The organism is Nocardia sp. 852002-20019_SCH5090214, assembly GCF_001665865.1.
Lineage (GTDB): Bacteria > Actinomycetota > Actinomycetes > Mycobacteriales > Mycobacteriaceae > Nocardia > Nocardia nova.
Genome location: NZ_LZMK01000364.1, coordinates 1 through 56,910 on the forward strand (window position 1 = coordinate 1; position 56,910 = coordinate 56,910).

Below are 56,910 nucleotides of genomic sequence, written 5' to 3' on the forward strand. Positions count from 1 at the left end.
CCGGCATCACCGCCCGCCGCGCCGCCATCGAGGCCATGCAGATGCGGGAGGAGAAGGCCCGCCGCGAGCACGCCGCCAACCGGGCCGAAGACCGTGGCGCCCTCGGGCACGATGACTGCTCTGCCGGGCGCCGGCGCGAATCTCGCGCTCACGGTGGACGACGGCGCGAGCCCCGAGGTGGTCGGCGCGTATATCCGCTTCGCCCGCGATACCGGCGCCCGCTTCACGTTCTTCGTGACCGCCGCGGCTACAGGTTTCGCCCTTTCCCCGGTCGCACTGTGGGCCGTCGTACAGCCGGTCAAGGCGACCGCCGTGCCCGCGGCGAGCAGCGTGAGCAGCTGCCGCCGATTCGATCGCGCGTCACCCATGCCGGTGTCGCCCCTGGTAGGAGGTCATTTCTGCCCTAAGCTACCGCACCCTCGACACCCTCGCCGGCCGGGCACCGGTCGTTCCGGCGCGTCGGCCGGTAGCACCGATTCAGCGCCCGATTCGGCCCGGCCGACAGCACCGGTTCAGCGGGCGATCGGGCGCAGCACGATCTCGGTCGGGTGCGCGTCGCGTGGCGTCTCGACGGCGTTGCGGACGGCCCGGGCGACCGTCGCCGCGGTCAAGAACTCGCCGGGGTTGTAATCCCGCTGTTCGGAGGCGACGATCGCGCGCTGCATCTCGGTGTCGATGCGTCCCGGGTGGACGGAGGTGACACGCAGGCGCGGTTCCTCGAGCCGCAGCGCGTCACCGAAAGCGCGCAGACCGAATTTGCTCGCGGCGTACACACCCCAGTGCGGATTGGCGCGCAGCCCGGCACCCGAATTGATCAGCACCACATGGCCGCCGGCGGCGCGCAGGGCGGGCAGCAGCAGCCGGGTCAGCTCGGCGACGGCAATCAGATTGGCTTCCAGCGTATTTCGCCACAGCTCGACCGACGAGTCGGCGATCGACCCCAGTTCGGCGACGCCCGCGTTGTGCACCAGCACATCCAGACGGCCGATCGGCGCCGTCGCCGCGGGCAGCGCGGCGTAATCGGTCAGATCAACCGGCCAGGGTTCGGCATCGGGAAGTTCCGTCCGGATCTTCGCCAGCGATTGCGCCGAACGCGCGCCCAGCAGCAGTCGATGCGTCCCCGCGAGCTCCCGCGCGATCGCGGCTCCCAGTCCCCGGCTGGCGCCGGTGATCAGCGCGGTCGGTAGATCCTGCGCGGCAGTGCTTTCCGAAGGTGCGGCCATGTGCTCACCGTAAACCCCGCGCGCCCACCGCAGTGCTACGCACCCGGGCGGCGCGGACGATCACACGGGCGGGTCCGGACAATTGCACCGCCGCGACCGGACATCTGTCGTCCATCGGTGGCGAGCCGATGCCGATGGGTGTAATCCAGACTCGAGCAACCGGTTCACAGCGGCGGGCGGGGGACGGACACCGCGCATGACACAGAACGAGGCGATGAGGGTGGACACTGCCGAACAGGTGACCGGACCGGACCATGCCCCCGCGGCGGCCGCTGTGCGGCACGCGACGCCCGGGCGCCGCGCATATCTGAAGGTGACGTCGCAGAATAGGGAAATGAACGGTCCCGGCTTCACCCCCACCCAGCTGGCTGCCCGGGCCGCCTATCTGCTCCGCGGCAACGATCTGGGGACCATGACCAGCGCGGCGCCCAAGCTCTACCCCCATATGTGGAGCTGGGACGCCGCCTTCGTCGCCGTCGGCCTGGCCCCGCTGAGTGTGGAGCGCGCTGTCGTCGAACTCGACACTCTGCTCTCCGCGCAATGGCGCAACGGGATGATCCCGCACATCGTGTTCGCCAACGGCGTGGACGGCTACTTCCCGGGACCGAGCCGATGGGAGTGCCGTCGGCTGGCGGCGAACGCCCCCGCCGGTGTCGACACATCGGGCATCACCCAGCCACCGGTGCACGCGATCGCGGTCCAGCGGATTCTCGACCACTCCCGGCGCCACGGCCGCACCACCCGGGCGGTCGCCGCGGAATTCCTGGATCGGCGCTGGGTCGATCTGATGCGCTGGCATCGCTGGCTGGCACATGCCCGCGACCCCAAACAGCACGGCCGGATCACCCTGTATCACGGCTGGGAGTCCGGGATGGACAATTCGCCGCGGTGGGATCGCGCCTACGCCAATGTGGTGGTCGGCGACCTGCCGCCGTATCGGCGCGCCGATATCGACGTGGTCGACCCGGCGCAGCGTCCCACCGATCGCGAATACGACCGCTACCTGTGGCTCGTGGAGCAAATGCGTCGGTGTGGCTACGACGATTTCCAGCTGGCCTCGACGATGAGCTTCGCCGTGGAGGACGTCTTCGTCACCGCCGTCTTCGCGCTGGCCTGTGAGGTCTTGGCCGGTATCGGGGAGGACTACCGCATGCCGCACGCCGATGTGCGCGAGCTCTACGAGTGGGCCGACTATTTCCGCGCCGGCGTGATCGCCACCGCCGATCCGCGCTCCGGCGCCGCGCGCGACTTCGACCTGCGCACCGACGATTGGATCGGCACCGAAACGCTGGCCATGTTCGCGCCGCTGCTGTGCGGCGGACTGCCGCGCGCCACCGAACGCAGTCTGCTGCGCCTGTTCGAGGGGCCACGCTTCTGCGGCCACCCCGATCTGCGCTACGCGCTGCCGCCCTCGACCTCGCCGGTGTCGAAGGATTTCCGCCCGCGCGAATATTGGCGCGGGCCGGTGTGGCCGGTGATGAGCTGGCTGTTCTCCTGGGTCTTCGCCCGCCGCGGCTGGGCCGAACGGTCCTTCATGCTGCGTGCGGAAGGTTTGCGGCAGGCGGGCGACGGCAGCTTCGCGGAGTACTACGACCCGTTCACCGGGGATCCGCTGGGGAGCATGCAGCAGTCGTGGACGGCAGCCGCGGTCCTCGACTGGCTCGGATGAGTCACGCGTAAACACTGGTCACAAGCGCCTCGGCTGCCTACTCTCGTAGCCATGTATCGACGCACCGTGGCTCGTCCGAAAGTCCGTCGCTTCACCGCAGCCCTGCCGCTGCTCGCCGTTGCCGGCATATTCTCGGCAACCGGTATCGCCTCCGCTGGACCCACCGGGCCGGACGTGTCGTCCTGGCAGCACATCGACGGCCGTCTGATCGACTGGTTCGCGGTCCGGGCCTCCGGGCACAACTTCGCCATGGTGAAGGCCACCGAGGGGCTGAACTACGTCAATCCCTATTTCGTCCCCGACAGCCTGCTGATGCGCGCGGCCGGGGTGGCGCGCGGGACCTATCACTACGCCCATCCGGATCTGCCGCCGGAACCGCAGGCCGCCCTCTACGCCGCGGTCGTCCTCGGCCAGAACGGCCCGCTGGATCTGCCGCCGGTCCTCGATATGGAGAATTCCGGCGGGCTGCCCCCGGCGGAGCTGATCGATTGGACCCATCGCTATCTGACCACGGTGCAGGCATTGACCGGCCGGGTGCCGATCATCTACACCTACCCGCGGTTCTGGCAGACGGCGATGGCCGATTCCGATCAGTTCCACCAGTACCCACTGTGGATCGCCGATTATCGCGGCAACGCCCAGCCCGAGGTGCCCGGCGGCTGGCCGGCGTGGACCTTCTGGCAGACCACCGATTCCGGCAGTGTGCCGGGTATCGCGGGCAATACCGACCTCAACGTCTACAGCGGAGCGCAGGGCAATTTCGCGCAGTTCGCCAATATGCCGTTCAGCGGCAGCAGTTCGGGCAGTTAGAGGATCTGGGACAGAAACTGTTGCAGGCGTGGGGTTTCCGGATCGTCGAAGAGGCGGTCCGGAGATCCCGACTCCACCACCTTGCCCTGGTCCATGAATACCACGCTGTCGGAAACCGAACGGGCGAAACCCATTTCGTGGGTCACCACGATCATCGTCATACCGCCGGCGGCCAGATCCGCCATCAACGAGAGCACACCCTTGACCAATTCCGGGTCCAGGGCCGAGGTCGCCTCGTCGAACAGCATCAATTCCGGCTTCATCGCCAGTGCGCGAGCGATGGCGACACGCTGCTGCTGTCCACCGGACAGATTCGCCGGGCGGGTATCGGCGCGCGCCGCCAATCCGACCGCCTCGAGCTGCTCCAGGGCCAGCGCCCGCGCCGCTTCCTTGCTCAGGCCGCGCAATTTCCGCGGTCCCAGGGCCACGTTCTCCGCCACCGTCTTGTGCGGGAACAGGTTGAAATGCTGAAAGACCATTCCGATGCGCTGGCGCAGCCGATCCGGATTTTCCCCCAGCACCGAAACCCCGTCGATCAGCACATCGCCGGAATCGGGTTCGTGCAGCCGGTTCAGCACCCGCAACAGGGTGGATTTTCCCGAACCGGACGGGCCGATGACCGTGGTGGTGTGCCCGGCATCGACGTGAATGTCGACGCCGCGCAGCACCTGGTTGTTGCCCAGGGTCAGATGCAGATCGACGCCGGTCAGCGAGGAACTGGTGCGCACGCCGTTGGCATCCTGGTCGCTCACGCCGTCGGCATCCTGGTCGCTCACGCCGTTGGCATCCTGGTCGCTCACGCTCCGCGTCCTTCCGTGATGACAGCCTGGTCGATTTCGTCGGCGGCGGCTTCGGCGCGGCCGGTGCGCAATCGGCGGTCGATGTAGTTCACCAGATGGGTGAGCGGGATCGTGAGCAGCAGATAGACCAGGCCCGCCGCGACCAGCGGTGACAGATTTCCGGTCTGCGAATTCAGGTCGCGGCCGACGGCGAACAGTTCCCGCTGGGAGGCGAGCAGGCCGAGGAAGTAGATCAGCGAGGAATCCTTGATCAGCGCGATGAACTGGTTCATCAGCGCCGGCAGCACTCGCCGCACGCCCTGGGGAATCACCACCAGCGTCATCGACTGCCGATAGCCGAATCCGATCGCCCGCGCGGCCTCCAACTGTCCCGGCTCCACCGATTGAATGCCCGAGCGGAAGATCTCGCCGATATAGGCCGAGGCCAGCAGCGCCAGCGCCACCGCGCCCAGCCAGTACGGATTGTTCCCGGTGATCCCCTTCACCACCGGGCCGATGCCCAGGCCGATCAACAGGATGATCACCACCGCCGGCAAACCGCGGAAGATGTCGGTGTAGACCCGGGCGGGCCAGCGCAACCAGCGGGTGCGAGAAATACCGGCCACCGCGAGCAGAATGCCGATGAGCGTGCCGAGCACGCCCGAAACCAGCGCCAGAATAATCGTATTCGGCAAGCCGGTCTTGAACAGTTCGGGAAATGCCTTGCGGTACAACGACCAATCGAAGAACGTGTCCTTCAATTGTGCGAGGGTCGATTTCGGAGCGTTCTGCTGATCGCCGTGCCGATGTTCGGCCGCGATCTTCTCGAAGTCCGGAAGTTGCGGCATCGGAGCCGATTTGGAGCCCGGTTTCCAGCCCGGCGGCAGCGGCCGCGGCACCCAGTCGGAATAGAGCTTGGCGTAGGTTCCGTCGGCGATCACCGCGTCGAGGCCGGAATTCAGTGCGTCGATCAGCGGCTGATTGTTCTTGCGCACCGCCCAGGCGGTGAAATTGTCCAGGCTGAAGGTGTTCTGCACGATCGAGGTGGGATCACCCGGTTTGATCGCACCGGTGGCCTGCTGCGAGGGCGCGACCCAGGCGTCGATCTGCCCGGTCTTCAGATTCGCGTAGGCAGTGTTGTAGTCGGGGAATTTCACCGCGTCCAGATGCAAGGTGCCGGTGACGTATTCGTCCTGCACGGTGCCCTGCACCACGCCGATCCGCACGCCCGGTTTCAGATCCGAAAACCCCTGGATCGCACTGCCGTTGGGCACCACGAGCGAGAAGTAGCCGAAATCGTAGCCGTTGGTGAAGCCGACCTGCTGTCGCCGGGCATCGGTGGTGGTGATGCTCGACGATCCCACGTCGAACCGGCCGGTGGCGACGAGCGAGAGCAGCGAGGCGAATTCGGTGCCGGAGAACTGCACCCGGAGTCCGAGTTTCGCGCCGATCGCCTTCAGCAGTTCGTTGTCGAATCCGGTGAAGGCCCCCGACGGATCCACGCAGATACTCGGCGGCGCGTCCGAGAGCGTGCCCACGCTGAGCACCCCGGGCTGGGACAAACCGAGCTTGGTGATATCGATCGAACTCAGCGGCGCGGTGGTCGCGGTGGTGTATCGATCGGTGCCGGCCGTCGCACCGCTCGCCAGTTTCGTCGGCGCGGGGGAGGCGGCCGACGGTCCGGGGGGTGCGCACAGGTTCGAGGCCCGCGACGAACTGCCGCCATCGGAGCTGCAGGCGACGGCGAACAGCAGCATCATCGCCACCATCAGCGCGATCAGCGCACGCGGGCGCGAGACGGGCAAACGGGCCATAGCCGAGAACCCTAGCCGGGCCGGTAGGGCCCCGGGGGCGGCGACGCGGGTCCACGGGCCGCCGCCCCTGCCACATCGCCCGGCGGAAATCGAATCCCACTGATTCGATCAGGCAGTGTTCGATCAGGCGGTGTTCGATCAGGCGATACCGGTCACCGACTCCGGATTGAAGTTGTCCCGCCATGCGACGGCCTGCTCCACCACGCTCAGGTCGTAGTCGGGCCCGCCGACGCCCACGGTGAACAGGGTCGCGCCGGCCTGCACCAGCCGCTCGGCCTGTTCGGCGCCGGGCCAGGACACCGACCGCTCGATCCGGTTCGCGTCGGTGCCGACCTCGGCGCAGTGCTCGGCCAGAATCTTCGACTTCCGTTCCAGCGCTTCGATATCGGCGAAACTGTGCCAGATGTCGGCGTATTCGGCGACCAGTCGCAACGTCTTTCGCTCACCACCGCCGCCGATCAGGATCGGAATGTGGCGCGTCGGCGCCGGATTCAGTTTCGGCAGCCGGGCGTCGATGCGGGCGAGATATTCCTTGAGCAACGCCAGACGTGTTCCGGGCGTGCCGAATTCGTAGCCGTACTCGTCGTAGTCCTTCTGGAACCAGCCGGCGCCGATGCCGAGGATCAGCCGGCCGCCGGAGATGTGGTCGACGGTGCGGGCCATATCGGCGAGCAGGTCGGGATTGCGATATCCGCCGCCGGTCACCAGGGCGCCGAGTTCGACTCGTTCGGTCTGCTCGGCGATCGCGCCGAGCATGGTCCAGCATTCGAAGTGAGCGCCGTCGGGATCGCCGTAGAGCGGGTAGAAGTGGTCCCAGTTGAAGACGATGTCCACGCCCGCATCCTCGGCCCGGCGCACGGCATCCCGGATCAGCCCGTAGTCGGGAGCATGTTGCGGCTGTAGCTGAACTCCGATGCGAACCGGTCGAGTCATCCGATGCTCCTTCGTCTCGTGAGCTGCTCTCGCGGCCGGTCAGCGGCCCTTGACGAGGCTACTCGCCCGCTGCACCCCGCGCGGGCCGCTGGGTTACTGTGGGGCGCGCACCGACCCCTCTACTCGGATCGTCCGGCACGTTCCTGCCGGTGAAGGGATTGATTCACCATGGCCACGGTCACCTTCGACCACGCCACCCGGCTCTACCCGGGTGGGACCAAACCCGCCGTCGACAAGCTGAATCTCGAGATCGCCGACGGCGAATTCCTGGTACTGGTCGGACCGTCCGGATGCGGCAAATCCACCTCGCTGCGCATGCTGGCCGGACTCGAGGAGGTCAACGACGGCCGCATTCTGATCGGCGAGAAGGATGTCACCGACGCCGAACCCAAACAGCGCGATATTGCGATGGTCTTCCAGAACTACGCGCTGTATCCGCATATGACGGTCGCGGAGAACATGGGTTTCGCACTGAAGATGGCCAAGGTCGGTAAGGCCGAGCGCACGCAGCGCGTGCTGGAGGCGGCGAAACTGCTCGACCTCGAGGACTTCCTGGACCGCAAGCCCAAGGCGCTGTCCGGCGGTCAGCGTCAGCGGGTCGCGATGGGACGCGCGATCGTGCGGCAGCCGCAGGTATTCCTGATGGACGAACCGCTGTCGAATCTGGACGCGAAACTGCGCGTGCAGACCCGCACGCAGATCGCCCAGTTGCAGCGCCGGCTCGGCACCACCACGGTCTACGTCACCCACGACCAGGTGGAGGCGATGACCATGGGCGACCGGGTGGCGGTGCTCAAGGACGGACTGCTGCAGCAGTGCGCCTCACCCCGGGATCTGTATCGGGATCCGGCGAATCTGTTCGTCGCGGGCTTCATGGGCTCCCCGGCGATGAACCTGTTCACCCTGCCGGTGTCGGACGGTTCGGTGACCGTCGGCGGACATTCGATCGCGCTGCCGCGCACGGTGGCCGACGCCGCGGGCGAGACCGTGGTGGTCGGCATCCGGCCGGAGCATTTCGATCCGGCCGGCGGTTCCGACGGCATCGCCATGGAGATCGATGTGGTCGAGGAGCTGGGTTCGGACGCCTACATCTACGGCCGTACCCTGGGCGAGGCCGGCGGAGATCAGACGATCGTCGCCCGCGCCGACTGGCGCAATCCGCCGCAGAAGGGCGACAAGCTGACGCTCACCAGCGATGCGGAGCACACCTATTTCTTCGACCCGGCCAGCGGTAAGCGACTGACCTAGGACTCGAATATCGTTGCCCTCGAACGCTTCCGGGTGCTCGAGGGCACGATCGTCAGCCCACGCACCGGTCCGCCGAAGACCCGCGCCGATCGTCTCATCGCTGTGCGGTCACATCCCGGGTTCCGACGCGTGCCCGGCGCCAGTCCTGGTTGACCCGGACCCGGATGTCCTCGAGCGCGACCTCGTCACCGCCGGCGCTGCGCAACTCCACCCGCACCGGTTCACCGGTGGTGTCTTCGATCCGCTCCAGCGGCGGCACTCCGCCCTGCAGATATTTGTCCCCCCACTGCCACAGCGCGAAGATCGCCGGCAGCAGATCCCGGCCCATCTCGGTGAGCACGTACTCGTTGCGGGTGCGCTTACCCTCTTCCCGATACGGCTGTTTGCGCAGCAGTCCCGCGTCGGTCAGTTTGCGCAGCGCGGCGGCCGCGGCGGCATCGGTGATACCCACCCGCGCCGCGAAACCGTCGAAGCGGGTGGTGCCGTAGATGGATTCGCGCAGAATCAGCATCGTCGAGCGGGCGCCGACGATATCCAGCGCCTTCACGATGGAACAGCCGTCCGGCTTCCACGAATTCAGATCACGCAGGGGTCCTTCCAACTTCACGGGCATGACGACGATCATACCAACTCTGACTTGCCACAACTAATGCCAGCTCCTAACCTGGCTTTAGAGCGACTGAGTCAGATGTCGCAACGGCGCGATACCGGAGGAATCGCCATGAGAGACGCAGTGATCGTCGAGGCCGTACGCACCCCGATCGGCAAGGGCAAAGCCACCGGAGCGCTGCACGAACTGCATCCGGTCGACCTGTTCGCCCACAGCCTGCGCGAGGTCGTGCGACGCAGCGGGATCGATCCGGTGCTGATCGACGACGTCATCGGCGGTGTGGTCACCCAGGTCGGCGAGCAGTCGGTCAACATCACCCGCCGGGCCGCGCTCGCGGCCGGATATCCGGAATCCGTTCCGGCCACCACGGTCGACCGGCAGTGCGGTAGCAGCCAGCAGGCCATCCACTTCGCCGCGCAGGGCGTGCTGGCCGGGGCCTACGACATCGTCGTCGCCGGCGGTCTGGAGTCGATGAGCCGGGTGCCGATGGGGTCGAGCGTGGCGGGCGCCACCGATATCAACGGCGTGGCCTTCACCGAGCGGTATCCGGACGAGCTGGTACCGCAGGGGATCAGCGCGGAACTGATCGCGGCGCGCTGGGGCATCTCGCGCATCGCCATGGACGAATTCTCGCTCGCCAGTCACGAAAAGGCCGCCACCGCAACGAAGAACGGATCCTTCGAGGCACAACTGGCGCCGTTGGCCGGGTTGAGCACCGACGAGGGCATTCGCGTCGGCAGCACCCTGGAAACCCTGGCCGGGCTGCGGCCGGCCTACTACAGCGAGGCCTATGCCGCCCGATTCCCCGAGATCGGCTGGAACGTGACCGCCGCCAATGCGAGTCAGATCAACGACGGCAGCGCGGCAGTGCTGATCATGACCAGTGAGAAGGCGGCGCAACTGGGCCTGCGGCCACTGGCCCGGCTGCACAGTTTCGCGGTCGCGGGCGACGATCCGCTGCTGATGCTCACCGCGGTGATCCCGGCGACTCGGAAGGTGTTGCAGCGCTCGGGCCTGTCGTTGGCCGATATCGACCTGTTCGAGGTCAACGAGGCCTTCGCCTCGGTGGTACTGGCCTGGGCCGCCGATACCGGCGCGGATCTGTCCCGGGTGAACGTCAACGGCGGCGCGATCGCGCTGGGGCATCCGCTCGGCGCCTCCGGTGCGCGGCTGGCGACCACGCTGGTCCACGCACTGCACGAACGCGGGGCCCGCTTCGGACTGCAAACCATGTGTGAGGCAGGCGGTTTGGCGAACGCGACCATCTACGAGCGGCTCTGAGCCTCAGACCGACACCACGACCAGCGCCGCCGCGAAACCGAGCAGCCACGCCTCGGCCAGCAGCGGCAGGGTGAGCAGCGCGTAAGGCCAGGCCGGGCGGCGTTCCCGCAACGCCCGCAGGGTCCACCGCCCGGCCAGCAGCAGCGCACCGACCAGGGACAGGAACGCCACGGCGTAGGCCAGCGGCAGATGACTGTCCCCCGGCCGAGTGCGCTGCCGCGCCATATCCCGGTACGGCAGGCCGTACCGCCAGATCACCCACGCCACACCGCAACCGGCCAGATAGACCGCGGCACTCAGCACGGCATCGCCGCGCCGCAGCGGCGGGCGAGCCGGCCGGAACTCCATGGCTACTTATGGAAATCCCTTCGACCGGTGCTCGCAAGCACCACTGGTCGACCGCCGGTCCGTCGCCGTTTCGCAGGGTTAGGCTGGCCCGGGTGAGCGATCTGGATCCGGCGTCGGCCCTGGTTTACGCGATTCCGCTGCGTACTCGCTTCCGCGGCATCACCGTCCGTGAGGGGATGCTGCTCGAAGGACCGCGCGGCTGGGGTGAGTTCTGCCCGTTCGTCGAATACGACGACCGCGAGGCCGCGAACTGGCTCGCCACCACGGTCGAGCAGATCGAGGAGGGCTGGCCGGAACCGGTCCGGGATCGCATTCCGGTCAATTGCACCGTTCCCGCGGTCGGACCCGAGCGCGCGTATGCCATCGTCGCCGAATCCGGTTGCCGCACCGCGAAAGTCAAGATCGCCGATCATCCCGACTCGCTCGCCGAGGATATCGAGCGGGTCGCGGCCGTCCGCGATGCGCTGGGTGGCGACGGTGCCGTCCGGGTCGATGCCAACGCGGTCTGGGATGTCGATACCGCGGTCACCAACTTGCGTCAGATCGACCGTGCCGCACAGGGTTTGGAATACGCCGAGCAACCGTGCCGGACGATCGAGGAGCTGGCGGCGGTCCGGCGGCGGGTCGACATTCCCATCGCCGCGGACGAATCCATCCGGCGTGCCGAGGATCCGCTGCGGGTCGCGGTGGCGGGAGCGGCCGATATCGCCGTACTGAAATGCACACCGCTCGGCGGAGTGCGGCGGGCACTGCGGGTGGCGCAGGCGGCGGGACTGCCGTGCGTGATCTCCTCGGCACTGGAGACGAGCGTCGGACTGTCGGCCCAGCTCGCGCTGGCCGGTGCCCTGCCGGAACTCGACCACGCCTGCGGGCTGGGCACCGTCAACCTGTTCGCCGGCGACGTGGTCGCGGAGTCACTGCGCCCCGTCGACGGATATCTGAGCGTTCCGCGCACCCCGCCGAACCCGGATCCCGCACTGCTGGAACGCTTCCGCCATCCCGATCCGGAGCGCACGGCGTGGTGGCGAAGCCGGCTGGAGCGGGTGCTGCGGCTCCTTGATTGATCGCGGCCTCGCACGCCTCGGCGGGTGCGGGACGAGGGTTTTCCCACCCGCCCGTCTGTGATTAGCTGATCGTGTGCCATCGGCAGTTCTCACGTGCTCGAACACACGATAGGAGTTCCGCAATGCCCACTCGTGATTCTGCGTGGCCGCAGGGTACGCCCTGCTGGATCGACTGTTCGGTCGACGATCCGCAGGCTGCCCGCGACTTCTACTCCGGTTTGCTGGGGTGGGAGATCATGGACAGCCCGCCCGAGGCCGGGGGATATCTGATGGCGATGCTGAACGGTAAACCGGCCGCCGGAATCGGGCCCAAGATGGGCGAGGCGCCGATGCCCTCGGTGTGGACCACCTACCTCGCCGCCGACGATGTCGACGCGGTCGCCGAGGCCATCGGCGCGGCCGGGGGCACCGTGTTCGTCCCGCCCTTCGACGTCATGGACGTGGGCCGCATGTGCGTGGCCGCCGATCCGACCGGCGGCATCTTCGGCGTCTGGCAGGCCAAGGCCCACACCGGTGCCGGTATCTACAACGAACCCGGCTCCTACTGCTGGAACGAACTGCACACCGGCGACTACGCCACCGCACAGGAGTTCTACCGCCGCGTCTTCGGCTGGACCTTCGACGAAATCGGCGACGGTGAGAACTTCGTCTATTCCACCTTCTCCCCGCCCGGTGCGGACGTCGCCGGCGGCGTCATGGACGCCGGCAGCGCACCCGGCGACAACCCGCCCTACTGGCTCACCTGGTTCCAGGTCGCCGGGACGGACGAAAAGCTCTCCCGCGCAACCGAACTCGGTGCCACGGCACTGATGGGACCGGACGACACCCCGTTCGGCCGCTCCGCCGTCGTCCAGGCTCCCCAGGGCGAGATCTTCGGCCTCATCGACCCGACGGTGCGAGCCGAGGCGCCCGGGCAGTAGCGCTCGTGTCCCGGGCCGTGCGGTACGGCCCGGGGCATCGGTTCAGCCCACTCGGGCGCCACAGTCGTGCAGAGTGGCGCGCAGAAGAAGGGCGGCTTCCGGGCCGATGATCCCGTCGACCAGCTCGAGGTAGCGCGTACAGAATTCCGGGCCGTGCGGGGCGAGGTCGACGCCGGGCGGCTCCAAGTGGTGGGCGATTTCGTGGAGTATGACCAATTCGCGCAGCGCCCACGCGGTTCCGCCGGTGTGCAGGGGTACGGCCAGGACGGCGCGGCCGGTTTCGTAGTGCGCCGCGCCGGTGCCCGCGCGGGCACGCACCGCGAGCGGCGTATCGGCCCGAAGCCATTGCGCGCGTACCCAATTCAATGCCAGGACTCGGTCCACATAGCTCTGGACCGACTCGACCGAGGCGAACTTCCGCTCGATCGGCAGCGTGAGCTGCGAGCCGTGCAAGTCGACCGTGCGAGCCCCGAATTCCTCGGCTCGTTCGAACATCCGCCGCACCAGACCCTCGGCATCGTAGACGCGGCTGCGCTGCGAATCCCGGGGCGTCACAACTGCGGCTCGCGGTGCGCCGGGCACATCAGGACGGCGCCGCACTGCGCCGCTCTCGTGCGGCTCATGCTCCGGGCGCTTCGAGACGCCCTCGCCCGGTGGGCAATTCGGGGGACAGACCCAGCCGTGCGCTTCGGCCGGCACGATCCCCGGCACGTCGCGCGGCCGGCGAGTACCCCGTGGATTCCTGCGGGCCGCGCCAGGTGCCGCGGGCGTCGGAGGTGCGGGAGTAGAAATCGGTGAGCTCGAGGTCCTTGTTGCGCAGGGCCAGCGCGGTGCCCGCGGCCGATTCCGCGGAGCCGGGATCGTCGCGCACCGCCTCGGCCTCCACATCCGCCTTCACCTGCGCCAGCCGGCGGCCGATCCGATCGGCGAACGCCATCTGGAAATTCAGCCGAGCCGTCACCGCTGCGACAGGGGCCTGTATGCGACGCTGCACCCTGCGACCCCAGCGCGTCTCCACCACGACCTTCTCCACGGTCGCCGATTTGTAGGCGCCGGATTTGATGTAGTGGTCCGACGCCCGCACCATCTGCACCAGCAGGCTCGTGTACAGCGCCTCGCAGGTCGCGATATCGGTGTCGAAGCCGTAGGCGTACACCTGCGTGGACGTGCGGGTCACATCGCAGCGCACATCGTTGGCCGCGGCGATCGCCACGAACAACTGCACGTAGGTGCGCAGCCCTTTCTTCCCCGCCTCGCCGATCGGGACGACCTTCTGCATCGGTGTCGGGCGGCGTTCGCGGCCGGCGATATGGGCACGGGCCACCGCCAGGTCGATCGACGAACGGGTCGCCAGGCGCTGGGCAGCCGCCATGAACGCCTCGGCCTCGTGCTCGTTGTCGGTCGACTCGGCCTGACGCAACAGCCCACCGATCCGGGTGAGCAACTTGTCCTGGGGCATCTGGGTCGACATCGAGCGCCAGGATACGAGAACGCACCGACATCCCCACACGATCGGGCGGGGGCGGAAGGCGGTAGCTCGCGGAACCACGGAGGGCGGGGGCGGACGCCGTATCCCACGCAGCAGCCGAACAATGTATCTTGCCTTGTGCAACCGGCGCAGTGTGCGGGCGCTCACGCTTGGCACCTGTGTTCGTTACGACCCTGGAGTATCGATGGCTTTGAACAAGGCGTCCTCGAACAAGGCGCGTAAGGCTCGCGCGCGCGCCGCGTCACGACGCTCGTCCCTCGTGTCCCGCGCCGCACTGGCCACCGCGTCGGTGGCACTGCTCACCGCCGGGTTGACGAGCGCCTGTTCGAGCGGCGACGGCAGCAACCCGACCGGCCAGAACCTGGGCGGGCGCGGTCCGATCACCTACGTCGAGGGTAAGGACACCACCGAGACGGGTGCGGTCAAGCAGCTCATCGACCGGTGGAACGCCGCCCATCCGAACGAGCAGGTGACGTTCAAAGAGCAGTCCAACGACGCCTCCCAGCAGTACGACGACCTGGCCCAGCACATGCGGGCCAAACAGTCCGACTACGACGTGATGGCGCTGGACGTGCCGTGGACCGCCGAGTTCGCGGCCAAGGGCTGGATTCAGCCGCTGAAGGACTCCTTCGCCCTCGACACCTCCACGCTGCTCTCGCCGACCGTCGCCAGCGCGACCTACCAGGGCACCCTCTACGCCGCGCCGCGCAACACCAACGGCGGCCTGCTGTACTACCGCAAGGATCTGGTTCCGAATCCGCCGAAGACCTGGCCGGAACTGCTGGCCGACTGCAATATCGCGCGCGATCACGGAATCGGCTGCTACGCAGGGCAGTTCGCACCCTACGAAGGTCTGACCGTGAACGCGGCCGAGGTGATCAACGCCTACGGCGGCTCGTTCGTCGGCCCGGACGGCAAGACCGCGACCGTGAACTCCCCGCAGTCGCGCGCCGGCCTGCAGGTGCTCACCGACGCCTACAAGAACGGCGACATCCCCAAGGAGGCCATCTCCTTCAAGGAGCCGGAGAGCCAGAACGCCTTCGCCTCGGGCAAGCTGCTGTTCCTGCGCACCTGGCCCAACTTCTACGGTGTGGCCCAGGCCGACTCCTCCGCGGTGAAGGGCAATTTCGGCGTCTCCCCACTGCCCGGTAAGGACGGCATCGGCGCCTCCACGCTCGGTGGTTACAACGCCGCCATCAGCGCCTACTCCAAGAACAAGGCCACCGCGCTGGACTTCCTGCGCTTCCTGATCAGCGAGGATGCCCAGCGCATCGTCGCCGAGGGCGCGTTCCCGTCGGTGCGGTCGTCGATGTACGACGATCCGGCGCTGATCGCGAAGTTCCCGTATCTGCCCGCGCTGAAGGATTCGATCGCCAGCGCCGTGCCGCGCCCGGTGACCCCCTTCTACCCGGCGGTGTCGAAGGCCATCCAGGACAACGCATATGCTGCGTTGACCGGTAAGAAATCAGTCGATGACGCGATCATCGGCATGCAGAAGGGCATCGAAGCCGCCGGCTCCTGACCCTGTCCGCAGTCTGCCCCGTAGGAGAGTTGAACGTGTCGAGTCCTTCGGGTGCGACCGATCTCGCGCCACCCGACGATTTGCCGGTGAGCCCGAAACCGAAGCGCGACAGTAACTCCCGGGGCTTACGGCTCCCGCAGGGGTCGGGCCGCGCGTGGTTGTTCGTCGCACCGGTGCTGGTGGCGCTCGCGGTCGTCATCGGCTATCCGGTGGTGCGCGCGGTGTGGATGTCGTTCCAGAAGGACGCCGGGCTCGACCCCGCCACCGGCATGTTCGTCGAGGGCGGCAGCGCCGGGTTCAGCAACTACACGCACTGGCTGCTGCAGCAGTGCACCCTGCCCGGCGGCGGAACCGAGCCGTGCCCCACCGGCAACCTGGGTTCGCAGTTCTGGGCGGCCATCGGGATCACCCTGCTGTTCACGGTGATCACCGTGACGCTCGAGGCGACCATCGGCCTCGGCATGGCGACCGTGATGGGCAAGACCTTCCGCGGGCGGGCGCTGCTGCGTGCCGCGGTGCTGATCCCCTGGGCCATCCCGACCGCGGTGACAGCCCGGTTGTGGGAGTTCATGTTCCAGTACAACGGCGTGGTCAACCGGGTGCTGCACACGCACATCCTGTGGCAGACCGATCCGTGGTGGTCGCGATTCGCGGTGATCATCGCCGACGTCTGGAAGACCACCCCGTTCATGGCGTTGCTGATTCTCGCCGGACTGCAGGTGATCCCGAACGACGTGTACGAGGCGGCCAAGGTCGACGGCGCCTCGGCATGGCAGCGCTTCACCCACATCACGCTGCCGCTGCTGAAGCCCGCACTGCTGGTCGCGGTGCTGTTCCGGACCATGGACGCGCTGCGCCTCTACGACCTGCCGGCCATCATGATGCAGGGCAACCCGGCGACCCGGACCATTTCGATCCTCGTGGTCGATCAGGTGCGGCAGGGCTCCAACAGCGCGGCCGCGCTGTCGGTGCTCACCTTCCTGATGATTTTCGCGGTGGCATTCGTGCTGGTGAAGATACTGGGCGCCAATGCGGTGGCGACGCAGGAAGAACAGCGGAAGGCACACTGATGACCACTGCTACCTCTGGGCGCAAACCGTGGCGGTCCGCGCGGGTGTACGTCGGTGCGCTGATCGTGCTGATCTGGGGCCTGGCCCCGTTCTACTGGATGGCGGTGACCGCCTTCCGCGATCCGGACTACACCTTCGACAACACCCCGTGGCCCACCCACCTGACCTTCGAGAACTTCCGCAACGCGTTCGACACCAGCCGCGGCAACGACTTCGGCCGGGCGCTGACCAACAGCGTCGTCATCGGCGCGGCCACCACCGTGATCGCACTGCTGATCGGCATGATGGCCGCCTACGCCTTGGCGCGCATGGCCTTTCGCGGTAAGACCCTAGTCGCCGGCTTGATCCTGAGCGCCTCGATGTTCCCGGTGGTCGTCCTGGTGACGCCGCTGTTCCAGCTGTTCACCAACATCGGCTGGATCGGGCACTACCAGGCGATGATCATCCCGAACATCTCGTTCGTGCTGCCGATGACGGTCTACGTCCTGGCCTCGTTCTTCGCCGAGCTGCCCTGGGAGCTCGAGGAAGCGGCCCGGATCGACGGCGCGAGCCGGTTCCAGGCGTTCCGGCTGGTGATGCTGCCGCTGGCCGCGCCCGCGGTGTTCACCACGGCGATCCTGGCGTTCATCGCCGCGGTGAACGAGTACCTGCTGGCCAGTCTGCTCTCGGTCGACCGGACCGAACCCGTGACGGTCGCGATCGCGCGGTTCTCCGGTAACGATCCGCTGGTGCAGCCGTATGCGGCGATCATGGCGGCGGGCATCATCGTCACCGTGCCGCTGGTGATCATGGTGTTGCTGTTCCAGCGCCGCATCATCTCCGGCCTCACCGCGGGCGGCGTCAAGAGCTAGGGCAGGCGGCGACCGATTTCGTCCCGAGCTGCCTTTCGATATCGGCGGGTGAGCCGGTGTAGTGGAGGGTTCGCAGGCCGAGTCGTGCCGCCGCTTCGCAGTTGTCGGGCCGGTCGTCGATGAACATCACACGACCCGGATCTCCGACTCCGGTGGCGGCCAGGGCATTTCGGTAGGTGTCGAGGTGCGGTTTGTTCATGCCGAGCCGGGCCGAGTAGAGGGCGTCGGTCATCAGGCCGCGCCAGTCGGAGGCGTCGAGCGCGTCGCCGACCGGGTGGGGCGCGTTGGACAGCAAGACCATCGGCAGATCCGCCTGGCGGGCCCGGTGCAGGAGGCCGACGACGCGGTGGTCGGTCCGCGTCCACAACGCGGTGTCGACGGCACGTAAGCGGGTGAGCAATACCGGTTCGGGCCGGCGGCCGAGCACCGCGGTCCAGAAGTCCGTGTCGTCGAACTCGCCGGAATCGTAGGGTTCGCGAGCGCTCCAGAAGGCGGTCTGGAAATGAGTGAGGTCTTCGGTGCGCCATCCGGCGAGTTCGGCGAGACCGCTCCACATGGGAGTGGTCGGCTGCAGGCCGATGACGCCGTTGTAGTCGAAGATGACCGCGTCGAGGTCGGTGGACGAGTGAGACAGAGCGCTTACCACTGGTTCTCCAATGCTCGATGAGACAGAGCGGCCACGCCCGCGGCGAGCAGGGCGGGCAGCACGAGGGCGACGGGCAGGGTCGTGACGGTGGCCACGGCCCCGATGAGGGCCGGTCCCGCGAGTAGTCCGAGATATCCGGCGACGGCCACGGCGGCGACGGCGCGCGGACCTCCCGTGCCGGCCGTGCTGAACAGGGAAGGAATCGTGACGGCCAGGCCGAGGCCGAAGACGGCCCAGCCGGCCAACGCGAACGGCACATCGTTCACCGACACACCGGTGAGAAGTCCGGCCGACGCCAGAATCGCGCCTGCCCGAACGACTTTCGGCGCTCCGAAGCGGGCGGTGAGCCGATCGCCGACGAGGCGTCCGGCCGCCATCGCGGCGCTGTACGCGGCGTATGCGGCGGCACCGACCGCGGCCGAGGCGTGCAGGCCGGTCAGGTGGACCGCCGACCAGTCGGCCGCCGCGCCCTCGCCGAGCAGACATGCCGCGGCCAGTGCGCCCAGCAGCCAGATCCGAGACCGGGACAGTCGGGGCGCACGCTCACCCACCACCACCCCCGGGTCGGCAAGCGGCGAGCCGACACAGCGCGTGGCGGGCGCCGCGGCGATCGTCGCGAGGACGACCGCGGCCGCGGTGATGCCGAAGACGTAGGTGTGCGAAATATGCGCGGCGACAACGGCCATCACCGCTCCGCCCAGCGCGCCGAGGCTGTAGGCCGCGTGCAGGCCGGACATGATCGGCCGGCCGTAGGCGTTCTGGCAGCGCATCGCGGCGGCATTCGCCGCGACGTCCAGTACCCCGTGCGCGGCGCCGAAGCACAGCGCCGCGGCGGCGAGCGCGATCGGCATCCGGCAGCTGCCGACCAGCGCGAGACTCAGGGCCAGACCGACCCCGCCGACGGTCAACAGCTGGGGCAACCGAGCAGGCCGGGCGAGGCGACCGCCGACCTGGAGGCCGGCGACCATGCCGACCGCGGCGGCGAGCAGGACCCCGGCCAGCCCGGCCGTGCCGAGTCCGGCGGATTCCTGGACCGCGGGGATCCGTGTTCCCCAGACGGCCATCACGACGCCGAGGCCGGCGAAGTAACCCGTCAGCAGGCCACGGCTCCGGACGACGTCGTCGGGTATGTCGAGTACGCGATTCGGAGGCATCGCGATGGTGCGTGTCATGAAGGCTCCATCAGTGCCGCCACCGATTTCGGGGTCGACGACGACCCGCGCGATCGGCGGTGGACGGATATGACGATTCCCGCCTCTTGCCAGGGGCAGAGGCACACGGACGGCGGGGAGAAAGACGTTCGGCGAGTGAGAGGTCGAATGCGATGCGCGACGTTGCACGTGAGCAAAACGGAAGCTACCAGGCAGTTTGTCGAGCTACCATTCGGAACGACCGCTGGTGCCTCACTTCACAAAATGCATGTCGGATGTCTAATTCATCCGTTTCGGTCCCGGCAACCGGGCGGTCGACACGGTGTCGGAAATACGTTGCGTTCTGCCTCTGCTTCATGGCGGCGAGTGCGGTTGCCGACGTGGTTATTCGGCTCACACCGATGCGCCGTCGGCCGGTCGTGACCGGTTTTCGAGCGGGATCACGATTTACTGGGTATTAGCTGTTCTGGTTGACCACCGACCGGCCCCGTAGGCTGGACGGGATCGTTGTTTCTCGCTGGTTCGCCGACGCTCCGGGAGGAGATGATCGTGAGCTCGACCCGCAAACCGCGGCGCGGCCGCCCGGAAACGGCGCCTTATGCCTCGATTGCCGGGTGGAAGCAGCTCGACGGTGTGTCCCGGCCGAACAGCGGGCGTCCCCGCCGCCGCGAGAAACCGGCCGGCGCCCGCGAACGCCCGCCGCGCACACGCGGTCAGCGGATTCGGCGTCTGCTGCTGGCCCTGTTCCTGATCTTCGTCGCGATTCCGTCGTTGCTGTTGGTGCTCGCGTACTGGAGCGCCGAGATACCCGATCCGAGTGCGGTGCAGACCAATCAGATCGCCACCGTCACCGCCGCCGACGGAACGACCGTCCTGGCGAAAATCGTTCCCCCCGAAGGCAATCGCACGCCGGTGCCGCTGTCGGAGGTGCCGCAGACCATGCGCGACGCCATGCTTTCGGCCGAGGATCGCGACTTCTACCGCAATCCCGGATTCTCGGCGCCGGCCTTCCTGCGCGCGGCGCGCGACAATCTGCTCGGCCGCGACGACGCGGGCGGTGGATCCACCATCACCCAGCAGTACGTCAAGAACGCCTTCCTCAGCTCGGAGCGCACCCTGTCGCGCAAGATGCGGGAGCTGGTGATCTCGGCGAAGATGGCACGGCAGTGGAGTAAGGACGACATTCTCGCCGCGTACCTCAACACCATCTACTACGGCCGGGATGCCTACGGGATCGCGGCGGCCGCGCGCGCCTACTTCGACAAACCGGTCTCGCAGCTGACCCTAGCCGAGGGCGCGGTGCTGGCGGCGGTGGTGCGCACGCCGTCGATCCTGGACCCCGAGACGCACCTCGACCAGCTGAAAGCCCGGTGGAACTACGTGCTCGACGGCATGGTCGGGATGGGCGTGCTGACACTCGGCGAACGCGACAAGGTGCAATTCCCGACGATCGCGCCCGCACCCAAACCCGACGACGACGCCGCCCGCGGCCCCGCCGGGTTGATCCGCACCCAAGTGCTGAAGGAGTTGCGCGCGGCGGGGATCAGCGATCAAGAGATCAACACCGGTGCGCTGCAGATCACGACGACCATCGACGCCAAAGCGCAGGAGGCCGCGCTGGACGCGGTGCACCGCACCCTCGACGGCCAGCCGCCGCAGCTGCGCAGTGCGGTGGTGTCGATCGATCCGCGTTCGGGTGCGATCCGGGCCTACTACGGCGGCGAGGACGGAGTCGGCTACGACTTCGCCCAGGCTCCCCTGCAGACCGGGTCCTCCTTCAAGACCTTCGCCGTGCTGGCGGCGCTGCAGCAGGGCTTCACGCTGACGTCCCAGCTGGACAGTTCGCCGGTCGTTGTCAACGGGGTGAGGGTGACCAACGTCGAGGGTGAATCCTGCGGAACCTGCAGTCTCGCCGAGGCCTACAAGCGTTCGCTGAACACCAGTTTCATCCGGCTCACCCAAGCCATCGGGCCCCGGGCGGTGGCCGATGCCGCCCACCAAGCCGGTATCCCCCAGCAGATCCCGGGCGTACCGGGCACCTCACTGTCGGAACCCGACGGGCAGCCGGCGCCGACGGTCGTCCTCGGCGTGTACTCGGTGCGGCCCATCGATATGGCGTCGGCCTATGCCACCATCGCGGCGTCGGGCAGCTATCACCAGCCGTACTTCGTGCAGCGAGTGGTGGCCGGTGACGGCCGGGTACTGCTCGATCGCGGGGCGCCCGGGGGCGGGCAGCTGCCGCCGCCGCAGCAGCGCTTCCCGCGCGGGATCACCGATACGGCCACCAAGGCGATGCAGCCCATCCCGGCGTATTCGAACGGCCACACGCTGGCCGGGCGTCCGTCGGCGGCCAAGACCGGGACGACGCAGCTCGGAGACACCGGCGAGAACAAGGACGCCTGGATGATCGGTTTCACCCCGTCGCTGTCCACCGCGGTCTGGGTGGGTACCGATCAGCCGGAGCCGATCCGGACGGCGGGCGGCGGCCTGATCTACGGCTCCGGGCTGCCGTCCGACATCTGGAAGCGCACCATGGACGGCGCGCTCGCCGGCACTCCGGTCGAGCAGTTCGCCAATCCCGATCCGAGCGCGGCGGCCGGGCCGTTCGCGGCGCCCCCGCCACTGAATTCGGCGGGGCCGTTCACGGAGCCGGAGCCCCAGACCGCGGCGCCGCAGCCGACCGGGAACGCGCCGTTCGACGTCCTGCAACCGCCGTCGCAGTCGGAGCAGCAGCCGCCGCCGGTGATCGTCATTCCGCCCGCTCCGCCGCCACCGCCACCACCCCCGCCGCCGCGGCAGGTGGAGATCTTTCCGGGGCTGACCGTCCCGGTTCCGGGATGACGGTCCGATCCGGCACGCTGTGATGAAACGAATTGGAGTAATCCGGCCATCATCCAGCACACGCCGATAGGGTGGAACGGGGTTGAACACGAGACATTAGGGGCGACACGGGTGGATTTCGAAGTGGTGGAGCGCCACGAGACACTGGTGGCGGGCACGGTGCTACGCAGCCCGGCGCTGGCGGTCGAGGGACCGCGCCGGCAGAAGGTGGAAGAGGCGTGGAAGCGAACTCTGGCGCGCCGGTTACCCGGCCCGCCGGCGACCGCATATGTCGACCACGCGCCCGAGATCGGTTCCTATCTGACCCATATCGTCGGCTACCGGTGCGAGAGCCTCGACGATCTGCAGCCCGGTGATGTGCTGGCCCGCGTCCCCGCGGCGAAGTTCGCGCGCTTCCTGCGCACCGGCGACAACCTGGGCGACACCATCGTCTCGATCTGGCGCGCGGTCTGGGATCTGGAAGCGGCCGGCGCGCTGGTGCGGGCCTACACCGGCGATTTCGAGCACTATCCGGAGGCGCGCACGGTCGAGGTGTTCGTCGCCCTGCAGAGCGATCCGCTGACCGACGCGTTGAACAACGGTGTGGCCCAAGCCGATTCCGGCGAGAACAGGTAGGGACTCGTGGACTTCGAAATCGTCACCCTGGAACCGAGCCTCGTCGGGGGACTCACTGTCCCGCTGGCCGGGCGCGAGGTGACCGCACGAGATCTGGATCTGGTGAACTTCACCTGGGACCGCTATCTGTCGCGGGAGAAGAACGTCCCGCGCGTCGCGGCCTACATCGGCCAGGACGACCACGCCGTCGCGGTCCTCGGCTACGAACTCGGCGGACTCGACGAACTCGACACCGGCGACGTGATCACCCGCATTCCCGCGGGCCGCTATGCCAAATTCGTCGTCTCCGACAAGCCCTACGATCTGCTCCGCACCGCCTGGGCCAAGGTCGCCAAGGCCGAGAGCGCCGGCACGATCACCCGCTCCCACACCGCGGAGATCGAACGCTACACCGGCCCCACCTCGGTCGAGGTGTACGTGTCGCTCGACTGACCGCCGAACGAAAAGCAACGAATCAGGCTGGGCCCCCGCGATTTCCGCAGGGGCCCAGCCTGATTTCGAAGCCTGATATTCACAGCGACATTCGCGCCTGACGCAACCCCGCACGGGCCGACCTCGAGGAGGCCCCGTTCGCGGCCGGCTCGCCGATGCGGTGCCGTGGCGCAAGCGACGAAGGAGCAAGCCACGGCGCCGCATCGGCGAGCCCTAGGGGCCGCGAACCCGCCGAGCGAAGCGAGGCCGAACTATTCAGCGCCGATGATGAACGCTTCCAGCTGGGTGCGCGCGATGTCGTCGGCGAGCTGCTTCGGCGGGGACTTCATCAGGTAGGCCGAGGCCGGGATGACGGGTCCGCCGATGCCGCGGTCCTTGGCGATCTTGGCGGCGCGCACGGCGTCGATGATGATGCCGGCCGAGTTCGGCGAGTCCCACACCTCGAGTTTGTACTCCAGGTTCAGCGGCACGTCACCGAAGGCGCGGCCCTCGAGGCGCACGTAGGCCCACTTGCGGTCGTCGAGCCAGCCGACGTGGTCGGACGGGCCGATATGCACGTCGTTGGCGCCCAGCTCCTTCTTCAGGTTGCTGGTGACCGCCTGGGTCTTGGAGATCTTCTTGGACTCCAGGCGCTCGCGCTCGAGCATGTTCTTGAAGTCCATGTTGCCGCCGACGTTGAGCTGCATGGTGCGGTCCAGCTGCACGCCGCGGTCTTCGAACAGCTTGGCCATCACGCGGTGGGTGATGGTCGCGCCGACCTGAGACTTGATGTCGTCACCGACGATCGGCACGCCGGCGTCGACGAATTTCTGCGCCCAGGCCGGGTCGGAGGCGATGAAGACGGGCAGCGCGTTCACGAATGCGACGTTGGCGTCGATGGCACACTGCGCGTAGAACTTGTCGGCATCTTCCGAACCGACGGGCAGGTACGAAACCAGCACGTCGACCTTGGCATCTTTCAGCGTCTGCACGACGTCGACCGGCTCGGCCTCGGAGAGTTCGATGGTCTGCGCGTAGTACTTGCCGATGCCGTCGAGGGTCGGGCCCCGCTGGACGGTGACGCCGGTCGGCGGCACGTCGGAGATCTTGATGGTGTTGTTCTCGCTGGCGAAGATCGCATCGGACAGGTCGAATCCGACCTTCTTCGCGTCGACGTCGAATGCGGCGACGAACTTCACATCGCGCACGTGGTACTGGCCGAACTTGACGTGCATGAGGCCGGGCACAGTCGAGTTCTCGTCTGCGTCCTTGTAGTACTGCACGCCCTGGACCAGCGAGGAGGCGCAGTTGCCCACGCCGACGATGGCCACGCGAATCTCATTGGCAGCCGGGTTGACATCACTCATGGCCGACATTTCCCTCTTTCTGTGGTGCCGCCTTCATTGATTGCTCCGCTGCAATCAACTCGTTGAGCCAGCGCACTTCGCGCTCGCTTGATTCGAGACCGAGTTGATGGAGCTGGCGGGTGTAGCGATCCAGTGTTCCGCTGGCGCGTTTGATCGCCTCCCGCAGTCCTTCTCGGCGCTCCTCGACCTGCCGTCGTCTGCCCTCGAGGATCCGCATCCGCGCCTCGGCGGGGGTGCGGCTGAAGAAGGCGAGATGAACGCCGAAGCCGTCATCGGTGTAGTTCTGCGGGCCGGTATCGGCGAGCAGTTCACCGAACCGCTCTCGACCCGATTCGGTCAGTTGGTAGACCCGGCGGGCCCGGCGGGTGACCGCGCCGGCCGGACTCTCCTCGGCGATCAGACCGTCGGTCTGCATGCGCCGCAGCGTCGGGTACAGCGACCCGTAGGAGAAGGCCCGGAACGGTCCCAACAGGCCCGTCAACCGTTTGCGCAGCTCGTAGCCGTGCATGGGTGACTCCAGGAGCAGCCCGAGAATCGCGAGTTCGAGCACGGGCCTCACCTCCTGACTGTATTGAACAGACCTAACCGATGGATGCGATTACAAACTATATCGGACCGATATAGTGAGTGGAAAGGAACGTGTGGCTTCTCTCGGTGGCATGCCGTGCCCCCGCCGACGCAAGTACTCTGGGACCCGTGCGAATTCAGCGGCAGGTGGTCGACTATGCGCTCCGGCGCAGGTCGCTGCTGGCCGATGTCTATGCGGGCCGTGTGGACGTCGCCGAGGTATGTGATGCGAATCCGTACCTGCTGCGTGCGGCGAAATTCCACGGGCGGGGGAGCGAGGTCACCTGTCCGATCTGCCGAAAAGAGCAGCTCACGCTCGTTTCGTGGGTCTACGGCGACGGATTGGGACCGATCGCGGGTTCGGCCCGAACCCCCGAGGAACTGGTGCGGCTGGCCGAGACTCGGGAAGAGTTCTCGGTGCACGTGGTCGAGGTGTGCCGGACCTGTAGTTGGAATCATCTGGTGCAGTCGTATGTGCTGGGGCACACCCCGGCACCGCGGCGCCGTCGTGGTGGCGGCGCTCGTCGGACTGCCGCCGAATGACGGGCACACTCGACTGATATGTGGAGCGGTTCCCATACCGGCCGACGACGGCCGCGCACGCCCGCACCGAGCTATCCGGACCGTATCGAGTTATGGAGATCCAGGCTGTGACTTCGCCTTACGACGATGGACCGAACGGCGGTCGGCCCCCGCGCGGCCCGCAATCCGGACCCGGTGGTCAACCACCGCGTCCGGCAGGCGGCAACCCGCCCGGCGCCCGGCCGCTACCGCCGCGTCGCCAGGCACCGCCCCCGGGACCGGGCGGTCCCCGCGGCGGCCAGCCGGGCGGACCGCCGAATCCGGCCGGTGGCCCACCACGACGCCCCGGCCCGCCGCCCGGCGGTGACCGCACGCCGCCGATGCGCGGCCCGGCCGGTGGCCCGCCACGCACGGGCGGGCAGCCCACGGTGCGCGGCGGTCAGCCGAATCCGGCCGGTGGCCCGCCGCGCCGTCCCGCGAACCCGGCACCGCGTCCGGGGGCGGGGGCAACGCAGAAGATCGCCAAACCGGGCGAGCAGAAACCTCAGGCCACCCAGAAGATCGCGGCCGGAACCCTCGGTGAGGCGATGGCGCAGCGCGGCCCGCGCTCGACCGCGGCCAACCGGTCGGCTCCCGGTGGCGCCGGGACGCGTCCCGGATCCGGTCCGGGCACCGGCGGACGCCGCGCGGTTGCCGGCGGTACGCCCCCGTCGGGTCCGCCGCCGCGCAAGGGCAACGGCGGCGGTGACGGTCCGGGTGGATCGGCGGGCAGGGGCCCGAAGACCAAGAAGAAATCCCCGTGGCGCATCGTGCGCCGAGTGATCTATGTCCTGGTGGCATTGGCCATCGTGGTGCCGAGCGCGGTCTTCCTGATCGCGTACACGACGGTCTCGATACCCCAGCCGGGCGATCTCAAAACCCCTCAGGTCGCCACGATCCTGGCCTCCGACGGCACCACGCAGATCAGCAGAATCGTTCCGCCGGAAGGTAACCGGACCGACGTCACCATCGACCAGATCCCGCCGCACGTGCGCAATGCGGTGATCGCGGCCGAGGACCGGGACTTCTACTCCAACCCGGGCTTCTCCATCAGCGGTTTCGCCCGCGCCGCGCGCGACAACCTGATGGGCAAGGACACCGCCGGTGGTGGTTCGACGATCACCCAGCAGTACGTCAAGAACGCGATGGTCGGCAATCAGCATTCGCTGAGCCGCAAGATGCGCGAGCTGGTGATCTCGGCGAAGATGGCGCGGCAGTGGAGCAAGGACGACATCCTCACCGCGTATCTGAACACGATTCCGTTCGGTCGCGGCACCTTCGGCATCGACGCCGCGGCCAAGGCCTACTTCGGCAAGTCGGTCGAACAGCTGACGGTCGAAGAGGGCGCGATGCTGGCCGCCACCATCAACCAGCCGTACGGCCTGGACCCGGAGAACAACCCGAAGGGCGCCGAACAGCGCTGGAACTACGTCCTCGACGGCATGGTCAAGGCCGGTTCCGTACCCGCCGCCGAACGCGCCAAGATGGTGTATCCCAAGGTTCTGCCGTCCAGCGCCAAGGACGACAGCGAGAACAAGACCGCGGGCCCCAACGGCTTGATCAAGCGGCAGGTGCTCAGCGAGCTGTCCGAGGCCGGCATCAGCGATACCCAGCTGAACACCGAGGGTCTGCAGATCACCACGACGATCGATCAGAAGGCCCAGCAGGCGGCGATCGATTCCGTGCACAAGAACATGCAGGGTGAACGCGACGAGGTCCGGACCGCGGTCGTCTCGGTCGATCCGAAATCCGGTGCGGTGCGCGCCTATTACGGTGGCGACAACGCAACCGGCTGGGACTTCGCCAATGCCGGGTTGCAGTCCGGCTCGACCTTCAAGGTCTTCGGCCTGGCCGAGAATCTGGAGCTCGGCAAGCCGCTGTCGACGATGTACGACAGTTCCGATCTGACCGTCAACGGCATCAAGATCACCAACGCCGAAGGCGAAACCTGCGGCACCTGCACCATCGCCGAGGCACTCAAGCGGTCGCTGAACACCAGCTTCTACCGCATGGAACTCGATATGCCGGACGGCCCGGCCAAGATCGCGGCGATGGCGCATCGGATGGGCATCCCCGACACGATTCCGGGTGTGGGCCAGACCCTGACCGAACCCGATGGTTCCGGGCCCAACAACGGCATCATCCTGGGTCAGTACCAGGTGCGGCCGCTGGATATGGCCTCCGCGTACGCGACCATCGCGGCCTCGGGTGTGTATCACAAGCCGCATTTCGTGCAGAAGGTCGTCACGGCCGACGGTCAGGTGCTGCTCGACCGCGGACAGGTCGCCGGGGAGCAGCGGATCTCCGCAGCGGTCGCCGACAACCTCTCGTCGGCGATGCAACCGATCGCCGCGTCCTCCCGCAACCACGGCCTGGCCGGCGGCCGGCTGTCCGGCTCCAAGACCGGTACCACCCAGCTCGGTGACACCGGTCAGAACAAGGACGCGTGGATGATCGGCTTCACCCCGTCGCTGTCGACAGCGGTCTGGGTGGGTACCGCGGACGGTGTCGCGCTGAAGACGCCCGGCGGCTCGATCATGTACGGCTCCGGCCTGCCGTCGGATATCTGGAAGGACACCATGGACGGCGCGCTCGAGGGGACGCCGAAGGAGAACTTCCCGAAGCCGGCCGCGATCGGCGGTCAAGCCGGTGTGCCGTCCTTCTCGGCGCCCTACACCGCGCCGAGCACCACGCAGCAGGAGTATCAGCCGCCGGTCGTGGTGAAGCCGTCGCAGGTCGAGATCCTGCCGGGCATCACCATTCCGGTGCCGGGCATCCAGCCGAACCCGCGGTCACAACCGCAGCAGAACCAGCCGCAGTCGCAGGACACGGGGCCGCTGCCGGGGCAACCGGTGGCGCCCGCCGACGGCACGTCACCGAGCACCTCCAACTCCGGTGACACCAGCGGCAATTCACGGTCCCAGCGTCCGGGTGCGGGCGTCGGCAACAGTACCGACGGGACAGGAGACGGGTACACCAACAGTCACCGGTAGCCTCGGGTGGCGTGAGTGAACAACAGCCGGTGGCGGCCTCGACGTTCGGTGACGAAGGTGTCGAGACCGCCACCGGTTTCGTCTCCGCGGCGCCCCTCGCGGCGGATCGGAGGTCGGCGGCCCGCCGGGACAAACCCAGCCGCACCGATTCGATGACCGCGCAGTTGAGCAGCACGATCGGCGGCCCGGTCGGCGACCACGCCCTGATCGGCAGGGCCCGCTTCTGGACTCCGCTGCGCATCCTGCTGGCCTTCGCGGTGGTGTTCCTCGCCTTCGGCTGGGCCGGTAAGGCCGGCTGCATCCAGCAGACGACCACCTCGGAGGGCCATCTCACCCTCGACTGGAACAACGGCCGCCAGTACGTGGCCATGTGCTACTCGGACACGGTGCCGCTCTACGGCGCCGAGCATCTCGACGAGGGCGCGTTCCCCTACAAGAAGAAGTGGACCGAGGTCGGTCCCGACGGCAAGCTGCAGACCCGGTACATGGAGTATCCGGTGCTGTCGGGCCTCTACCAGTACCTGGCGATGGAGGTCGCCAACATCTGGATGTCGCTGCCGTTGCCGAAGGCGCTGTCGGTGGTGGTGTATTTCAACGTCGTCGCCGTGGGACTGGCACTGGCCTGGCTGGTGACGGTGTGGGCGTCGGCGATGCTCTCGGGCCGCCGCATCTGGGATGCCGCGCTGGTGGCCCTCTCACCGCTGGTGCTCGTGCACATATTCACCAATTTCGACGCCCTGGCAACGGCTTTCGCGGCCACGGGCCTGCTGGCGTGGGCCAGGCGGCGACCGGTCCTGGCCGGGATACTGCTCGGGCTGGGCGGTGCGGCCAAGCTGTATCCGCTGTTGCTGCTGGGCCCGATCGTGGTGCTGTGCCTGCGCGTCGACGGCCGCGACCGCTTGCCGGGCCTGCGAGAACAGCTGCGGCGCAACGGCAACAACGTGATCGCCGCGCTGCGCGACTATCTGGCCGGGGCGCGGATCAGCCCGCTGCGCGCGGCGCTGGTGACGGTGGTGTCGGCGGTGCTGGCCTGGCTGGCGGTGAATCTGCCCATCGCCGTGCCGTTCACCGAGGGCTGGTGGGAATTCTTCCGGCTCAACAGTGAACGCCATGCCGATCCGGATTCGCTCTACAACGTGGTCACCTCCTTCACCGGCTGGCAGGGTTTCGACGGTCCACTCGCCTCCTCCGACACTCCGACCGCACTGAATACGGTGTCGCTGGTGTTGTTCGCGGCCGCCTGCGCGGTGATCGGCTACATCGCGCTGACCGCCGCCCGCCGACCCCGGGTGGCACAGCTGGCCTTCCTGGTGGTGGCGGCGTTCCTGCTGACCAACAAGGTGTGGAGTCCGCAGTATTCACTGTGGCTGGTGCCGCTGGCGGTGCTGGCCCTGCCGCACCGGCGAATCCTGCTGGCATGGATGACGATCGACGCGCTGGTGTGGTTCCCGCGCATGTACTACTACCTCGGCACCGAGGACAAGGGCGTCCCCGAACAGTGGTTCACCAGCGCGGTCCTGATCCGCGACCTCGCGGTCGTGGGCCTGTGCGCGTTGGTGGTCCGCCAGATCTACCGGCCCGACCTGGACCTCGTGCGAAGCGACGGCGCCGACGATCCGGTGGGCGGAATTCTGGACCGCGCGCAGGACCCGGCGCTGCCGTGGTTGCCGTCGGCCCTGCAACCCAGGGCGCCGTATCCGGCCTCTGGCGCGAACACCCGCTCATGGGCCAGGATCGACACATGACCGCATTGAGCGAGCAGGCGACCACCTTCCTCGAGTTGCACCGCCCCGGCGACCCGGCGATTCTGCCGACCGTCTGGGACGCGTGGTCGGCGAATCTGGTGCAGGCGGCCGGTTTCGCCGCACTGACCGTCGGCAGCCATCCGCTGGCGGATTCGCTGGGCAAATCGGATCAGGAGGGGATGACCTATCCCGAGTCGATGGCCCGGGTTCGCGAAATCACCGCGGCCGTGGACATTCCCGTCTCGGTCGATATCGAATCCGGCTACGGCCTGAAGCCGGCACAACTGATCGACGGGCTGCTGGAGGCGGGCGCGGTCGGCCTCAACATCGAGGATTCGGTGCACAGCGAGGGTGGCCGCCTGCGTGAGCCGAGCGAGCACGCCGACTTCGTTGCCGGACTGCGGCAGGCGGCCGATGCCGCCGGTGTGCACGTGGTGGTCAACGCCCGCACCGATCTGTTCCTGCGCGAGGACCAGAACACCCCGGATCGCGTGGAGCGGGTGCTGGAGCGGATGCGGCTGGCGGCCGACGCGGGTGCCGACGTGTTGTATCCGGTGGGCCAGCGCGATCCGGAGATCCTGCGCCGGCTCTGTGCCGAACTTCCGTTGCCCGTCAACGCCATCGGTCTGCCGGATCAGGGCGATCGGGCGTGGTTCGCCGAATTGGGTGTTGCCCGAGTCAGTTTCGGGCCTTTCCTGCAACGCGCACTGAGCACCGAGGCGAACCGGTTGCTGGCCCGCTGGCAGTAATCCCGGAACCCCGGCACCGAACCGGGTGCGGTTCTGTGACAATGGAACACGCCGATGCCCGTCGCAACGCATGCCACGAAGCCCGAGATGAGCGAGCCGACGGCATGCGAACGGGGCGGTCATCGGCGCTGTGATCGCCGTTCAAGCGACCCACTCGTCGCGGTCGGTCCAGGACGGGTAGTCCGTGTATCCGATCGGTCCCCGGCCGTAGAGACCGTCCTCGCGCACCGGTGCCGGCGCTCGCCCGTGCCGAATCCGCGACACCAGATCGGGGTTGGCGACGAAGGCGCGCCCGAAGGACACCAGATCCGCTCGGCCGTCGGCGAGTACCCGCTCGGCCGCCGCCGGTGTGGTCGGCGCGCGGTTCTCGCCGACATTGGCGATGAGTGTGCCGTTCCAGCGCGGGCGCAGATCGTCGAGCGCCGGATAGTCGTCGTTGTCGGTGAGGTGCAGATAGGCGAGATCTCTCCCTGCGAGTTCACCCACCAGGGCGCGATAGAGCGGCGCCGGATCTGCCTCGCGCATCCCGAACTGCGGATTGCCCGGGGACAGCCGGATCCCGACTCGATGCGAACCCGCCACCGCGGCAGCGGCATCGATGACCTCGAGTGCGAATCGCATGCGATTGGAGATCGTGCCGCCGTATTCGTCGGTGCGCAGATTGGTGTTGTCGGCCAAGAACTGATGAACGAGATAGCTGTTCGCCCCGTGGATTTCGACACCGTCGAATCCGGCGGCGAGCGCGTTGGCGGCGGCATCGGCGTAATGCTGGACGGCCTGTGCGATCTCGGCGCGGGTCATGGCACGGGGGTGCGGCGCCGGAGCCTTCCCGCCGTCGAGCAGGTGGACCGGATCGGATGCCGGCACCGCGGACGGACCGGCCGGCAGGGTGCCGTCGATCCGGGCGAGCGGATGGCCCCACCGGCCACCGTGCATGAGCTGGGCGAAGATCCGGCCGCCCGCGCCGTGGACGGCGTCGGTGACCCGGCGCCATTCGGCGATGTGCGTCTCGGTGGCCAGGCCCGGCACCCACGCCTCGCTCTGCCCGCTGGAATGCGGCCAGATGCCCTCGGTGACAATGAGTCCGGCCTCCGCCCGCTGGGCGTAGTAGGTCGCCACATCGGCGGTGGGTGAACCGTCGGGACGGGAGCGCAGCCGAGTCATCGGCGCCATCACGACGCGATTGGGCAGATGCAGGTGGTGTGCGTGATAGTCGGTCAGCAACAGCATGCGCGTACCGTAGAACCTGACATCAATGTGAGGTGCAAGGAGAAACCGGTGCGCATCGGTGAACTGGCACGACGCACGGGCGTCAGCGTGCGATCGTTGCGGTACTACGAGAGCCAGGGCCTGCTCGCCTCGACCCGGACCTCCGGCGGTCAGCGCGAATACCGTGAGCAGGCCGTGGACCGTGTCGTTCGCATTCAGGAGATGTTCGCCGCGGGACTGCACAGCCGCACCATCGCCGAACTGCTCCCGTGCATCAACGACACCGACGGCACACCCGCGGCGACCGCGACACCGTGGCTCACGGAAACCCTTGCCGCCGAACGCAAGCGCATCGAGGCGTGCATCAAGGATTTGGTCCGCACCCGCGACGTGCTCGACGGCGTGATCAGCGCGGCGCAGGGCGAGCCGCAGTAACGCCCGGTCGGGCGCGCCCGCACGTCAGGCGGCAACGCCCGCCCGATGCTCCCGGACACCGCCGGGTACCGGCGATGTCGGCTCCCCGGCCGGCGCGGCATCCCGCCGGGTTCCGGACCGCAGCGAGGCCAGCACCATCCCGATCAGGCCGACGCCGAGGCCCGCAATCGTCGACGGGCGCAACGGTTGTGCGATCAGCAGCCAGGCCAGCACCGCCGTGACCAGCGGGGTGACGAAGAACAGCTTGCCGACACGGGTGGCGTCCCAGCGCCGCAGCATGGCGTTCAGCAACAGGAAGCACGCGACGGCGTTGATCGCCACCATCCACACCAGCGAGCCGGCGAACCGAAGGGGATCGGCGATATGGGTACTGCCGCTCGCGAGCATGAAGATTCCGGCCACCGGCGCGCTGACCAGAACGTGCACAGCGGTATTGGTGCGAGGGTCGACCTGCGGCACGAAACGCTTCTGATAGACCGTGCCGAGACTCAGGCCCAGCAGGCCGAGCACACACAGCACCAAACCCGTTGCGGAGAAATGGGATTGATCGAAGACGGCCAGTCCGACCCCGATGCCGCCGACACCGAATCCGATCCATTGCCGCACGGTGACCGACTCCGCGAGCACGGTCCCGGCGAACAGTGCGATCACCACCGGATTCAATCCCTGTACCAGGGAGATCACCGCCGCGGACACATGCTCGGCCATGGCCGTGTAGAAGGCCCCGAACTGCACCATTTGCATGAGCAAGCCGGCGACGGCGACATGCAGTAGTTCCCGGCCACGCGGCCATGTCGCCCGCACGGCAACGGCATACGCGGCCAAGGCCACCCCGGCGAAGGCGAAGCGTGCGAACAGCACCACCATCGGCGGCGCCGCGCCGACGCCGATGATGCCGGCGATGAACGCGCTGCTCCACATCACGACGAAGGCCGCGGGCGCGGCCGTCTCCATCAGTCGGTTCCGCACGACGCCTCCCAAGTAACCGCTTCAACTGGTTATCAACCCTGACATCGGGGCAACTAACCTGTCAAGGGGGTTACTATAGGGAGGTGTTCACCTTCGTCAGCGGCAACCTGGCCCTGGATTTCGCCGGCACGGTCCAGGAGCGCAACGCCGGTTTCATCGATCTGCTGACGGCTCCCGCCGCACTCGACGAATGGCTGATCGCGGCCGGACTACTGGACTCCGCGGCACAGTGCGACGCGGCCGCACTCGCGCGGGCGGTCGAACTGCGCGAAGCGGTGTACCGCCTGGCCCTGGCCACGAGCGTCGGCGAGCCGTGGCGCGATGCCGACCGCGTGCTGGTGAATCGGATCGCCGACGGGCCGAAACCCTCGATCGCCCTGCGCGCCGACACCGGCGTGACCCGGCGCGGCGATTGCGATCACGCCCTCGCCCGGATCGCGACCGAGGCGATCGAACTTCTCGGCGGACCCGATCGCGATCGGATCAAACAATGCGGCCGCGACACCTGCACACGCCTCTACCTCGACACCTCCCGCGCGGGTTCGCGACGCTGGTGCGATATGACGCTGTGCGGCAACCGCGCCAAGAGCGCGTCGTTCCGCGCTCGCCGCGGCAAGCCGTAAGTCACCGCGCGGGAACGAGTTCGCGCGCCACCGGCGACACCATCGGCCGATATCCGCGCGGGCGGGCGCGGACGAACGCGAAGAAGAAGAACACCAGCAGTATCGCGCGTCCCCACACTCCGAACTGCACGAGTTTCTCGTAGAAGTCCGCACCCGTCCCGCTGCCCAGGGCATGGAAGTAGCGGAAGACCCCGATGCCGAGCGCCAGATCGGCCAGCAGATAGGCGCCGATCGCCGCCCACGGCACCTCGAGCAGGACGAAGAACGGCAGTATCCACAGCGTGTACTGCGGTGAGTGCACCTTGTGGAACAGCAGGAATCCACACAGCATCGCCGCGCTCACGCCCACCCACGGGTAGTAGCCGAGGGCGGGAAAACGCTTCCACCCCAACCAGATAGCCAGCGCGAACGAGACGACCACCAGGATCGGCGAGGCCGTCGCCACGACGTCCTGGAACGACGCCTCCCCGCTCTGCCCCTGCGCGAACATCGGCCGCAGTCCCCAGTACCAGACGGAGTTGGTGGTGATGTCGGCCTGGCGCATCTGCTGAAAAATGAACGAGGCCCGCCAGCCGTCGTAGCCGAGCAGCGCGAAGGGCAGGTTGATCGCCACCACCGTCGCGATCGCCGCACCCGCGGCCGCGAGCGCACCGCCCGGGTCGTAGCCGCGGCGGTGGGTATCCGGCCGCGGCTCGCCGAGGTCCGGCTCGCCGAGAAATATGTGAAGCATCAGCGGCAGCACGAAGATCCCTGGATACAACTTCAGGCAGAACCCGATGCCCAGCAGGACCGCCGCGACAATTCCCCTGGTGCGCAACGAATATCGAGTCAGCGTCGTCATCACGTAGACCGCGCCGACGGCCGTGCACACCACCGGGAGTTCCCAGTTGTGGAAGGCGTAGAGCACCAGCGGCGGGCCCACCGACCACAGCAGCGCGACGGCTCCCGACATCCGGCCCAGCATCCAGGCGGTCAGCAGGGCGAACGGCGCCAGCAGCAGGGCCGAGTGCAGCAGGAAGCCGGCGTCGTCGTGCACCCCGGCCGCGCCGAGCCACATCAGCAGTCCGCTGAGTACCGGATATTCCACGGCGCCACCGGTCAGCGTGCCGTCGGGGGTGATGCCGCCGCCGACGTACGGAAACAGATGCTCGTCGATGCCGCGGCCGAGCCAGAGGAACTGGATGTCGGAATAGCAGACCTCGGCATCCTTGATGCGGTCGAAGATCAGACTGCGCCCGTCGCCGTCGAACGGCGCGCCCGCGCAGCGGGCCTTGTTGAGATAGGCGAAGATCAGCGTCACCGCGCAGGCCAGCACCGCGGCCGCGGCCGCGACCCGGCCGGTGGCGCGCGCCCGGACTACGGCATCGGCCACGCGGCCACCTCCGCGGCCACGCCGTCGCCGCCGCCGCGGTCCCAACGATCGGCGGGTCGAATCGGCATGTGCACCACGATAGGTGGGCTACCCCGCGGACGGCGTTATTCCCCGGGAAGGAGACCCATTTCGCACCCGGTGCCCCGGATTCGGGTCCGGACCGGCCGTTCATGTAGCCTTGTCGGGTTGCTGACGCAACGACCCCTCCTGCCACGGAAAGTCCGTGGCCGTTCACAGTCCACAGGAGGTGATGGGTTCCCGTGCGTCATTACGAAGTGATGGTCATCCTCGATCCGAACCTGGACGAGCGCACTGTCGGTCCGAACTTGGACAAGATGCTCAGTGTGGTCTCGCAACAGGGCGGCAAGATCGACAAGGTCGACCTCTGGGGCCGCCGCCGGCTGGCCTACGAAATCGAGAAGCGCGCCGAGGGCATCTACGCCGTCGTCGACCTGACCGCCGAGCCGGCCACGGTCAGCGAGCTCGACCGTCAGCTGGGCCTGAACGAGTCGGTGTTGCGCACCAAGGTGCTGCGGCAGGACAAGAAGTAAGACCCCTGGCATACCTGCCGGAAAGCAAACCGCACTTGTCGTTGCCTGGCCTTAGGCTCTAGCGCAACAGGCGAGTGCACAGCTGATCGCACCGGAGACCAGGAGGAACCATGGCAGGCGACACCGTAATCACCGTCATCGGCAATTTGACGGCAGATCCGGAACTTCGATTCACGCCCGCGGGCGCGGCGGTGGCCAATTTCACCGTCGCCTCGACTCCCCGGGTGTTCGACCGCAACGCCAACGAATGGAAAGACGGCGAGGCACTGTTCCTGCGCTGCAACATTTGGCGTGAGGCCGCGGAGAATGTCGCCGAGAGTCTGACCCGAGGCGCTCGCGTGATCGTGAGCGGACGGCTCAAGCAGCGCTCCTACGAAACCCGCGAGGGTGAGAAGCGCACGGTCGTGGAACTCGAGGTCGACGAGGTCGGTCCCTCCCTGCGCTACGCGACCGCGAAGGTCAACAAGACCTCGCGCGGCGGTGGCGGCAGTGGTGGTTTCGGCGGCGGCAATTCCGGCGGCAGTGGTGGGGGCTTCGGCGGCTCCAACGGTGGCAGTCGCGGCGGACAGGGTTCCGCCGGCGACGATCCGTGGGGCAGCGCTCCCGCGGCCGGCTCCTTCGGAGGCGGCCAGATGGACGACGAACCGCCGTTCTGAACGGCTCACATATCGGGGCCCGCGCTATGCGGCTCCCAGGCAAACGGAGTGAAGACCCATGGCCAAAGCACCGGCACGCGAAAAGGTGCTGAAGAAGAAGGCTTGCGCGTTCTGCAAGGACGACAAGAAAGCCAAGAAGGACGGCTCGGGCACCGGCGCCGTCATCGACTACAAGGACACGGCGTTGCTGCGCAAGTTCGTCAGCGACCGCGGCAAGATCCGCGCCCGCCGCGTCACCGGCAACTGCGTGCAGCACCAGCGGGACATCGCCGTCGCGGTGAAGAACTCTCGCGAGGTTGCGCTGCTGCCCTACGTGTCCACGGCTCGCTGAGAACGGGAGGCAGACGATGAAGCTGATTCTGACTGCTGATGTGGACAACCTCGGTGCGCCCGGCGACACCGTGGAGGTCAAGGACGGCTACGGCCGTAACTACCTGCTGCCGCGCGGCCTGGCGATCGTCGCCACCCGCGGTGCCGAGAAGCAGGTCGAGGGCATCCGCCGGGCGCAGGACGCTCGCCGCGTGCGCGACCTGGACCACGCCAAGGAGCTCAAGGCCGCGATCGAGGGCCTGGAGGGCGTGTCCCTGTCGGTGAAGACCGCCGGCACCGGCAAGCTGTTCGGTTCGGTCACCACCGCCGACGTCGCCGGTGCGGTCAAGGCCGCCGGCGGCCCGGTGCTCGACAAGCGCAGCATCGAGCTGCCGAAGTCGCACATCAAGAGCACCGGCAAGCACAACGTCACCGTGCACCTGCACCCCGACGTGATTGCCAAGTTCGATCTGCAGGTTGCTGCCGCGGAGTGATATCCGCTCCGCCGTCCGGCGGGGTCCCGCATCGGTTCGCCGATGTGCTCGCTCCGGACGGTGGATCACAGTTCTTCGAAGACCATCCCCGTAGTCACTGCGGGGATGGTCTTCGCCTGCGCGCGTTCGCCCGGGCCGGACAGGCCCGTCAACGGCTCTTGTCGCATTTCGGGGCGGAATCGGATCCGACACGATAGAGTTGCGAAAGATTTGCTAGATGGTGACGGCAGGCACCGGATCTCGCCGCCGACGCATCGTGCTCACTTTTTACCCAGCTCCTGGGGATTTGTGGACAAGTAGCTGAACCGACCGTCTGGAATGTGATCTGCGCCATAGCTTGAGAGAGCGGTGTTTACCCAACACGCCCGGCTGTTCATCTTGAATGACACGCCGACGGAATTTCGATCCACATGTGGGAAATCGAAAAAACGTGGTTCCACCTGGTCATAGCCACTGCGCATACCGGGTTATCCCCAGTTGATGCACAAGGCCTACACAACAGCGGGTGAACTGTGCCCAGTTTATCCACAGTTGTTTCCACAGGATGGTTTGGCGATCCCCAACTCGGTCCCTTAGGTTCTTCCAGGCGCCGTCATCACGCGCCGGGAACGCCGCGGTTCTCGCTGCGAGAAATCGTTAGCTACAGCGCGTTTCCGATCATGTGATGGCCGCGCCGACGTCCGGCGTGCCATGTTCCGACGTGTCGGTACCCGGGCGTACAACAAGTCATCAATAGGGTCGAAGCCGGGTGGGATCAGGCCGGGTGCGATGAGAGAGGACGGTCGAGTGGCAGTCGTCGACGATCGCGGGCACTCGGACTACAACGATCAGCCCGGCGAGGATTTCGGTCGGCAGCCGCCGCACGATATGGCCGCGGAACAGTCGGTTCTGGGCGGCATGTTGCTCAGCAAGGACGCCATCGCCGACGTCGTCGAGGTCATCCGTCCCGGCGACTTCTACCGCCCGGCGCACCAGGCCGTCTACGACGCGATTCTCGACCTCTACGGCCGTGGCGAACCCGCGGACCCGGTCACCGTCGCCGCCACCCTGGATCGCCGCGGCGAACTCAAACGCATCGGCGGCGCGCCGTATCTGGTCACCCTGACCCAAACCGTGCCGACGGCGGCCAACGCCTCCTACTACGCCGAAATCGTCGCGGAGAAGGCGATTCTGCGGCGCCTGGTCGAAGCCGGCACGCGCATCGTCCAATTCGGCTACGCCGGCTCCGAGGGCCAGGACGTCGCGGAGGTCGTCGACCGCGCCCAGGCCGAGATCTACGAGGTCACCGAACGCCGGTCCACCGAGGACTTCCTGCCCCTGGAGGAACTGCTCCAGCCCACGATGGACGAAATCGACTCCATCGCCAGCCGCGGCGGCATCTCCCTCGGCGTACCGACCGGCTTCACCGAACTCGACGAGGTCACCAACGGCCTGCACCCCGGCCAGATGATCATCGTCGCGGCCAGGCCCGGTGTGGGTAAGGCGCTCGCACTCGATACCCCGCTGCCCACTCCGGCCGGCTGGACGACCATGGGTGAGGTGGCGGTCGGAGACCACCTGCTCGACGCGCACGGACGACCGACTCGGGTCGTGGCCGCCACCGAGACGATGTACGAACGCCCTTGCTACGAGGTGGAATTCTCCGACGGCACGGTGATCGTCGCGGATGCCGAACATCAGTGGCTCACCGAAACACGCGCCTCACGGCGCTCTGCGCAGCAAGCCGCGGCCGGACGCAATCGGTACCGGAATCAGCGGACATTCGCCGAGGTTCGGACCACTGCGGACATCGCCGGAACGCTTCGCTGCGCGACCGCGGACGGGCGTCTCAACCATTCGGTCACCAACGCGGCGCCGCTGCAGCTGCCGGAGCGTGATCTGCTGGTTCCGCCGTATACCCTGGGCGCCTGGCTGGGCGACGGCACCTCCGCCTCCGCCCAACTGACGACCGCGGACCCGGAAATCGTGCTGCGCATCGAGAACGAGGGGCTGATCGCAGTCCCATCGGCGAGCGCCCCGCTGCGCTACAGCCTGCGGTTGCCCGAACCCGGTCCCATCGCTACTCGCAACTGCGTTGTGTGCGGCACCGAGTTCGTGCCGTTCACCTCCGAGGTGAAGACCTGCGGCCGATCATGCGGTGGTCGATCACGATTCGTATCCGCACCCTCGCCCCGGCCGACCTGCCCGCAGTGTGGCCGACCCTCGACCGGTCTGCGGATGTGCCAGAGCTGCCGCGATACCACCGGCACGGTGCAGGCACGGTTGCGCACCATCGGGGTCCTGGGGAACAAGCACATCCCCAGCGCCTATCTGCGTGCCTCCGAAGCACAGCGGCGGGCGCTGCTGGCCGGTCTGCTCGACACCGACGGCACTGTGACCCACGGCGGTTCGGTGCAATTCACCGTGACGAACGAACGACTGGTCTCCGACGCGGAAGAACTGATCGTCAGCCTCGGATATCGATGCCACCGATCGACCAAGAGCGTTCGCGGACGCACCGCGGACAGTTCGGTGGCGTATACCCTCACGTTCGCGACCGACGACGAGGTTTTCGGTCTGAGCCGGAAGAATCTGCTGCACAAGCAGCGTCGGCGCGCGGCCGGAACAGCCCGCACGCACTCACGGTTCATCGTCGATGTCCGGCCGATCCCCAGCGTCCCGGTCCGCTGTGTCGAGGTCGACAACGCCGACCACCTCTACCTGGCCGGGCGCTCGATGGTTCCCACGCACAACTCCACTCTCGGAATGGATTTCATGCGGAGTTGTTCGATCAAGCACGGCTTGGCGAGCGTTATTTTTTCGCTGGAAATGAGTAAGACCGAGATCGTGATGCGTCTGCTGTCGGCGGAGGCGAAGATCAAGCTCGGGGATATGCGGGCCGGGCGGATGAGCGACGACGACTGGACCAAGCTCGCGCGGCGGATGAGCGAGATCAGTGAGGCGCCGTTGTTCGTCGACGACTCGCCGAACCTGACCATGATGGAGATCCGGGCCAAGGCGCGGCGGCTCAAACAGCGCCACGATCTGCGGCTCGTCGTGGTGGACTACCTGCAGCTGATGACATCCGGTAAGAAGGTCGAGTCTCGCCAGCAGGAAGTCTCGGAATTCTCCCGAAGCCTGAAACTGCTGGCCAAGGAGCTGGAAGTTCCGGTGGTCGCGATCAGTCAGCTGAACCGTGGTCCCGAACAGCGAACGGACAAGCGCCCCATGGTCTCCGACCTCCGCGAATCCGGTTCACTGGAACAGGACGCCGACATGGTGATCCTGCTGCACCGCCCCGACGCGTTCGAACGCGACGACCCGCGCGGGGGCGAGGCCGACCTGATCCTCGGCAAACACCGAAACGGGCCCACCGCGACGATCACCGTCGCACATCAGCTCCACCTCAGCCGCTTTGTGGACATGGCTCGCGGGTAGCGGTCAGTCGCCGCGGCCAGGCGATGTGGTCGACCGAGAGCCATGGTGCGGCCGCGACGGCAGCGGAGGTCATTCCCGCGAAGTCGACGATGTCGCGATGGAGATGGGACTGATCGACGAAACCGGCGTCGGCGGCGACGCGAGCGGGGCGGTGGCCGGCGGCGAGGCGATGGGCCACGTGGTCGAACCGGACCAGGCGGGCGCATTGTTTGGGCGTGATCCCGATCTGGGCGCGAAAGCGCGACCACAGCCGCTGACGGCTCCAGCCGACCTCGGCCGCCAGCGGTTCGATCCGGGCCCGGCCGTGGCTGTATGCCAGTCTCCGCCAAACGAATTCGACCTCCGGATCGACCTCCGGGCCGGTGGAGAGTCGCCGAGCCAGCGCGGCGTGCGCGAGCGCGAAGCGCGTATCCCACGACCGCGTGGCCCGCAGTTGCTCCTGGATTCGCACGGCTTCACCACCCCACAGTTCGCCGAGCCCGACCACCATGCCGTTCAGTTCCGCACCCGCACCGAGCACCGCGTGGGCGATCACGGGTGAGAGCCGGATCTGCAGCAGGTCGACCCCGCGGCCCGATCCCCGCAACGCGCCGCGAGGCAGGCCGACCACCAGAGCTCCGCCCGTGCGATCACCGTCCACGACCAGCGCGTCACCGACATCGATGAAAACCGTCAGCGCCGGATACGGAATCATCTGCAACGCGACCGATTCCCCGGCTCTGCCGCGGAACCCGGCCATACTCACTCCCGGCATACCCCGCCCCGCCGGCACCGCGACATCCATCGCGGCACCGGCCAGCGACACCGGCTGGACAGGCATGACGCCATGGTACGAGCGATTCACCGATCCGCCGCGCCTGGCGAATTCAGTTCGGGCGGTAGCGCGCTCGCAGGTGGAAACGTTCGCCCTGGGGACCGAGGATGCTCAGGAATTCCACCGGGCGGGCGTCGGCGTTGCCGAACCAGTGCGGAAGGTGGGTGTCGAATTCGGCGACCTCGCCGGTGCCGAGTATCAGGTCGTGGTCGCCGAGCACCACGCGCAACCGGCCGTCGAGCACATACAGCCAGTGGTAACCCTCGTGCGAGCGCAGCGCCGGCTCGCGGTGACCGCCTCCGGCGGGCAGGATCTGGCGGAATACCTGCAGGCCACCCGGATTGCGAGTCAGCGGGATGACGGTCATGCCGTCGCGTGTGAACGGTTGTGGATAGACGCGGGGGTCACCGCTCGCCGGGGCGCCGATCAGTTCGTCCAGCGGAATCCGGTAGGTCCGGGCGAGTGCCAGCAACTGTTCGAGTCCGGGTTTGCGCTGCCCGGACTCGAGCCGCGACAGGGTGCTGACCGGAATCGCTGTTCCGGCCGAAAGCTCGGCCAGCGTCCTGCCGCTACGTCGGCGCAACTCACGCAGCCGTGGTCCCAGCGCTGCCACTACCGGTTCGAAGCCGTCGTCCACGCCCTCACCGTGACCGGTGGCGCGCCCCGAACGCAAAGAAATTTGCCGGATCGTCAAAGTGGTCGTCGTCGCGGCGGAGAAAAAGGCCTTATCGCTGCGGGAAGGCTTCGTGTTTACACGTCGCGGTTCAGATCACAGAACTGTTCCGGCTGGTAACACCGGGCCTGTGGTTCCCGACACCTCTCGTGACACACACGGCCCGTCGGGGGGCCTGTCCCGCTTTCTTGTCGGACCGAATTGGGGATCAGGACATGGCTCTTCGCGAGTTCATCAAACGGCACCGCATTGCCTCTGCGGCCGCCGGACCAGCAGTTTTGGGGGTGGCGGCCATTGTCGCGGCCTCGTGGGGCCTGATGGCGACGCCCGAGACCCGCGATACGCGGCTCACCTCGTCGGTCACCGAATGTCATGACATGGTGACCATCTCGGTGGCCGGTCGCAACGACAGCCCGGACCCGAACAAGACGGCCATGCTGGTCGACGCGAACGGCAATGCGCTGCCGGCGGCGCTGTCGAGTGATTACAGCAGTCACTGGGTCGATCCGGTGGTCAACGCACCCGCCGACAAGGTCGATCCGGGTTCCTATGCCGCGGTGTATGTCGCGTATCCGGCGAATATGAGCACCTACGAGCAAGCGGTCGACACCGGTGTGGCCAATGCCGAGAAGGTCATGCACGACATCGCGCAGGCCTGCCCGGACACCAAGTTCTCCATCGTCGGCTACAGCGAGGGCGCCGACGTCGCGCGCCGCGTGGCCATGGGCATCGGCCACGATCAGCCGGGCGCCGACGGCAAATACGATGTCGTCGACCCGAAGAACGTTCTGGGCGTGGTGATTCTGGCGGATGCCGGTCGTACCGCGGGCGATGGTCCGTTCCCCGGCGCCCAGGATCCCAACCATCCCGACGGTTTCGATCAGAACTACCAGAACGGCAACAAGCCGATCTCCGGACAGGGCGCGCTGCCCGACCAGGCCGGCGACTTCGGTGCGCTGAACGGCAAGGTCGCCTCCTTCTGCTCCGAAGGCGATCTCACGTGCGCTGCGCCGCAGAACATTTCGCTGCTGCAGCTGGCCGCGAACGTGGGCCGGCAGTTGAACGTCGACGCCTTGCAGAACGAGGGGCTGACGCCCGCGACGGGTCAGGACGTGGCGGTCACGCTGGGCCGGATCGCGATGAACGCCTTCTCCTACATCGCATCGCAGCCGAATTGGATGGCCAGTAACGAGACCTTCCTGCAGGTGCTGCTGAAGGTGTCCGAGCCGGGCTACAAGCCGGGCGACAATCCGCCCGCACCCGCTCCGGCACAGTCGATTTCGACCGATCAGATGGCGCCGCTGGCCTATCTGCCGCAGAAGGTGCTCAACGAGATCATCGGCCTGATCGTCACCAACCAGAACACGATCCCGGTGATCATGAGTGATCCGTACCAGCTGACCCTGGGCCCCAACGGCACCGGTCACCACTTCGACTACTGGCGCGATTCGGATGCCGCGAACGGCAAGCCGATGACCTCGGCCGAGTATGCGGCGGCGTGGCTCACCCATCTGGCGCAGCAGGCGCAGGCGGGTCAGCAGATCGACCCGAAGTCGCAGCCGACCCAGGCCGACGTCCAGGCGGCATACAAGACCGTCCAGGACACCAAGGCGGCGGACGCCAAGGCGGCGACGACCACGAGCCCGGCACCGACCACCACTGCGCCCGCGCCGACGACCGCGACGCCGACGACCACCAGCAGCAGCACGGCGCCGACCACCACGCAGGCCCCGGCCACCACGACTACCACCGTCGCGCCGGCCGAACCGCCGGCTCGGACGCAGGTCGCGGCCCCGGTCGAGACCACGGCACCGCCCACCACCCAGTCGCCCACCACCCAGTCGACCACCACCGAGCCGACGACGACGCAGCCGACCACCACGTCGGCGGCGCCGACCACGACGGCCACGAAGTAGCCGACCCCAGGTGAGCCGACAACGGCCGGGCCCGTAGCAACGGGCCCGGCCGTTTCAGTTGGCCGCTCGCTCGGCGAGCATCGCGGACGCGGTCAGTTCGACCGATCGGACGCGGTCGGCGATATCGGTGGCGTGGTGGACGAGAATCAGCTCGTCGGCTCCGATCGAGGCGGCGAATTCGTCGAGGTAGTCGCGCACTTCGTCGGCGGTGCCGGCGGCGGTGTAGCGCGTCATCGAGGACAGCTGGGCGCCGTTCGGGGAGGCGAGGAAGGCGTCGATCTCCGCGTCGGTGAAGGTCGCCGTGCCGGCGCCGCGGGAGATCATCATGCGGGCGCGGGCCCGGTAGGAGACGGTCTTCTGCGCGATCGCCGCGTCGTGGGTCTCGGCGGCGAACACGTTGGCGCCGGCCATCACATACGGTTCGGAAAGCTGTTCGGAGGCTTGGAACTTCTCGCGGTAGACCTGGACCGCCTGGTGGAGTGCGTCGGGTGCGAAGTGCGATGCGAACGCGTACGGGAGGCCGAGATGCGCCGCGAGCTGGGCACCGAACAGCGAGGAACCCAGAATGTAGAGCGGCACGATGCCTTCCGCACGTGGCACGGCCTCCACACCCGGGATCCGCGACCGGCCGCTCAGATATCCCTGCAGCTCCAGAACGTCTTGCGGGAACGAGTCGGCCGAATGCGGATCGCGGCGCAGGGCGAGCATCGTCTTCTGATCGCTGCCGGGCGCGCGGCCGAGGCCGAGATCGATGCGGCCGGGGAAGAGCGTTTCGAGAGTGCCGAACTGTTCGGCGATGACCAGCGGGGAATGGTTGGGCAGCATGATGCCGCCCGCACCGAGCCGGATGGTCTCGGTGTGTTCGGCCACATGGCCGATAAGCACGCTGGTGGCGCTGGATGCGATCGAGCGCATGTTGTGGTGTTCGGCGTACCAGACGCGCCGATATCCGCTGCGCTCGGCGGCCTGGGCGAGGGCGACGCTGTTGGCGAAACTCTCGCGCGCGGTCGCGCCGGGTGCCACCGACGCCAGGTCGAGGATGGACAGGGCGGTGGGCCCAGTGGCGGTAGGCATGGTCGCTGCCTTTCGTACTCGGGGGTGCGTGGATCAGAGCACGCGGTGTAGTCGGTCGGTGAAGTGCCGGATGCGGGCCTCGTCGCGGCGGTAGTACGTCCACTGCCCGCGCCGGGTGGCGACGAGGAAGCCCGCGCGCTGCAGTACCGCCAGATGGGCGGAGATGGTCGAGGCCGACGTTCCGGCCCGCCGCTGGATCAGTCCGACGCACACGCCGAGTTCAGCCGAATCCTGTTCCAGCTCAGCGAAATTCGCGTGCGGGTCTTTGAGCCAGTGCAGGATCTGCAGCCTGGTCCGGTTGGCCAGGGCCTTGCATTCCTCGAGCATCTCGCATTCGGCCTCGCTCACCTCCGCGAGGTCTCCCGCGCGGACCGATCCGCTGTCGCGCACATCCACCATCCTTCGGCATTTCGCTAATTAACGAATTTAGGCGCCCAACAGCGGACCGGCACTGTGTCGCTCATCACCCGGGTCGCTCAGCACCCGGGTCGCCGGTCACCCCTGCCGCATCGGCTCCGGCGCCGGCTGCGGTTCCACCACGTCGTCCGCGTCGACGTATCCGCCTCGGAACAGCAGCAACGGCGTGGCCAGCAACAGCACACCGGCGACGGCGAGTGCGGTGCGCGGGCCGGTGAGTTGCGCCAGCACGCCCCAGAGTGCGGTCAGTATCGCGGTGGTGGCCTTTCCGGTGATCGACCACGCCGTCAGCATGCGTGCCACCACTCCCGGATCCGTGCGCTGCAGGCGGTAGGTCGCCATCACCGGATTGAAGATCCCGATGCTCGCGATGAGACCGGCCTCGACGAGAATCACCAGCACCAGACCATCGAGCCCCGCGGTGATCCCTGCCAATCCGATCGGCCAGCAGGCCCTCAGGCTGCCGGCGACCAGGACGATCCGGCGTTCCCCGTACCGCCGGACCAGCCGGGGCGACAGCCGGGAGCCGAGCAGGCCCGCCAGGCAGGGGATTCCGAATGCCAGCCCGTACTGCCAGGTCGGAAAGCCGAGGCGACCGAGCATCAGCACGGCCAGCACCGGCGCGGTCGCCATGATCAGCCCGTTCACGGCGACGGAGTTGAGAAACAGCGGCCGCAGTCCAGGATGGGCCAGCAGATAGCGCCAGCCCGCGAACAGATCGGCGGCGCGGGTGCGCGTGGCCTTCCCGCGATCCGGACGCGGTTCGCCGGCGCGGATCGAGCCGAGCGCCGCGGCGGACAGCAGATAGCTGCACGCGTCCGCGAGGACGGTCGTGACCGGACCGAACAATCCGATCGCGGTACCGCCCAGCGGCGGCCCCAGCGCGGTCGCGGTCCAGGTGGTGGATTCGAATCTGCCGTTGGCGGCGAGCAGATCCTCCTGCGAGACAACGCTTTTCAGGTAGGCGCCACTCGCCGCGCGGAAGGCGATATCGGCCGCGGCCACCACGACGGAGACGACGAGCAGTTGCGCGTAACCGAGTACGCCGAAGGCGAAGGCGACCGGAATACTGAGCATGGCGGCGAAGCGCAGCAGATCGGTCGCGACCATCACCGGACGTTTCGGCCGGTACTCGACCCAGGGGCCGAGCGGCAGGGCGAGCAACACGCCGACCGCGAGACCGGCGGCGGCCAGTGCCGAGACCGCGCCCGGTCCGGTGTGCAGCACGCGGATCGCGATCAGGGGTAGCGCATCCAGAGCCAGGTAGGTGCCGAAGGTGCTCACCGCGTAGGCGGACCAGAGCCGGGTGAACGAGGTGCCCAGCGAACGATTCATCATCGAGGGGATCGAAGCAATCGGCCCGGGCGGCGCGCAAACAACCGACACGCGCGCGGCCACAACCGCCGGTTGTATCGCGGTGACACGGATCGGCCGCGGCGACCACCCCGTTCCTGCCCATCGGGATCATCGGTGACGCGTGGGCGCCGAGCGCTTACCGTGAGCACAGACGAGTGCTGGGAGTGTGCGGTGACGGACTGGAACGAAGAAGTCGATGTACTGGTCGCGGGTTCGGGCGGCGGTTTGGCCGGCGCCTATACCGCTGCGCGGGAGGGACTTTCGGTGGCCGTGGTGGAGGCGACCGAGAAATTCGGCGGCACCACCTCGTATTCGGGCGGCGGCGGAGTGTGGTTTCCGTGCAACCCGGTGCTGCGGCGGGCCGGTGTGGACGACACCTTCGAGGACGCGCTCACCTATTTCCGCGCGGTCGTCGGTGATCGCACACCCGCCGACCTGCAGGAGACCTATATCCGCAACGGCGCCCGGGTGATCGAGTACCTGGAGAGCGACGACAGTTTCGAATTCCAGATGTTCCCGTGGCCGGATTATTTCGGGGCGGCGCCGAAGGCTCGTACCGACGGTAAGCGTCATATCGTTCCGGCGCCGCTGCCCGCCGCGACGCTGGGGGAACTCGCCGCAGCCGTGCGCGGCCCGCTGGGGACCGATCGGCTGGGCGAGCCGCAGCCGAAATATCTGATCGGCGGCCGCGCCCTGGTCGGGCGGTTCCTGCTGGCGCTGTCGAAGTACCCCCACGTCTCGCTGCAGCTGAACACCCCGCTCGTCGAGCTGGTCACCGAGAACGGCGCGGTGGTCGGCGCGATCGTGGAACGCGAGGGCACGCGAGTCGCCATCCGGGCCCGCAAGGGAGTTCTGCTGGCGGCGGGCGGTTTCGAAGGCAACGACGACCTGCGCCGGCGCTTCGGCGTCCCCGGACGAGCGCGGGACACCATGGGGCCCTGGGGAAATCAGGGCAGGGCGCACGAGGCCGGAATGGCGGTCGGCGCCGATACCGATCTGATGGATCAGGCGTGGTGGTCGCCGGGAATGATTCATCCCGACGGCCGTGCGGCGTTCGCACTGTGGTTCACCGGGGGCATATTCGTCGACGGGGCCGGACAGCGTTTCGTCAACGAATCCGCACCCTACGACCGGCTGGGCCGCGACATCATCGCCCGCCTGGACGAGGGTTCCATGACACTGCCGTTCTGGATGATCTACGACGACAGCGCCGGCCCGGTACCACCGGTGCAGGCCAGCAACGTGCCGATGGTCGATCACGAGGAGTATGTGCGGGCGCGGCTGCGGCACAGTGCGGCGACCCTGGACGAACTCGCCGAGAAGATCGGCGTTCCGGCGCAGGCGCTGGCCGACACCGTGAACCGATTCAACGACTTCGCCGACCGCGGCGTCGACGAGGATTTCGGGCGCGGTGACGAGGCCTACGATCGCGCCTTCTCGGAAGGAAAGTCACCGCTGGTGCCGATTCGGAAGGGACCTTTCCACGCCGCCGCCTTCGGCATCTCCGACCTGGGCACCAAGGGCGGGTTGCGCACCGATACGACCGCTCGGGTGCTGAACGAATCCGGCACCCCGATTCCCGGGCTGTACGCCGCGGGTAACACCATGGCCGCGGTGAGCGGAACCGTCTATCCCGGCGGCGGTAATCCGATCGGGGCATCGGTGCTGTTCAGCCATCTGGCCGCGCTGGATATGGCCGGACGCTAGTCCCCGCCGGCTCTGGGGCGGGCGCGCACGTGGGCGCGCTCGCCCTGTTTGCCGAACAGGCTCAGGAATTCGACGGACTGTTCGTCGGCCGGGCCGAACCAGTGCGGGACGCGAGTATCGAATTCGGCGGCCTCGCCCGGGGCCAGCACGAGGTCGTGTTCGCCGAGGATCAGGCGGAGACGTCCATTGAGGACGTAGAGCCACTCGTACCCCTCGTGGGTCTGCGGATCCGGTTCGCCGCGGCGGTTCTCGGGGTGGATCACCATCTTGTAGGCCTGAATGCCGCCCGCGCGCCGGGTCAGCGGCAGCATGGTCATCCCGTGCCGGGTGATCGGTCGCAGATGGATGCGCGGGTCGCCGGTGGGCGGGGCGTCGACGAGTTCGTCGAGCGTGACGCCGTGGGCCCGGGCCAGCGGCAGCAGCAGTTCGAGGGTCGGCTTGCGGTCGCCCGATTCCAGGCGGGACAGGGTGCTCACCGAGATGCCGGTCGTCGTGGACAGATCGGCGAGCGTGGTCTGGCGTTGTTGCCGCAGTGCGCGCAGCCGCGGGCCCACGGCGTCGAGCGCTCGGTCCAGGTTCTCGTCCATGCCTCCAGTTTGCCATTTCAGCAAAGATGTTTGCCATGTTCTCCACGTATCCGGCACGGTGGACGCCAGGAGGTGGTCATGGTGACCGATGAGCTGAACAGCAACTACGACGTGGTGATCGTCGGCGGTGGGGCAGCGGGGTTGAACGGCGCGTTGATGCTGGCGCGGGCCCGCCGATCGGTGGCGGTGGTCGACGCCGGCGCACCCCGCAACGCCCCGGCCGACGGGGTGCACGGACTGCTCGGCCGGGAAGGGATGCCGCCGGCGGAACTGCTCGCCCGCGGCCGCACCGAGGTGCGCGGCTACGGCGGGCACATCGTGTCCGGTGAGATCACCGGCGCTGTCCGCGAGGACGGCGAATTTCTCCTCGAACTCGCGGACGGGCGGACCGTGCGAGCGCGCCGCCTGCTGGTGACCACCGGCTTGGTCGACGAGATTCCGGATATCGCGGGCCTGCGGGAACGCTGGGGCCGCGATGTCGTGCACTGCCCGTACTGCCACGGATGGGAGGTCCGGGACCGCGGGATCGGGGTGATCGCCAACGGCCCGATGTCCGTCCACGGCGCGCTGCTGTTCCGGCAGTGGACCGACGATGTCGTCCTGTTCACCCACACCATGGACGCACCCGGCGGCGAGGAGGCGGAAAAGCTTGCCGCGCGGGGCATTCCGGTGATCACGGGGGAAGTGGCGGCGCTGGAGGTCGCCGGAGACCACATCACCGGTGTGCGGCTCGCCGACGGAACGGTGGTGGCACGCGAGGTGATCACCGTCGGCCCGCGCATGGTCGCGCGGTCCGAGATCCTTCGCAAACTCGGTCTCGAGCCTGTCGACCATCCCTCGGGCGCAGGCGAATACATTGCCACCGATGCGATGGGCCGCACCGACGTTCCGGGCGTGTGGGCGGCGGGCAATGTCACCGACCTGAGCGCACAGGTGGGTGCGGCGGCCGCCGCGGGCGCGTTCGCGGCCGCGCAGATCAATGCCGATCTGGTGGAGGAGGAGACGCGCCGGGCGGTGGAACGGCATCGACGCGGATTCTCCGCCGACGATGAGAGGGAGCTCGCCGACCGCGTGCTCGGCGATCGGCGCCACGGCCTGTGAACTCGCACCCCACCGAAGGAGCCGACATGAGCGGCAGCCATCCGACCGGCGGCGACACGACCGGTGACCACGCACACCACGAGCATCGGCACGGCTCCGCCGGGCGTGAATTCGACCGGCACTATTGGGAACAGCGTTATCACGGCGCCGGTTCGGCGTCGGAGAGCGAACCCAATCCCCACCTCATCGGCGAACTCGCCGGCCTGCCGCCCGGCACGGCCCTGGACGCCGGCTGCGGTGAGGGCGCGGAGGCGATCTGGCTGGCCCGGCAGGGCTGGCGGGTCACCGCCGTCGATATCGCGGCGGCGGCCGTCGCGCGCGGCAGGGAGCGCGCCGATCGGGCCGGCCGCGACATCGCCGGCCGAATCGATTGGCACGCAGCGGATATGACGCAGTGGGACGCGGGCGAGAACCACTTCGACCTGGTCTGCGCATGCTACGTACACCCGGTCGATTCGAACGACGCCCTGTTCGAGCGCCTGGCCGCCGCCGTGGCGCCGGGCGGAACGCTGTTCATCGTCGGCCACGCCCCCGGGGATCACGAGTCGGCCGCCCACACCTCCGCTTCCCACGTGCACGTCACCGCCGAGCAGATTGCCGCCGGATTGGCGCCGGATCGCTGGGATGTTCAGCTGGTCGAGAGCCGGACGCGATCGGTCGTCCGTTCGAACGGGGAGTCGATCACACTGCGGGACAGCGTTTTCCGAGCCCGGAGGCGTTGACCACCGCCGGATCAGCGGCGCTCGTGGAGCAGGAGGAGACCGTAGGCGGCGATGGTCTGCGAGTCGGTGATCTCGCCGGTGCGGATCATCCGTTCCACGACGCCGCGCTCGAACCACTGGGACCGCATGTCCTGTTCTTCGGGTTCGCGTTCGGGTTCGCCCGCGGTGAGACCGGTGGCCAGGTAGGCGTGGCCGCGTTGGGCCAGCGTGGCCGGTGCGGCGTCGAGGATGCCGAGGTGGGTGAGGTCGGCGGCGCGCAGACCGGTCTCCTCGCGCAGTTCGCGGCGGGCGATCTCGACCGGGTCGTCGGACTCGCCACCCGGCAGCGCGCCCGCCGGGAACTCCCAGCACCGTTGTCCCAGTGGGTATCTGAACTGCTCGACCAGATGCAGACGGTCGCCCTCCAGCGGCACCACCACCGCGAATTCCGCCCGGTGGACCACGCCGTAGATGCCGGTGGAGCCGTCGGCGCGGCGAATACTGTCCTCGCGGACCTCGATCCAGGGATTTCGATACACGATGCGGGAGGTGAGCGTTCTCATCCGTCCGCCTCCCGGTGCTGCGTCGAGGTGGCCATGCCGCGACCTTACGCGCCGAAACCCGGAAGGGTCCGGGCTCGACGTGGGTAGGCTGCCGGAGTGAATGCGAATTCCGATGCGGTCGCGGCCGCATACGACGGGGTGGCGGAGCTCTACACCAACCTCTTCCGGGATGCGATGGTGAACGCGCCGGTCGATCGGGCGATGCTGGGGCTGTTCGCGGAGCTGGTACAGGCCGAGGACCGCGGGCCGGTGGCAGACCTGGGATGTGGTCCGGGCCGGATCACCGGATATCTGGATGGGTTGGGGCTGAACACCTTCGGGCTCGACGCCTCGGCGGAAATGATCCGGATGGCCCGCGAGGTCCATCCGCATCTGCGATTCGAACAGGGCTCGATGGAGAAGCTGGACGTCGCCGACGGCGGGTTCGGCGCAATTGTGGCCTGGTACAGCATCATTCATATGCAGCCGGAGCAATTGCCGGATCTGTTCGCGGAATTCGCTCGCGCACTGGCCGCCGACGGTTATCTCATGCTGGCGTTCCAGGCGGCCGACGACGGCGCCGACCGGCAACCGTACGACCACAAGGTGGCGCCGGTGGTGCGGTGGTCTCCCGAACGCCTCACGCAGATGCTGCGGCCGCACGGGTTCGTCCCGGTGGCCCGGATGGTGCGACCCCCGGAACCCGACGAGCGGTGCCCGCACGGATATCTGCTGGTACGCAAGTCCGCGACACCCGGCGGATCGGACGCGGGTCGCGCGGATTCGTGATATCCAGGGCTGATGCGCGACTCCTATGACGTCGTCATCGTCGGCGACGGGCACAACGGGCTGGTGGCCGCGGCGTACCTGGCGCGCGCCGGACTGTCGGTACTGGTCCTCGAGCGGCAGGACCATACCGGTGGAGCGGCGGTGTCGGAGCAGGTGTTCGCCGGGATCGATGCGCGACTGTCGCGGTATTCGTATCTGGTGAGTCTGCTTCCGGATCGGATCGTCCGGGATCTGGATCTGCGGTTCCGTACCCGCGAGCGGCGGATCTCGTCGTACACGCCGGTCGGCGACACCGGGTTGCTCGTCGACACGGCCGATGCCGGACGAACCCGCGAGAGCTTTCGCCGGGTCACCGGATCCGATGCGGATTTCGAGGCGTGGCAACGGTTCTACGCGACGACCGCGCGGGCCGCGCAGCGGATCTTTCCGACCATGCTGCGGCCGCTGCCCACCCGTACCGAACTACAGCGGGTGCTCGACGATCCGGACGCCTGGGAGATGCTGTTCGAGCGGCCGCTCGGCGAAACCGTCGAGGCGCGATTCCGGGACGACACCGTGCGCGGCGTGGTCTTCACCGATGCGCTGATCGGCACGTTCACGCACGCGCACGATCCGGAGTTGCGGCAGAATCGCTGCTTCCTCTACCACGTGATCGGCAACGGGACCGGCGAGTGGAACGTGCCGGTCGGCGGGATGGGCGCGCTGACCGATGCCCTCGCCGATGCGGCGCTGCGGGCGGGTGCGCGGGTGCGCACGTCGTGCACGGTGACCGGGATCGACACCGACGGCGACACAGCGCAGGTCCGGTTCGACACGCCGGACGAATCCGGCCTGGCCGATGCCCGCCACGTCCTGGTCAACGCGGCGCCCGCGACCCTCGCCCGGCTGTCGGGCGAGCCGGTCGACGCGCTGCCCGAGGGCAGTCAGTTCAAGGTGAACATGCTGCTGCGCCGGCTCCCCCGGCTGCGCACCGAGATCGATCCGCGCGCGGCGTTCTCGGGCACGTTCCACATCGCGGAGGGATACGACCAGCTCGAACGGGCCTATCGCGAGGCGGCCGGCGGGCGATTCCCGAGCGCCCCGCCATCGGAGATCTACTGCCATACGCTGACGGATCCGTCGATTCTCGGTTCCAAGGCCGCCGAACAGGGCATGCATACACTGACCCTGTTCGGTTTGCACACTCCGGCAACTCTTTTCGAGCACGGCTCACGCGACGAACTGCTGGCTTCGACGCTGCGACAACTGGATGCCGTTCTGGCCGAGCCGCTTTCCGGCTGTCTCGCCACGGATGCGAACGGCGATCCGTGTATCGAGGCCAGAACCCCGTTGGAATTGGAGGCCGAACTCGGCCTGCCACGCGGCCATATCTTCCACGGCGACTTGGATTTTCCGTTTCGCACCGACGACGATTCCGCGCCCGCCGCTCGGTGGGGAGTCGGCACGGGCCATCGCAACATATTCCGGTGCGGTGCCGGCGCGGTCCGCGGCGGTGGCGTGAGCGGAATCGGCGGTCACAACGCGGCCATGGCGGTACTGGAGATTATGGGCCGCACCGCCCCCGCGGCGGACTAGCATTACCGACCGATGCCCGGCGGACAGGAGAACCGCATGCGCACCCATCGCATCTTGCCCAACCTTCGAGTGGCCGATATCGAGGCCGCCCGCGATTTCTACACCGAATTCCTCGGCCTGAGCACCGAGGAATTCGATATGGGCTGGGTTGCCCGCTACACGTCCCCGGATACGGGCGCCGCCATCCAGCTCGTCACGCAGGACGCGGCCGCGCCTGCGGACTCCGTCGCGTCGGTGCTGGTGGACGACGTCGACGCCGCCTATGCGCAGGCGCAACGACTCGGCTACGAGATCGTCCATCCCCTTACCACCGAGCCCTGGGGAGTTCGCCGGTTCCTGGTCCGCGCCCCGGACGGCAACGTGCTCAATATCGTCCGCCACCGCGAATGAGTGGCGGGCCGGTCAGCCGAAGCTGGGTCGCACCACCGAATTGCCGGTGACCCGATAGGTGGTGAGGAGGACGCCGTTGTCGAGCACCTCGGATTCGGCGAGGGCGAGGGTGGCTTCCGGCTCGACGGACTCGAACAGCCGCAGGCCGCTGCCCAGCAGGACAGGGTAGACGACCAAGCGGTACTCGTCGACCAGTTCGTGCTCGCGCAGGTACTTCACCAGCGAAGCGCTGCCGAAGACCAGCAGGTTCTGCTCGGTCCGCAGTTTCGCGATGCCGGCGGCGAGATCGCCCTCGATGCGCTGAGCGTTCCACTCCAGCTCACGCAGCGAATCGGTCGCCACATACTTGGGCATGCTGTTCATCTTGTCCTTGTACGCACCCTCTTCCGGGTGGTCCGGCCAGGACGCGGCGAACATCTGATACGTGGTGCGGCCCAGCAGCAAGGCGTCGACCGCCTCCAGCTCACCGGATTTGTACTTCGCGATGCCGTCGCACCAGAAGGGTGCGGTCCACAGCGGATCCTGGATGAATCCGTCCAGCGAAACGAACTCGGCGACAACGATCTTCCCCATGATTGACCTGCTCCTCTGCAACCTCTCACCGGCCCGGTCGGCCGATGCGTTCGAACCATGAAGACGGGACGAACAACGCTAACTAATCGGTGCGAAGAAAAACGCGGTGCGGAGAAATACGGCGGATCAGCTCACCGTGGGGAGACGGGTGCGAGGTTCGGTCAGCCATTGCAGCCAGTGCGGGCCGATCATGGCCGCCAGTTGCTCGTAGCCCGGCGCGCCGGGGTGGTAGCCGTCGCCCACGCGCAGTTCGCGCATCCAGATGTCGTTGTGGCGCAGCGGTTGGTGAACGCGAAGATACTGAACCTGTTCGCCGGAACACATTTCGGTGAACCGATCGTCCAATTCGACTGTGCGCGTGTTCTGTTCGTCGTCGATACAGGGCGGGGGCGCGACCACCAGGACGGTCCAGTCGAGTTCGGCGCAGCGGCGCAGCATGCGGCGGAGATTGGCCGCGGACTCGTCGGCCGGCACCCGGATCGCCCCGTTTTCCCACAGCGTGTCGTTGACGCCGAAGGAGAAGACGACCCGCGCGTCGACCTCGCCGGATAATCGCTGTCCGCATTCAGCCTCCCAGCGGGCGGCGATATCGGAGGAGGTCTGGCGTCGCACCCCGAGGTTGTAATAGGTCAGCGGTATTCCTGCCGCTGTCGCACGCCCGGCGAGCCGGCCCGCCCACCCGAGACACTGCGGATCTCCCAGTCCCGCAACCAGAGAATCTCCCACGAAACAGACCCGAACGTCGCGCACCACCGGGTGATGGTTGCACAAACCGGGACGAACTCGGCGCGGTACCGGGAAGGCAATAAGATCGGCGGGGTAGTCCGGGAGGGAGCTTGTATGTTGTCCGAGGCGCCGTTGCCGCGCTGGTTCATCGATCTGCTGGCACATCGGCGATGGATTCGCCGCACCCGCCCCTTCCCCCACGTCTACGTCCGCGACGTCTTCGTCGCCGAGTTCTACCAGCGGCTCGCGATCGAATTCGAACGAGTGCGCACCGATCACCGGGACCTGTTCGGTCCGGTTGCCGCGGGCTACGGCGCCTCCGGCGCGAGCCTGACCCGGATGCGCAACGGACCGCTCGAGGTCTTCCTGTCGCGCGCCTGGCACGACCTGATCGAACGGGTCGCGGGCGTCCCTGCCAGCGGCGACGTGGAGGGCTCACTTCATCATCACCCGCCGGGGAGTCCGCGCGGCTGGCCGCACCACGACCTCACCCCGGCCTGGTTCCCGGGGGCGGCGCCCGGGCCGGACACGGTCGGCCTGCCGGGCGACGATATCGATCTGAAGTCCGGCGCCCGGCCCGCGGGGGTGCCGGCGCGTGAAATGGTGCGCGCCGTCGCGGTGCTGTTCTATCTGGGCAACGGCGAATGGCAACCGGGC

55 protein-coding genes and 1 pseudogene (1 of these 56 only partly in view) are annotated in these 56,910 nt (G+C 67.7%); 31 read left to right on the plus strand and 25 right to left on the minus strand.

Annotated features, from left to right (window positions below):
- A pseudogene (locus A5780_RS43270) lies at positions 1-368 on the minus strand (hypothetical protein); the annotation flags it as partial.
- A 144-nt stretch (positions 369-512) separates the two neighbouring features.
- Complete coding sequence (locus A5780_RS27685; protein WP_064910189.1) at positions 513-1,223, minus strand: SDR family oxidoreductase; 711 nt, start codon at positions 1,221-1,223, stop codon at positions 513-515.
- A gap of 334 nt (positions 1,224-1,557) precedes the next feature.
- On the opposite strand from A5780_RS27685, the gene A5780_RS27690 reads away from it, so the two are divergent.
- Both A5780_RS27690 and A5780_RS27695 read left to right on the plus strand, forming a co-directional pair.
- Positions 1,558-2,892, plus strand: coding sequence for a hypothetical protein (locus A5780_RS27690; protein ID WP_063011578.1), 1,335 nt, complete (start codon positions 1,558-1,560; stop codon positions 2,890-2,892).
- Positions 2,893-2,943: 51 nt separating this feature from the next.
- Positions 2,944-3,702: a glycoside hydrolase family 25 protein gene (locus tag A5780_RS27695; RefSeq protein ID WP_030514185.1), complete on the plus strand. Its 759-nt coding sequence runs from the start codon at positions 2,944-2,946 to the stop codon at positions 3,700-3,702.
- On the opposite strand, the gene A5780_RS27700 is transcribed toward A5780_RS27695, so the two are convergent.
- The 3 genes from A5780_RS27700 to A5780_RS27710 form a co-directional block, all read right to left on the minus strand.
- Complete coding sequence (locus A5780_RS27700) at positions 3,699-4,430, minus strand: amino acid ABC transporter ATP-binding protein (protein WP_104362461.1); 732 nt, start codon at positions 4,428-4,430, stop codon at positions 3,699-3,701. The two genes, A5780_RS27695 and A5780_RS27700, sit on opposite strands and share 4 nt — an antisense overlap.
- A 68-nt stretch (positions 4,431-4,498) precedes the next feature.
- On the minus strand, positions 4,499-6,295 hold the full coding sequence (locus A5780_RS27705; protein WP_064910191.1) for an ABC transporter substrate-binding protein/permease: 1,797 nt from the start codon (positions 6,293-6,295) through the stop codon (positions 4,499-4,501).
- Positions 6,296-6,433: 138 nt separating this feature from the next.
- The gene (locus A5780_RS27710; RefSeq protein WP_030514182.1) at positions 6,434-7,228 is read right to left on the minus strand and encodes an LLM class F420-dependent oxidoreductase; all 795 of its coding nucleotides are present in this window, start codon (positions 7,226-7,228) and stop codon (positions 6,434-6,436) included.
- 168 nt (positions 7,229-7,396) lie between these two features.
- On the opposite strand from A5780_RS27710, the gene A5780_RS27715 reads away from it, so the two are divergent.
- Positions 7,397-8,476, plus strand: a complete 1,080-nt coding sequence (locus A5780_RS27715) for an ABC transporter ATP-binding protein (protein ID WP_063011534.1) — start codon at positions 7,397-7,399, stop codon at positions 8,474-8,476.
- Positions 8,477-8,570: 94 nt separating this feature from the next.
- Here A5780_RS27715 and A5780_RS27720 read toward each other — a convergent pair whose 3' ends face one another.
- The gene (locus A5780_RS27720) at positions 8,571-9,089 is read right to left on the minus strand and encodes a helix-turn-helix domain-containing protein (protein ID WP_064904955.1); all 519 of its coding nucleotides are present in this window, start codon (positions 9,087-9,089) and stop codon (positions 8,571-8,573) included.
- A 108-nt stretch (positions 9,090-9,197) separates the two neighbouring features.
- Between A5780_RS27720 and A5780_RS27725 the strand changes: the two genes are divergently transcribed.
- Positions 9,198-10,367 (plus strand): thiolase family protein, encoded by a 1,170-nt coding sequence (locus A5780_RS27725; protein ID WP_064904943.1) that lies wholly within the window; start codon positions 9,198-9,200, stop codon positions 10,365-10,367.
- A gap of 3 nt (positions 10,368-10,370) precedes the next feature.
- Here the strand turns inward: A5780_RS27725 and A5780_RS27730 are convergent, their stop codons facing one another.
- Positions 10,371-10,715 carry a hypothetical protein gene (locus A5780_RS27730; RefSeq protein WP_064904944.1) on the minus strand — a complete coding sequence of 115 codons (345 nt, stop codon included), beginning with the start codon at positions 10,713-10,715 and terminating at the stop codon, positions 10,371-10,373.
- A gap of 92 nt (positions 10,716-10,807) precedes the next feature.
- On the opposite strand from A5780_RS27730, the gene A5780_RS27735 reads away from it, so the two are divergent.
- Together A5780_RS27735 and A5780_RS27740 are read left to right on the plus strand one after the other, a co-directional pair.
- Positions 10,808-11,779, plus strand: coding sequence for an o-succinylbenzoate synthase (locus tag A5780_RS27735; protein WP_227463092.1), 972 nt, complete (start codon positions 10,808-10,810; stop codon positions 11,777-11,779).
- Between the two features lie 122 nt (positions 11,780-11,901).
- Positions 11,902-12,699, plus strand: coding sequence for a VOC family protein (locus A5780_RS27740; protein ID WP_030514176.1), 798 nt, complete (start codon positions 11,902-11,904; stop codon positions 12,697-12,699).
- A 42-nt stretch (positions 12,700-12,741) separates the two neighbouring features.
- Here A5780_RS27740 and A5780_RS27745 read toward each other — a convergent pair whose 3' ends face one another.
- The gene (locus tag A5780_RS27745; protein WP_064910193.1) at positions 12,742-13,254 is read right to left on the minus strand and encodes a TIGR04338 family metallohydrolase; all 513 of its coding nucleotides are present in this window, start codon (positions 13,252-13,254) and stop codon (positions 12,742-12,744) included.
- A 64-nt stretch (positions 13,255-13,318) separates the two neighbouring features.
- Positions 13,319-14,158 carry a DUF2786 domain-containing protein gene (locus A5780_RS27750; protein ID WP_063011588.1) on the minus strand — a complete coding sequence of 280 codons (840 nt, stop codon included), beginning with the start codon at positions 14,156-14,158 and terminating at the stop codon, positions 13,319-13,321.
- Positions 14,159-14,447: 289 nt separating this feature from the next.
- On the opposite strand from A5780_RS27750, the gene A5780_RS27755 reads away from it, so the two are divergent.
- The 3 genes from A5780_RS27755 to A5780_RS27765 all read left to right on the plus strand — a co-directional run bounded on the left by A5780_RS27755 (position 14,448) and on the right by A5780_RS27765 (position 17,631).
- A complete protein-coding gene (locus tag A5780_RS27755) occupies positions 14,448-15,710 on the plus strand; it encodes an extracellular solute-binding protein (protein ID WP_030514173.1) in 1,263 nt (420 codons plus the stop codon).
- A gap of 86 nt (positions 15,711-15,796) precedes the next feature.
- Positions 15,797-16,780 (plus strand): carbohydrate ABC transporter permease, encoded by a 984-nt coding sequence (locus A5780_RS27760; protein WP_051043442.1) that lies wholly within the window; start codon positions 15,797-15,799, stop codon positions 16,778-16,780.
- Complete coding sequence (locus A5780_RS27765) at positions 16,780-17,631, plus strand: carbohydrate ABC transporter permease (RefSeq protein ID WP_063011542.1); 852 nt, start codon at positions 16,780-16,782, stop codon at positions 17,629-17,631. The genes A5780_RS27760 and A5780_RS27765 overlap by 1 nt, the downstream gene beginning before the upstream one ends.
- Here the strand turns inward: A5780_RS27765 and A5780_RS27770 are convergent.
- Complete coding sequence (locus A5780_RS27770) at positions 17,621-18,277, minus strand: HAD family phosphatase (RefSeq protein ID WP_231983118.1); 657 nt, start codon at positions 18,275-18,277, stop codon at positions 17,621-17,623. The genes A5780_RS27765 and A5780_RS27770 overlap by 11 nt on opposite strands.
- Positions 18,271-19,449 (minus strand): MFS transporter, encoded by a 1,179-nt coding sequence (locus tag A5780_RS27775; RefSeq protein ID WP_197521896.1) that lies wholly within the window; start codon positions 19,447-19,449, stop codon positions 18,271-18,273. Before A5780_RS27775 ends, A5780_RS27770 begins: the two co-directional genes overlap by 7 nt.
- A 522-nt stretch (positions 19,450-19,971) precedes the next feature.
- On the opposite strand from A5780_RS27775, the gene A5780_RS27780 reads away from it, so the two are divergent.
- The 3 genes from A5780_RS27780 (at position 19,972) to A5780_RS27790 (ending at position 23,316) form a co-directional block, all read left to right on the plus strand.
- A complete protein-coding gene (locus A5780_RS27780; protein ID WP_064910196.1) occupies positions 19,972-22,269 on the plus strand; it encodes a transglycosylase domain-containing protein in 2,298 nt (765 codons plus the stop codon).
- 111 nt (positions 22,270-22,380) lie between these two features.
- Entirely contained in the window at positions 22,381-22,884 is a 504-nt protein-coding gene (locus tag A5780_RS27785; protein ID WP_063011594.1) for a GyrI-like domain-containing protein, read from the plus strand.
- Between the two features lie 6 nt (positions 22,885-22,890).
- The gene (locus tag A5780_RS27790; protein WP_030514164.1) at positions 22,891-23,316 is read left to right on the plus strand and encodes a GyrI-like domain-containing protein; all 426 of its coding nucleotides are present in this window, start codon (positions 22,891-22,893) and stop codon (positions 23,314-23,316) included.
- Positions 23,317-23,567: 251 nt separating this feature from the next.
- Here A5780_RS27790 and A5780_RS27795 read toward each other — a convergent pair whose 3' ends face one another.
- Together A5780_RS27795 and A5780_RS27800 are read right to left on the minus strand one after the other, a co-directional pair.
- Positions 23,568-24,662, minus strand: coding sequence for an inositol-3-phosphate synthase (locus A5780_RS27795; RefSeq protein ID WP_064906355.1), 1,095 nt, complete (start codon positions 24,660-24,662; stop codon positions 23,568-23,570).
- Positions 24,655-25,212, minus strand: a complete 558-nt coding sequence (locus A5780_RS27800) for a PadR family transcriptional regulator (protein ID WP_036507131.1) — start codon at positions 25,210-25,212, stop codon at positions 24,655-24,657. The genes A5780_RS27795 and A5780_RS27800 overlap by 8 nt, the downstream gene beginning before the upstream one ends.
- A gap of 146 nt (positions 25,213-25,358) precedes the next feature.
- Here A5780_RS27800 and A5780_RS27805 point away from each other — a divergent pair, with 146 nt between their 5' ends.
- From A5780_RS27805 to A5780_RS27820, 4 genes are all read left to right on the plus strand, one after another.
- Entirely contained in the window at positions 25,359-25,772 is a 414-nt protein-coding gene (locus tag A5780_RS27805; RefSeq protein ID WP_030514161.1) for a DUF5318 domain-containing protein, read from the plus strand.
- A 359-nt stretch (positions 25,773-26,131) separates the two neighbouring features.
- Positions 26,132-28,783, plus strand: a complete 2,652-nt coding sequence (locus A5780_RS27810) for a transglycosylase domain-containing protein (protein ID WP_231983119.1) — start codon at positions 26,132-26,134, stop codon at positions 28,781-28,783.
- A gap of 29 nt (positions 28,784-28,812) precedes the next feature.
- Entirely contained in the window at positions 28,813-30,528 is a 1,716-nt protein-coding gene (locus A5780_RS27815) for a glycosyltransferase family 87 protein (protein WP_063014397.1), read from the plus strand.
- On the plus strand, positions 30,525-31,277 hold the full coding sequence (locus A5780_RS27820) for an isocitrate lyase/phosphoenolpyruvate mutase family protein (protein WP_063014298.1): 753 nt from the start codon (positions 30,525-30,527) through the stop codon (positions 31,275-31,277). Before A5780_RS27815 ends, A5780_RS27820 begins: the two co-directional genes overlap by 4 nt.
- Before the next feature lie 141 nt (positions 31,278-31,418).
- Here the strand turns inward: A5780_RS27820 and A5780_RS27825 are convergent, their stop codons facing one another.
- On the minus strand, positions 31,419-32,507 hold the full coding sequence (locus A5780_RS27825; protein WP_064910197.1) for an alkene reductase: 1,089 nt from the start codon (positions 32,505-32,507) through the stop codon (positions 31,419-31,421).
- 48 nt (positions 32,508-32,555) lie between these two features.
- Here A5780_RS27825 and A5780_RS27830 point away from each other — a divergent pair, with 48 nt between their 5' ends.
- Entirely contained in the window at positions 32,556-32,921 is a 366-nt protein-coding gene (locus A5780_RS27830; protein WP_030514156.1) for a MerR family transcriptional regulator, read from the plus strand.
- 24 nt (positions 32,922-32,945) lie between these two features.
- Here the strand turns inward: A5780_RS27830 and A5780_RS27835 are convergent, their stop codons facing one another.
- Positions 32,946-33,890 (minus strand): DMT family transporter, encoded by a 945-nt coding sequence (locus A5780_RS27835; protein WP_231983120.1) that lies wholly within the window; start codon positions 33,888-33,890, stop codon positions 32,946-32,948.
- An 83-nt stretch (positions 33,891-33,973) separates the two neighbouring features.
- Between A5780_RS27835 and A5780_RS27840 the strand changes: the two genes are divergently transcribed.
- The gene (locus A5780_RS27840) at positions 33,974-34,513 is read left to right on the plus strand and encodes an ABATE domain-containing protein (RefSeq protein ID WP_064906349.1); all 540 of its coding nucleotides are present in this window, start codon (positions 33,974-33,976) and stop codon (positions 34,511-34,513) included.
- Between the two features lies 1 nt (position 34,514).
- On the opposite strand, the gene A5780_RS27845 is transcribed toward A5780_RS27840, so the two are convergent.
- The gene (locus A5780_RS27845; RefSeq protein ID WP_064910199.1) at positions 34,515-35,885 is read right to left on the minus strand and encodes a glycosyltransferase 87 family protein; all 1,371 of its coding nucleotides are present in this window, start codon (positions 35,883-35,885) and stop codon (positions 34,515-34,517) included.
- A 260-nt stretch (positions 35,886-36,145) separates the two neighbouring features.
- Here A5780_RS27845 and rpsF point away from each other — a divergent pair, with 260 nt between their 5' ends.
- The 5 genes from rpsF to dnaB all read left to right on the plus strand — a co-directional run bounded on the left by rpsF (position 36,146) and on the right by dnaB (position 41,312).
- Positions 36,146-36,436, plus strand: coding sequence for a 30S ribosomal protein S6 (rpsF, locus tag A5780_RS27850; protein ID WP_030514152.1), 291 nt, complete (start codon positions 36,146-36,148; stop codon positions 36,434-36,436).
- 110 nt (positions 36,437-36,546) lie between these two features.
- Positions 36,547-37,092: a single-stranded DNA-binding protein gene (locus A5780_RS27855; protein WP_063014306.1), complete on the plus strand. Its 546-nt coding sequence runs from the start codon at positions 36,547-36,549 to the stop codon at positions 37,090-37,092.
- 58 nt (positions 37,093-37,150) lie between these two features.
- A complete protein-coding gene (gene rpsR, locus A5780_RS27860) occupies positions 37,151-37,423 on the plus strand; it encodes a 30S ribosomal protein S18 (protein WP_025353551.1) in 273 nt (90 codons plus the stop codon).
- 16 nt (positions 37,424-37,439) lie between these two features.
- Positions 37,440-37,895, plus strand: a complete 456-nt coding sequence (rplI, locus tag A5780_RS27865) for a 50S ribosomal protein L9 (protein WP_030514150.1) — start codon at positions 37,440-37,442, stop codon at positions 37,893-37,895.
- Positions 37,896-38,681: 786 nt separating this feature from the next.
- On the plus strand, positions 38,682-41,312 hold the full coding sequence (gene dnaB, locus A5780_RS27870; RefSeq protein WP_064910283.1) for a replicative DNA helicase: 2,631 nt from the start codon (positions 38,682-38,684) through the stop codon (positions 41,310-41,312).
- Here dnaB and A5780_RS27875 read toward each other — a convergent pair.
- On the minus strand, positions 41,281-42,132 hold the full coding sequence (locus tag A5780_RS27875; RefSeq protein WP_064910201.1) for a helix-turn-helix domain-containing protein: 852 nt from the start codon (positions 42,130-42,132) through the stop codon (positions 41,281-41,283). The genes dnaB and A5780_RS27875 overlap by 32 nt on opposite strands.
- A gap of 46 nt (positions 42,133-42,178) precedes the next feature.
- Entirely contained in the window at positions 42,179-42,763 is a 585-nt protein-coding gene (locus A5780_RS27880; protein ID WP_064910203.1) for a helix-turn-helix domain-containing protein, read from the minus strand.
- Positions 42,764-43,014: 251 nt separating this feature from the next.
- Between A5780_RS27880 and A5780_RS27885 the strand changes: the two genes are divergently transcribed.
- On the plus strand, positions 43,015-44,715 hold the full coding sequence (locus A5780_RS27885; protein ID WP_064910205.1) for a cutinase family protein: 1,701 nt from the start codon (positions 43,015-43,017) through the stop codon (positions 44,713-44,715).
- A 54-nt stretch (positions 44,716-44,769) separates the two neighbouring features.
- On the opposite strand, the gene A5780_RS27890 is transcribed toward A5780_RS27885, so the two are convergent.
- The 3 genes from A5780_RS27890 to A5780_RS27900 all read right to left on the minus strand — a co-directional run bounded on the left by A5780_RS27890 (position 44,770) and on the right by A5780_RS27900 (position 47,544).
- Complete coding sequence (locus A5780_RS27890; protein ID WP_064910207.1) at positions 44,770-45,789, minus strand: LLM class flavin-dependent oxidoreductase; 1,020 nt, start codon at positions 45,787-45,789, stop codon at positions 44,770-44,772.
- Between the two features lie 33 nt (positions 45,790-45,822).
- Positions 45,823-46,179, minus strand: a complete 357-nt coding sequence (locus tag A5780_RS27895; RefSeq protein ID WP_227463096.1) for a helix-turn-helix transcriptional regulator — start codon at positions 46,177-46,179, stop codon at positions 45,823-45,825.
- Positions 46,180-46,284: 105 nt separating this feature from the next.
- Complete coding sequence (locus A5780_RS27900; RefSeq protein ID WP_064910209.1) at positions 46,285-47,544, minus strand: MFS transporter; 1,260 nt, start codon at positions 47,542-47,544, stop codon at positions 46,285-46,287.
- 189 nt (positions 47,545-47,733) lie between these two features.
- Here A5780_RS27900 and A5780_RS27905 point away from each other — a divergent pair, with 189 nt between their 5' ends.
- On the plus strand, positions 47,734-49,269 hold the full coding sequence (locus A5780_RS27905) for an FAD-binding protein (RefSeq protein ID WP_064910285.1): 1,536 nt from the start codon (positions 47,734-47,736) through the stop codon (positions 49,267-49,269).
- On the opposite strand, the gene A5780_RS27910 is transcribed toward A5780_RS27905, so the two are convergent.
- Positions 49,266-49,856 carry a helix-turn-helix domain-containing protein gene (locus A5780_RS27910; RefSeq protein WP_063014320.1) on the minus strand — a complete coding sequence of 197 codons (591 nt, stop codon included), beginning with the start codon at positions 49,854-49,856 and terminating at the stop codon, positions 49,266-49,268. The genes A5780_RS27905 and A5780_RS27910 overlap by 4 nt on opposite strands.
- 78 nt (positions 49,857-49,934) lie before the next feature.
- On the opposite strand from A5780_RS27910, the gene A5780_RS27915 reads away from it, so the two are divergent.
- Both A5780_RS27915 and A5780_RS27920 read left to right on the plus strand, forming a co-directional pair.
- A complete protein-coding gene (locus tag A5780_RS27915; RefSeq protein WP_063014407.1) occupies positions 49,935-50,957 on the plus strand; it encodes an NAD(P)/FAD-dependent oxidoreductase in 1,023 nt (340 codons plus the stop codon).
- Positions 50,958-50,983: 26 nt separating this feature from the next.
- Positions 50,984-51,679 carry a class I SAM-dependent methyltransferase gene (locus tag A5780_RS27920; RefSeq protein ID WP_082940730.1) on the plus strand — a complete coding sequence of 232 codons (696 nt, stop codon included), beginning with the start codon at positions 50,984-50,986 and terminating at the stop codon, positions 51,677-51,679.
- Between the two features lie 11 nt (positions 51,680-51,690).
- On the opposite strand, the gene A5780_RS27925 is transcribed toward A5780_RS27920, so the two are convergent.
- On the minus strand, positions 51,691-52,221 hold the full coding sequence (locus A5780_RS27925; protein WP_063014322.1) for an NUDIX hydrolase: 531 nt from the start codon (positions 52,219-52,221) through the stop codon (positions 51,691-51,693).
- Between the two features lie 96 nt (positions 52,222-52,317).
- Between A5780_RS27925 and A5780_RS27930 the strand changes: the two genes are divergently transcribed.
- The 3 genes from A5780_RS27930 to A5780_RS27940 are packed head-to-tail and all read left to right on the plus strand — an operon-like array spanning position 52,318 to position 54,954.
- On the plus strand, positions 52,318-52,989 hold the full coding sequence (locus A5780_RS27930) for a class I SAM-dependent methyltransferase (protein ID WP_064910210.1): 672 nt from the start codon (positions 52,318-52,320) through the stop codon (positions 52,987-52,989).
- A gap of 12 nt (positions 52,990-53,001) precedes the next feature.
- Entirely contained in the window at positions 53,002-54,564 is a 1,563-nt protein-coding gene (locus A5780_RS27935; RefSeq protein ID WP_064910212.1) for an NAD(P)/FAD-dependent oxidoreductase, read from the plus strand.
- A 36-nt stretch (positions 54,565-54,600) separates the two neighbouring features.
- Positions 54,601-54,954: a glyoxalase superfamily protein gene (locus A5780_RS27940; protein WP_063014409.1), complete on the plus strand. Its 354-nt coding sequence runs from the start codon at positions 54,601-54,603 to the stop codon at positions 54,952-54,954.
- A 12-nt stretch (positions 54,955-54,966) separates the two neighbouring features.
- On the opposite strand, the gene A5780_RS27945 is transcribed toward A5780_RS27940, so the two are convergent.
- Positions 54,967-55,527: a dihydrofolate reductase family protein gene (locus A5780_RS27945; protein WP_064906329.1), complete on the minus strand. Its 561-nt coding sequence runs from the start codon at positions 55,525-55,527 to the stop codon at positions 54,967-54,969.
- Positions 55,528-55,653: 126 nt separating this feature from the next.
- The gene (locus A5780_RS27950) at positions 55,654-56,253 is read right to left on the minus strand and encodes a GDSL-type esterase/lipase family protein (RefSeq protein WP_231953371.1); all 600 of its coding nucleotides are present in this window, start codon (positions 56,251-56,253) and stop codon (positions 55,654-55,656) included.
- Positions 56,254-56,367: 114 nt separating this feature from the next.
- Between A5780_RS27950 and A5780_RS27955 the strand changes: the two genes are divergently transcribed.
- Positions 56,368-56,910 carry the 5' portion of a 2OG-Fe(II) oxygenase gene (locus A5780_RS27955; protein ID WP_064910214.1) on the plus strand. It continues 231 nt past the right edge of the window, so 543 of the gene's 774 nt are visible here — the first part of the coding sequence; its start codon is at positions 56,368-56,370; its stop codon lies off the right edge, out of view.

Excerpts from the sequence above, each read along its gene's own strand:
- A5780_RS27685 (WP_064910189.1), bottom strand. The coding sequence starts at position 1,223 with ATGGCCGCACCTTCGGAAAGCACTGCCGCGCAGGATCTACCGACCGCG.
- A5780_RS27690 (WP_063011578.1), top strand. The coding sequence starts at position 1,558 with ATGAACGGTCCCGGCTTCACCCCCACCCAGCTGGCTGCCCGGGCCGCC.
- A5780_RS27695 (WP_030514185.1), top strand. The coding sequence starts at position 2,944 with ATGTATCGACGCACCGTGGCTCGTCCGAAAGTCCGTCGCTTCACCGCA.
- A5780_RS27705 (WP_064910191.1), bottom strand. The coding sequence starts at position 6,295 with ATGGCCCGTTTGCCCGTCTCGCGCCCGCGTGCGCTGATCGCGCTGATG.
- A5780_RS27710 (WP_030514182.1), bottom strand. The coding sequence starts at position 7,228 with ATGACTCGACCGGTTCGCATCGGAGTTCAGCTACAGCCGCAACATGCT.
- A5780_RS27715 (WP_063011534.1), top strand. The coding sequence starts at position 7,397 with ATGGCCACGGTCACCTTCGACCACGCCACCCGGCTCTACCCGGGTGGG.
- A5780_RS27720 (WP_064904955.1), bottom strand. The coding sequence starts at position 9,089 with ATGCCCGTGAAGTTGGAAGGACCCCTGCGTGATCTGAATTCGTGGAAG.
- A5780_RS27725 (WP_064904943.1), top strand. The coding sequence starts at position 9,198 with ATGAGAGACGCAGTGATCGTCGAGGCCGTACGCACCCCGATCGGCAAG.
- A5780_RS27730 (WP_064904944.1), bottom strand. The coding sequence starts at position 10,715 with ATGGAGTTCCGGCCGGCTCGCCCGCCGCTGCGGCGCGGCGATGCCGTG.
- A5780_RS27740 (WP_030514176.1), top strand. The coding sequence starts at position 11,902 with ATGCCCACTCGTGATTCTGCGTGGCCGCAGGGTACGCCCTGCTGGATC.
- A5780_RS27750 (WP_063011588.1), bottom strand. The coding sequence starts at position 14,158 with ATGCCCCAGGACAAGTTGCTCACCCGGATCGGTGGGCTGTTGCGTCAG.
- A5780_RS27765 (WP_063011542.1), top strand. The coding sequence starts at position 16,780 with ATGACCACTGCTACCTCTGGGCGCAAACCGTGGCGGTCCGCGCGGGTG.
- A5780_RS27775 (WP_197521896.1), bottom strand. The coding sequence starts at position 19,449 with ATGACACGCACCATCGCGATGCCTCCGAATCGCGTACTCGACATACCC.
- A5780_RS27780 (WP_064910196.1), top strand. The coding sequence starts at position 19,972 with ATGATCGTGAGCTCGACCCGCAAACCGCGGCGCGGCCGCCCGGAAACG.
- A5780_RS27795 (WP_064906355.1), bottom strand. The coding sequence starts at position 24,662 with ATGAGTGATGTCAACCCGGCTGCCAATGAGATTCGCGTGGCCATCGTC.
- A5780_RS27810 (WP_231983119.1), top strand. The coding sequence starts at position 26,132 with ATGCGCGGCCCGGCCGGTGGCCCGCCACGCACGGGCGGGCAGCCCACG.
- A5780_RS27820 (WP_063014298.1), top strand. The coding sequence starts at position 30,525 with ATGACCGCATTGAGCGAGCAGGCGACCACCTTCCTCGAGTTGCACCGC.
- A5780_RS27825 (WP_064910197.1), bottom strand. The coding sequence starts at position 32,507 with ATGCTGTTGCTGACCGACTATCACGCACACCACCTGCATCTGCCCAAT.
- A5780_RS27855 (WP_063014306.1), top strand. The coding sequence starts at position 36,547 with ATGGCAGGCGACACCGTAATCACCGTCATCGGCAATTTGACGGCAGAT.
- rpsR (WP_025353551.1), top strand. The coding sequence starts at position 37,151 with ATGGCCAAAGCACCGGCACGCGAAAAGGTGCTGAAGAAGAAGGCTTGC.
- rplI (WP_030514150.1), top strand. The coding sequence starts at position 37,440 with ATGAAGCTGATTCTGACTGCTGATGTGGACAACCTCGGTGCGCCCGGC.
- A5780_RS27875 (WP_064910201.1), bottom strand. The coding sequence starts at position 42,132 with ATGCCTGTCCAGCCGGTGTCGCTGGCCGGTGCCGCGATGGATGTCGCG.
- A5780_RS27885 (WP_064910205.1), top strand. The coding sequence starts at position 43,015 with ATGGCTCTTCGCGAGTTCATCAAACGGCACCGCATTGCCTCTGCGGCC.
- A5780_RS27890 (WP_064910207.1), bottom strand. The coding sequence starts at position 45,789 with ATGCCTACCGCCACTGGGCCCACCGCCCTGTCCATCCTCGACCTGGCG.
- A5780_RS27900 (WP_064910209.1), bottom strand. The coding sequence starts at position 47,544 with ATGATGAATCGTTCGCTGGGCACCTCGTTCACCCGGCTCTGGTCCGCC.
- A5780_RS27910 (WP_063014320.1), bottom strand. The coding sequence starts at position 49,856 with ATGGACGAGAACCTGGACCGAGCGCTCGACGCCGTGGGCCCGCGGCTG.
- A5780_RS27915 (WP_063014407.1), top strand. The coding sequence starts at position 49,935 with ATGGTGACCGATGAGCTGAACAGCAACTACGACGTGGTGATCGTCGGC.
- A5780_RS27920 (WP_082940730.1), top strand. The coding sequence starts at position 50,984 with ATGAGCGGCAGCCATCCGACCGGCGGCGACACGACCGGTGACCACGCA.
- A5780_RS27925 (WP_063014322.1), bottom strand. The coding sequence starts at position 52,221 with ATGAGAACGCTCACCTCCCGCATCGTGTATCGAAATCCCTGGATCGAG.
- A5780_RS27935 (WP_064910212.1), top strand. The coding sequence starts at position 53,002 with ATGCGCGACTCCTATGACGTCGTCATCGTCGGCGACGGGCACAACGGG.
- A5780_RS27940 (WP_063014409.1), top strand. The coding sequence starts at position 54,601 with ATGCGCACCCATCGCATCTTGCCCAACCTTCGAGTGGCCGATATCGAG.
- A5780_RS27945 (WP_064906329.1), bottom strand. The coding sequence starts at position 55,527 with ATGGGGAAGATCGTTGTCGCCGAGTTCGTTTCGCTGGACGGATTCATC.